Here is a 57,496-nt window from a genome sequence, read left to right as displayed (position 1 = left end):
GTCATTCCAAGAAATACGCTCGGTGTATCCATTGAAGAAACGTGGGATAGCGTTGCAATGCGAGGGACTGCTAGCCACGACCTTGTCTTACAAAATGTAGAGATAGACAACCGCTTTTTTACGGATGTAAAAGGCGGGAAAGTGAAACAAAAGGGTATTGGCTGGTTGCTACATATACCAGCATGTTATTTAGGAATTGCACAATCAGCAAGAAATTATGCAGTTCAGTTTGCGGGATCATACAAACCAAATAGTTTAAACCATTCTATTAGTTTATTACCGAATGTTAGAAGATTAGTTGGAGAATTAGAACTCGAGCTTATGCAAGCTCGCGTCTTTTTATATCAAATTGCGAAAAAATACGATGAGGCAGAAGATAAACTGTCACTGCAAGCAGAATTAGCGGCAGTGAAATACGCCGTAACAAATGCGGCGATATCCATAGTGGATAAATCAATGCGCATCGTAGGAGCAAAAAGTTTATCAGAAAAAAATCCGCTCCATCGTTACTATTTAAACGTCAGAGCAGGATTACACAATCCGCCGATGGATGATGCAACATTGTCTATGCTGGCGGATGCGGCGTTTCGGTCGTAGTTTTTAAAGCTTATATTTTATTGTTTATGGATAAAATAGTTGTTTTGAAAGCACGGGTTTGATTAGTGATCAAATCCGTGCTTTTTATGTGTATGAAGTACTTGGGTGAGATGTAGGTTTTTAATATAAATGATTATCATGGTTTTGTGATTGTTTCTTGTTGAAAAATTCTTGTTGTAATGCCAGTTTGAAGGCTGTATAAACATTTTTCGTATTTAATCCCAAATTAATGGTCTTTCTAAGTTTATCATTCGTAAATATTGTAAAAATTGACCTGCATGGACCGCATCATGATAGGCAATTCGTAATAGCATGTCTCCTAAATATCTTTGATAGCCAACATCGCTTCGATCGATAAGGGTTGAATCTAGCTCTGCTATGTTTATGGATTGAACATACTCTATGAAGTCAGTAAAGTATGATTGTGCCAATTCAATTTCCTTTTTTACACAAGTAATTGGCTCTTCATCATACGGGAAATGTATATCATTTATTGAGCCGTTGTTTTTTAAAATCATATGATAGTAAAAAGTTGAGCTCCATACGTGACGAATCATCTCACCAAAAGAAATAGCCTCATTATCAGGCCTCCAATTAAGAAAATTATCGGGAAGAGAATTCCATAATTTTTCTGAGCGCCTTCTCGTCTCTTTCAAATTTAATATACTAAGATCAATTGCATTCATAATAAATTCTTCTTTACTATTAAACTTAAAATAATTGTATCAATTTAACAGTTAGGGTATCATCGAAATATGAATGTATATCCGAATATCTCATATATAGCTAAACTAATTGCTGAACCTACAAGAGCAATCATCTTAGATTGTCTAATGAATAATCAGGCACTACCTGCTAGCGAATTGGCTTATATGGCAAAAGTGTCACATCCAACAATTAGTTCTCATCTTTCTAAATTAGTAGAGGGGAATCTACTTACAGTTGAACAACATGGTAGACATCGTTACTATCGACTTGCTAATCAAGAAGTTGCAGAAGTGCTTGAAAAGTTAGAGACAATCGCACCAACAGTTCAAGTTCGCTCTTTAAAACAATCAGGTCAACTAAAACAAATTCGTTATGCTCGAACTTGTTATGATCATCTTGCAGGCAAACTCGGTGTAGAGATAACTGAAAAATTACTAGATAGGAAATTTATAATTTTAGGGGATGGAGAATACATTGTAACAGAACAAGGTAAACAATGGTTTCTGAATTTTGGAATAAATGTTGATGAGGCAGATACAAAAAGGAGGGTATTTGCAAAACCTTGCCTTGATTGGAGTGAACGGCGTTACCATATTTCTGGTTGGCTAGGGTCTGCAATTGCAAAACTGCTTTTTGAACAAGGATGGATTACGAAAACGGATAAGAACCGAGCTGTCCATCTTACAAAGAAAGGTGTAAAGTTATTGGAAGATCAATTAGGCATTGATATGAAAACTGAGGAAAGAAAAGCTTGAAATTAGAAAAGTCCGTCAAAATGACGGGCTTTTTCATTATGGTAGGAGTGTACATGAATAATAGGATGTTACCAATAATCGTTGCCAATAAAAAATCTTTCTTTTCATTCTTCTTTTTTAAGTTTTAAAGGAGAAAGCTAGGCTTCTTATTTTTACTAATGTTATAATAAGAAAAAAGCACGAAAAGAGGTCATCTCATGCTAGAGGTTATTGCAACATGTTTAGAAGATGTAAAAAGAATTGAAAGTGCTGGCGGGAAGCGGATTGAATTAATTTCATCTTATACAGAAGGTGGTTTAACACCAAGTTATGCTTTTATAAAAAAAGCGGTAGAAGCGGTGAGTATACCAATTCATGTTATGATTCGTCCGCATGCGAAGTCTTTTACATATACGGAAGAAGAAATTGAAATGATGAAAGAAGATATTATAGTTGCGCAGAAGTTAGGAGCAGCTGGTGTAGTATTAGGCGTATTAAACGAACAAAATGAAGTAGATGAAGAGAAATTAGCGGATTTACTATCTGTTGTAGATGGAATGAATGTAACGTACCACCGTGCGATAGATGATATAGAAAATCCAGTAGAAGCGATGAGAACTTTAAAGAAGTTTCATAAAGTAACTCACGTTTTAACTTCAGGTGGACAAGGAGATATAGTAGACAATATTCCGGTGCTTACAGAAATGCAAAAAGTAAGTGATGGTCAAATTCAGCTTGTAGCTGGAGCTGGCGTGACGAAAGAAAATATAAAGCGATTGCTAGATGAAACTGGAATTTCGCAAGCACATGTCGGTACAGCGGTAAGAGAAGCAAAATCATGTTTTTCTGAAATAGATCCTAATGTAGTACAAGAACTAGTTGAAATAATAAAATAAGTGCTTAAGAAAGAGGAGAAACGATGAAGGAAAATACGAAGAAAGAATTATTCTCTTGGGCTAAAACGATAGGGTTTACCCTTGTATTAATTGCTATTATTCGCGGCGTTTTATTTACACCTTCTTTAGTGCAAGGTGAATCAATGATGCCCACTTTAGAAAATAATGAACGAGTTCTCGTAAATAAGATTGGTTATAGTATAAGTGGATTAGAACGCTTTGATATTATCGTCTTCCACGGCAAAGAAGGATACGATTTAGTAAAACGAGTAATTGGTTTACCAGGTGATACAGTTGAGTATAAAAATGATGTTTTATATGTAAACGGAAAAGCGATGGAAGAACCATATTTAAAAGAGTTTAAAGAAAAAGCAACTGACCGTGTATTAACTCCAGACTTTACGTTAGAACAAATTACAGGGAAAACGAAAGTGCCAGAAGGCCAAGTATTTGTTTTAGGGGATAATCGTGAAGTTTCTAAGGATGGTCGCATGTTTGGCTTTATTTCAGAAGATGAGATTGTCGGAAAAGGACAAGCTGTTTTCTGGCCGTTGAAACAAGTAAGAGCGTTATAAAGTGTAGTGAAGTATGGGAGAGATATTCTTCCGTACTTTTTTATTTGTTTAAAATCTATTGAATGAATTGAAAGAATATTTTATAATTTTAAATTATATGTTTGTTTCGAAAAATGGAATTTAAGTTCCGAAATTCAGAACGAAAGGAAGAGAGAATGAGTATAAATAAAACGGCAGTTAAGACAATGGATATTTTAGAGTTGTTTTATGAGCATGAAGAGCTAAGTTTAACTGAGATGGTTCAGCTTACAAATATGCCGAAAACATCTGTTTATCGTTTAATTGGCTCGTTAGAAGAGATGGAGTTTTTACAAAAAAACGAAAAGGGGAAATATCGTTTAGGGGTCGTATTTTTACGGTTCGGTCAACTTGTTTCACAACGATTATCAGTAAGAAATATAGCAATTCCTTATATGAAAGAACTTAGAGATAGTTTAGGACAGGCAGTTAATTTAATAATTCAAGATGGTAATGACGCAATTTATGTTGAAAAGATGGAAGGTGTTCAGCCAGTACGCGTGTATACGGCGGTTGGAAGAAGAGCACCGCTTTATGCTGGTGCATGTCCGAGAATTTTACTATCGTATTTTTCTGAGGAAGAGAAACGGAGATACATAGAGGAAGTGGATTTAAAACAGTTTGCAGATGGAACAATTGTGGATAAGGAACAATTGCTAGAAGTGTTGCAAATGGCAAAAAAGGAAGGCTACACAATTAGTTATTCTGAGTTAGAAAATCATACAGCCGCAATAGCAGCGCCCATTTTCGCAAGTGATGGAACGGTTGTAGCAGGCATTAGTATTTCGGGATTAGCAATTGAGTACAGCGAAAGTAACATTTCATATTTTATCGCTAAGGTGAAAGAAACAGCACATCGCATTTCGAAAGAACTCGGCTTTTTGGCATAGAAAGAGGGAGTAGGATGAAATTTTCTGCGTTAGGGGATCAAGCAATTATTGTTACATTTGGTGAAGAAATTAAGATGGATATATATGAGAAAGTACAGCGGTTATTTCAAGCACTGCAGCAACATCCGTTTGCAGGAATGATTGAGTGCGTTCCGTCGTTTACTTCATTAGCTGTTTACTACAATGTATACGAAGTATGGAAGAGAAATGAGAGAAATGAAAGGCCATATGATTACGTTCACCAGTATATAAAGGAGCTGTGTGATTCTTATAAAGAAGAAGTAAAACAGGATGTGAAACATATTTCTATACCAGTGTGCTACGGGGGAGAATATGGACCTGATTTAGAAGAGGTTGCGCATTATAAAGGTTTACAAGTAGAAGATGTGATTCGAATACATAGTGAAACTACATATTTTGTATATATGCTAGGTTTTACACCAGGGTTCCCGTATTTAGGAGGACTATCAAAAGAATTAGAAACACCTAGAAAAGAAACGCCACGGTTACAAATCTCTCCTGGTTCAGTAGGTATTGGCGGAAATCAAACAGGTATTTATCCGCTTGAAACACCAGGAGGATGGAATATTATCGGCCGAACTCCTATTTCATTATTTAATCCAGAAGAAGAAATACCAACATATATTCAAAGTGGTATGTATTTACGATTTATCCCAATAACGAAGGAAGAGTACGTATCATTTGAGGGGGCTAAAGAATGGATGTAGAAGTTTTGCATGCAGGAATGTTTACAACAGTCCAAGATTTAGGGCGATCTCATTATCAACAATACGGTGTACCCGTTGGCGGGGCGATGGATCAAAGTGCACTTCGAATGATCAATATGTTAGTTGGCAATGAAGAGAATGAAGCGGGACTCGAAATGACGATTATGGGACCTAAATTGTTAATAAAGAAAACGACTTTACTTGCGATTGGCGGAGCAGATATGGAACCGTTATTGAATGGAGAACGTATCCCGTTATGGCGTCCCATTTTAGCGGAAGAAGGTAGTATGCTTTGTTTTGGAAAAGTGAAAAGTGGTTGCAGAGCGTATGTGACTTTTGCGGGTGGCATCCATATTGATCGTACTATGGGAAGTAAAAGTACGTACATACGTGCTGCGATTGGCGGTATAGAAGGAAGAATGCTCAACAAGGGTGACTACTTCCAAATTGGTGCACAACCAGAAATGGCGAATCGTTTCATTCAAGACTTACAAAAAGATGGGAGAATAAAAACGAAATGGGCAATTAACAACAGCGTACTATCAAAGTATAAGAAACATCCTAAGCTTCGTGTCATAACTGACTTTGAATATGATCAATTTACAGAAGAAAGTAGAAAGGCATTTTTTACGAAAGAGTATAAAGTATCTAATTATGCTGACCGCATGGGCTATAGGATTGAGGGAGAAGTTTTAAATAGGATTGAAGAAAAAGAGGTTTTATCGAGTCCTGTTACATTTGGAACCATTCAAGTTCCAAATGGTGGACAGCCAATTATATTAATGGCAGATAGGCAAACGACAGGTGGCTATCCGAGAATGGGAAATATCATTTCTGTAGATTTACCTCTTCTTGCCCAGCTAAAGCCGGGGGACTATGTTTCTTTTGAGGAAATTACGCTTGAAGAAGCGGAACAATTGTACATAGAACAAGAAGTAAATATAAATCTATTAAAGAAATTTATCGCTTTACGAAGCTGAAATTAGGAGGGATACATTGTGACTACAATCGATTTAAACTGTGATTTAGGAGAAAGTTTTGGAGCTTATAAAATGGGGAATGATGATGAAATTCTTCCGTTCGTTTCCTCTATAAACGTTGCTTGCGGTTTTCATGCGGGTGATCCGTCTGTTATGCGGCAAACTGTTGAAAAAGCTTTGGAGCATAACGTAGCGATAGGGGCGCATCCTGGATTTCCTGATTTAATTGGATTCGGTAGAAGAAACATGAATGTTTCAGCAAGTGAAGTATACGATTATGTTTTATATCAAATCGGCGCATTAGACGCATTTGTAAAAGCGGCAGGCGGGAAAATGCAGCATGTAAAGCCGCATGGTGCCTTATATAATATGGCGGCAACGGATTCGAAAATTGCAGATGCAATCGCTAAGGCAATTTATCATATGAATCCGAGTCTATCGCTTTACGGATTAGCAAATAGCGAGGCGTTTATACAGGCTGCAGAAAAATACAATGTAACTCTCGTACAAGAAGCGTTTGCGGATCGTACATATAAGCAAGATGGAACGTTAACGAGCCGTACAGAAGAAAATGCACTTATAAAAAATGAAGACGAAGCGATAAAGCAAGTGCTTCAAATGGTGAAAGAAGGCTATGTAAATTCGGTCAATGGAGAGGAAGTAGCAGTTCAGGCGCAGACGATTTGTTTACACGGTGATGGAGAAAAAGCAGTACAATTTGCGGGAAAAATATACAGAATATTCGAACGTAATGGTATTTCTATTTGTGCACCGAAATAAAAAATAGGGGGAAGTGCTGGGATGATTAAATTAATCGGAATACTACTTGTTGCAGTGGGCTTTTTATTTAGATTAAATACACTTTTAGTAGTTATGGTTGCAGGTATTGTTACGGGGATGGTTTCAGGATTAAGTTTTTATGATGTGATCAGCATGTTCGGTAAATTTTTCATAGAAAATAGATATATGTCTATGCCAATTATATTAACTTTACCGGTAATCGGAATTTTAGAGCGTTACGGTTTAAAAGAAAGAGCAGAAGCACTTATAACGAAATCAAAAGGAGCAACAACTGGAAGAGTATTAATGTCATATTTTACGATAAGAGAATCGTCAGCAGCACTAGGGCTTAATATTGGTGGGCATGCACAAACGGTAAGACCGCTCGTTGCACCGATGGCAGAAGGGGCCGCGCAAGGTAAATACGGTAAACTTCCTGAAAAATTAAGAGAAAAGATTAAAGCAAACGCAGCTGCTGCGGAAAATACAGCTTGGTTTTTCGGAGAAGATATTTTCATCGCAACTGGTGCTATTTTATTAATGAAAGGGTTCTTCGATTCAGTAGGTATGCATGTGGGTGTATGGGATATGGCACTTTGGGGCATTCCAACTGCAATATCTGCACTTATTGTAAGCTGGATTAGATTTAGAAGGTTTGATAAATATATAGAGAAAACAATGAAGGCAGAAGGAAAAGAAGAGAAGGAGGCAATCTAATATGAACATCATCACAATGGATACAATCTATTATGTATTAGGGATAATCGTTGCTTTTATCGCTGTTCGTATCGCATTCGATCGTGAACATCCCAACAGATTCGGTTCTAGTTTATTTTGGGCATTGTTTGCAGTTACATTTTTATTCGGAAATGTAATTCCTTCGTTTTACGTTGGCTGTATCGTGCTCGCTATGGTCGTTTTAGCCTCGCTAAATAAAGTAACAAAATCAGAGGAAAAAGAAGTTCCAGTACAAGAGCGTGTAAAACATGCTGAGAAATTAAAAAATAAAATTTTTATGCCTGCACTATTAATTCCTATTTTTACAATTATCGGTACGTTGACCTTAGGGAAAATTAAATGGGGAAATGTCTCTCTTGTTGATCCAGATAAAGTAACATTAGTTGCATTAGCGCTTGGTGCATTACTCGCATTCGTTGCGGCGATGCGTATTACAAAATCAAAAATAACAACGCCTGTACAAGAAGGAAGCAGACTATTACAAGCTGTCGGCTGGGCTGTAATTTTACCACAAATGTTAGCAGCACTTGGCGGTATATTCGCGAAGTCTGGCGTTGGACAAGTTGTTTCAGATTTAGTCGGACAAGTGTTACCGACAGAGTATCCGTTCGTTGCTGTTATGGCGTATTGTTTAGGAATGATGCTTTTCACAGTCGTAATGGGAAATGCATTCGCAGCGTTTGCCGTTATTACTGGCGGAATTGGTTTACCTTTAATTGTTCAAATGCACGGTGGGAATCCAGCAATTATGGCAGCACTCGGTATGTTTGCTGGATATTGCGGAACGCTACTTACGCCAATGGCAGCAAACTTTAATATCGTTCCGGCGATGCTTTTAGAACTAAAGGATAAAAATGCAGTTATTAAAGCACAAGTACCAATTGCTCTTTCAATCTTTATTATCAATATGTTTATTATGTACGGCCTTGTATATCGTTTCTAATTAGGAGGGAAAACTATGAAAACAGTATTATTAACAGGATTTGATCCGTTTGGCGGAGAAAGCATCAACCCAGCTTGGGAAGTAGCAAAAAGTTTGCATGAAAAAACAATTGGAGAGTACACGATTATTAGCAAACAAGTCCCAACGGTATTTCATAAATCAATAAAAGTATTAAAAGAATATATAGAAGAACTAAACCCTGAAATGATTATATGTATCGGACAAGCTGGGGGCAGACCAGATATTACGATAGAGCGTGTCGCAATTAACGTTGATGATGCAAGAATTGCTGACAATGAAGGGAATCAGCCCATAGATGTGCCAGTTGCAGAAGAAGGACCAGCTGCTTATTGGTCTACACTTCCGATGAAAGCAATCGTAAAAAGACTGCAAGAAGAAGGTATACCAGCTTTCGTTTCACAAACAGCAGGTACATTCGTTTGTAATCATTTATTCTACGGTCTCATGCATGAACTAGAGAAGCGTGATAAGAAAATAAAAGGCGGATTTATTCATATTCCGTTCTTACCAGAACAAGCGAGTAAATATCCAGGGCAACCGAGTATGTCACTTTCTACTATTCGTAAAGGGATCGAATTGGCAGTTGAGGTAACGACAACAGTTGAAGTAGATATTGTAGAGGTTGGGGGTGCGACGCATTAAATAAATCGAATCATACAACACCTCCTGTAAACAACTGGTATAATAAGTATAGGAAAATACATAGAGGTGATTTTTGTGCAACAATTTGAAGAAGTACGTTCAATTTTAGAAAAAGCGAAGAAAATTACAGTGTTAACAGGTGCAGGAGCAAGTACGGAAAGCGGTATTCCAGATTTCCGCTCAGCAAATGGATTGTATGCTGATGCGAATGTGGAGATGTATTTATCAAGGGGATATTATAATAGAAATCCGAAAGAATTTTGGAAGCATTATAAAGAAATATTTCAAATTAATACGTTTCATCAATATAAACCAAATCGTGGCCATTGCTTTTTAGCTGAATTAGAAGAACAAGGGAAAGATATTACGATTTTAACGCAAAATATTGACGGTTTACATCAATTAGGCGGTAGTAAGCATGTCATTGATTTACATGGAACACTTCAAACAGCACATTGTCCGAAGTGTAAAGCGGGATATGATTTGCAGTATATGATTGATCATGAAGTGCCTCGCTGCGAGAAGTGTAATTTCATTTTAAATCCAGATGTTGTTTTATACGGAGATACATTGCCGCAATATCAAAATGCGATAAAACGTTTATATGAAACAGATGTGCTTATTGTTATGGGAACGTCATTAAAAGTACAACCCGTCGCTTCATTCCCGGAAATCGCAAAAAGAGAAGTAGGGGCAACAACTATTTTAGTAAATGAAGAGTTAACAGAACAGGAATATAACTTTGATTATGTTTTTCAAAATAAAATTGGTGAATTTGTTGAAGGATTATCTTCAATGAAATAAGTTATCGAAAAAACTGAGGTATCCGCCTCAGTTTTTTATTTGAGTAATCACTGTTTTAAGCCATATGAAAACATTTTGATAATGTAGTAACCACATCTCTATAATTTATAAAAATCAATTTGCCCCATTTTTCTTTTAGAATAATATTCATGTTATTGTGCATTAAGGGAATGGTAATAAATAGGATAATTAATTAAAAAACTGAAAATTAAATCTTTTATTTCTTTTGTAATTAATATAAAATTCTATATATATCATATAAATAAATTTGATACATAATGATTTTGCGTAGAAATGTTAATAGAATGAAGCGAGGGAGCGAAATGAGACAGAAAAAGGAGCAGAAGAAACAATCGAAAAAGAAAAAGACTCATATTCCTTTTCGGTTAAATGTACTATTTTTTATTGTCTTTCTTTTATTTTCAGCTATTATAATTCAATTAGGTAAAGTACAAATCATTGATGGAGAAACGTATAGAAATGAAGTAAACAAAAAGGAAGATGTAACGGTAAGCACTCCCGTTCCTAGAGGGAAAATGTTTGATCGGCAAGGTCACGTTATTGTAAATAATAAACCATTGCGAACCGTTACATATACGAAAATGAGAGGAGTAGACTCGAAAGAAGTTTTACAAGTAGCAAGAGATTTAGCCAAGCTGATTGAAATGTCGCAAGAGGACATGGATAAGTTAACAGAGACAGATAAGAAAGATTTTTGGATGCAGTTAAATGAAAAGCGGGCAGCAGCGAAAGTAACGAAAGAAGATGAGAGTAAATTTAGAAAGCAAGAAATAGAAGGAAAAGAATTAGATAAAAAAGTAGAAGAACTGCGCCGGGAAAGAATTACACAAGAAGAATTAAATGAGCTTTCAAAGGAAGATATAGAAGTATTAGTAATTAAAAGCAAAATGAATGCAGGATATAAAATGACACCGCAAATCGTTAAAAAAGATGTAAGTCAAAATGAATATGCTGTCGTTAGTGAAAGATTGGCAAGTTTACCGGGGGTAGATACGACAGTAGATTGGGAACGAGAATACCCAAATGATAAAATACTGCGCTCTATACTAGGTAGCGTTTCTAATGAAAATGAAGGGTTGCCAAGAGAACAATTAGATTATTATTTAGTTCGTGATTATAATCGAAACGATCGTATTGGTAAAAGTTACATTGAAAAACAATACGAAGATGCACTACATGGAACGAAAGAACAGTCTAAAAATATTATGGATAAAGCAGGGAAAATTGTTCGAACAGAAAAAGTGACCGAAGGAAAAAGTGGAAATAACTTAATGTTAACAGTCGATATGGATTTACAGAAAAAAGTAGAGGGAAGCCTTGAAAAGAATTTACGAGCTTTTCATGCTGCAGAGCCGATGATGGATCGTGCGTTCGTAGTAATGATGAATCCGAAAAACGGTCAAATTTTATCAATGGCAGGAAAGAAAATTGTAAATAAAGATGGCGGTATGCAAATAGAAGATTATGCATTAGGAACGATGACAAGTTCTTATGAGTTAGGATCAACTGTAAAAGGTGCTACTTTATTAGCTGGATATCAAACAGAAGCGATTAAGCCATATACACATTTCTTTGATGCACCAATGTATTTTAAAGGAAGTTCTAAGCCGAAGAAATCGTGGAAAGAATTTGGGGATATTGATGATTTAAGAGCTTTACAAGTTTCATCGAACGTTTATATGTTTAATACAGCTTTAAAAATGGCAGGCATTAATTATGTCCCAAATAATCCATTAGATATTAAACAAGAAACATTTAATAAAATGCGCTACTATTTTAGACAATTTGGCCTAGGTGTGTCGACTGGTATTGATCTGCCAAATGAAGCAATCGGTCAAGTAGGTAGAACTGATAACATACCCGGATTTTTACTTGATTACGCGATTGGACAGTATGATACATACACGCCGCTTCAGCTTGCGCAATATATTTCCACAATTGCAAATGGCGGTTACCGAATGAAACCACAAATTGTACAAGAAGTTAGAGAGCAACCGAATAGACCAGAGGATGTAGGAAAAGTCGTTCGGTCGATTGAACCAGTTGTATTAAATCGAGTGGATATGGACACTTCGTACATTAATCATGTAAAAGAAGGGTTTAGAAGAGTTTTTCAAGAAGCTGACGGAACAGGTACCGGAACGTTTAAAGGTTTACCATATAAACCAGCGGGAAAAACAGGAACAGCTGAGACGGTATATGGTGGAGAAAGTGATATTGGAAGAGATGAGAATAACAACCGAAAAAAATGTTATAATTTAACTCTTGCCGGTTATGCACCATATGATGCTGATCCGGAAGTAGCTTTTTCAGTTGTTGTACCATGGGTGAATGATGATAAATCAGGAATTAATTCTGCGATTGGTAAAGAGATTTTGGATGCGTATTTTGAATTAAAAACAAATAGATCAAATACAAATTCAATTCCAGTAGAACAACCGAACAAGGCACAGTAAAAATAGTATCACTGCATGGAAACATATTGTGCAGTGATATATTTTTTGAGTTAAAAAGCGCTTTATAAGGTGGGAATGGATATGAAAAAGGAAATTAAGAGAGGCTGGGGAAAGTACATACTATTTATATTGGTGATGGTAATAGGCTACCATTCTTTTACTTTATGTAAAGTGGAAGGGGAATCGATGCAGCCGACTTTATATGAAGCAGATTACGTATTTGTAAATAAAGCAGTAGTACGTCTTTCTAATTTACAACGCGGAGAAATTGTCATTATAAAGGAAGCGGATGAATCGAAATATTATGTGAAACGTGTAATAGGGCTTCCGGGTGATGTAATTAACATAACGAACGGAAAGGTATATGTGAACGATAAAAAGCAAGAAGAACCATATACGAACAAAGATTTATTTAACAACACACAAGTGTTTTATAACTTTCAAAAGACAAAAATTCCGCCAAATAAGTTATTTGTAATGGGAGATAACCGCGAAGTAAGTAGAGATAGTCGAAATGGCTTAGGATATATTGAAGAAGATAACATAATTGGCAAGGTGGAATTCGTATATTATCCTTTTTCAAAAATGAAAATGATAGAATAAGTGGGGGAGAAGCAAAACCCCACTTATTAAAGTTTCACTTTATTTTCTTTAAAAAACCTTTTGGATTAAATGATATGAAAAATTTATGTTTAGACTCGTCGATTATGAAGTTATTATTTTTAGTTAAAAACTCATCCACAGCCTCCATCGGACCAGGACCCCAATCGGGAAGAAGCGGATTTCCATTAATGGAGGTATCTTCTACAATCATATAACTGCCAGTAGTGACGATAGATTTATATAGTAATAGTTCTTTGGATACATGCTCTTTACTATGATCAGAATCTAAAATAACTAAAACCACATCATCAGGTTTGCGCATGCTTACTATTGTTTGGACGGCCTGCACAGAAACAGAAGAGGCTGTTAAATACGTAATCCGATTATGTGATGGCCGATTTGGCTGCGGAGTTATATCGATAGTAAGTACGTGACCTTTTCCAATTAAATCTAACATAGAAGCTAAATACAGTGCACTACCACCGTGAAAAGTCCCGCATTCAATAATTAAATCGGGCTTTAATTCATAAATAATTTCTTGATACAAAAAGAGGTCAGAGGGAAGTTTACAGATTGGAACTCCGAACCAGTGTGTATCGTTTAACCACACGAGGCTGTTGTAATATTGGTTTAGAAATTCATTGCTTATATTATCGATTTTAAATTCTCCTTTCTAAAAAGGATTCTCTCGTTTGACGTAAAGTGTTTACGCATGAAAGTTGTACTATATATTATGTAGTAAGGAATTGTAAGGCGAGTGTTTTTACTTGAAAATAAGCCAAATAACTCATGTGGAAAATGAAAGGAAATGATTGTATGTACAAATACACAATTTGTTTTATTAGAAAAAGCGATAAAATACTGCTATTAAATAGAAATAAAAAGCCGAATATGGGGATGTGGAATGGTGTTGGAGGAAAAATAGAAGATAATGAAACGCCATACGAAGGAATAATTAGAGAAACGTTTGAGGAAACGGGTATAGAACTTTCAAGTGTAATGTATAAAGGGACTGTTGGTTTTAAAGGTAAAGATGAGCCCCAGGCTAGTGAAGGAATGTATGTGTTCGTTGCTGATTTGCCAGATGGAATGCAAATGAATACACCATTTCGTACGGCTGAAGGATTATTAGAATGGAAAGAAATTGATTGGATATTAGATGGTGATAATAGAGGTGTTGTTAGCAATTTACCAAAATACTTACCGACAGTATTAACAGAAGAAAATAAGTTAAAACATATATTCACGTATGATAACCGGAATATTATTCATTACACAACTGCATGTTTGACAGAAGATGATGCGAATAAGCGATATGAAAAACAACTCATTTCTCAATAGAAGAGGATAGTGAAAAATCACGTTTTTGCTCTCATTATATATGCGAGGTGATTATATGTTTCAGAAATACAATTCATTGGTCAGAATTGTAATATATATGATATAACTTTTCTTATGGTGAAAGAGTAGAGAATATACGTAAACGGAACAAAAAGGAGGTGGCTTTGCCACCTCTTTTTGTTAGCTACGAATCGCCTTAATTATAAATCGATGTTGATTCACATCTAAATATCCTTTTTGCAAAATAATCTCATGTATACGATATAACTCCTCAAAGTACTTTTCGACAGTAAAATCAGGAATTTGCCACGGAATTGCTTTTAAATAATAGATGATAGCGCCAATATCATAAAAACGTTGGAAAGGGAATTCTTCTTTTGCTTCTAAAATAGTAAATCCATTTTGGTTTAACTCACTGCATGCAGTTTCGAGAGACCAATTTGCAAACTCACTATTTAGAGGCGTACCCAATTGTTCATTAAGTTCAACGCAATCAAGACCGCCAACTTGTTGTGTAAGAAATGTTCCATTAGGAGAAAGTATTCTATTTACCTCAGAAGCAGAATAGGATTCATGTTGATTCAGAATGAAATCAAACTGTTCATTTTGAAATGGTAAAGCAGTATCATCACTTACTGCCACAACTGTAACCCCTAAAGGTTCTAATTTCTTCTGAGCAATTGGCACGTTTGGAGCGTAGCCCTCAGTAGCGAATGTAGTTGACGGGAACGGTTGTAACATAGATAAAAACTCTCCGCCACCAGTACCCATATCGAGCATTGATTCTGCACGTTGCATAAGCTGAAAAGCAGTACTGCCGTACGACCACGATAATGGCTCGCTCTTCATTCGACCCGTTTCTGAAATGAAAGAAAAATCCCAGCCACTAAAGTTTGTATTTGCACTTTCTAATAAAGTTAAAAATAATGGATCACGTTTCATAAATTTGTCCTCCTATTTTTTAATGGATAATATGATGAGAAAAGAAAAAGGGAGGACCTCTTATTAAAATGAAGCAGTTTTATGTTTCATGTTCGAATAGATTCATATAAATTCGCTCCTTGTGAGAATGGTTATTTATATATTCGGGATAAATAAGTGGAAATCCTTTGATCAAGAGAATTTAGTAGATATGACTAAGGAAGTTCTAAATCGCTTGGAAAGCATGATAAGTGATAAAAATATATTAATTGGAATGCACCGAGAGAAATAATCGTTATTCACGAAAAAATATAGATGGAGGAAGCTTTGTTAAACCTGTTGAAGAATGCAATAGAACATTCTAAACCAGGTGGTAACATAATGATTCAGGTCAAAAATTCTCCAATCTATATCGAACTAGTGATCCAAGATTTTGGAGAGGGAATTTTAGCTGAAGAATTACCTCATATTTTTGAACGATTCTATAAATCAAGTAGTTCTAAAAAGCTTGGCTCGAATGGAATTGGGTTGGCACTTGTCCAAGCTATTATTTAGGCTAACTAACATATTGTATGTTTCAGTATCTATTTTATAAAAAAGAAAATAGATGTAACGGTCCTCCTTTTAATAAAAAAATCCTATAAAAATATAGTGCTCTTAAAAAATTTTGTTACAAATTTGTTTTGTTTGACTTTAAAAAAGGAAAGTAATATTTATTTGTAGAAAATTTTTAAGGATAAAAATAGGATGAATATCCATGGTAAGAAAAAGGGGGCACTTAAATGTTAACAAATGATTTAGATTTTCGATTAGAACCACGTTTAAAAGAACTGTATGAACAACATAAAATAAGAGCGCAGAAGATAGACTGGGCTTATCATGAGTTTTTACCATGGGATAAGGGAATGGACTTTAAAAGAGTTCCTTGGGATGAAAGTCAAGTTACTCTCCCTTCTGGTGTAATTACGGCCATTGAAACAGCTTTATTAACAGAAGTGAATTTACCATGGTTTACAACGTATTTATCTGCGACTTTTAAAGGTTCCCTTTCTGTTATTACAGACTTTATTCATACTTGGACCTCAGAAGAGGATCAACATTCGAATTTATTAGAGACATATTTACTACTCACTCGAAGTGTAAACCCTAAACGTATACATGAATTAAGAAAATCAGTCGTTGAGTGTGGATTTGAGCCTGATTTTCATACACCAATCGAAGCCATGACATATACGACGCTACAAGAACTTGCAACAATGGTGTTTTACAATAATGTAGCTAAGGTGGCAAGTAAGCATGATCCAGATCTTGCTACATTATTACGCCGTCTTGCAAAAGATGAAACACTTCATTATGCGTTTTATCGAGACGTTATTCGAACACATTTAGAATTGGAACCAAATTATTGCTACCATATTGCCAATGTGATTAGGAATTTTAAAATGCCAGGTGCCGTCATGCCTGATTTTGAAAATAGAATGGCTGTGATTGCAAAAGAAGCAAACTATGGCCCACTACAATATTTTGATCAAGTACTTGATGTAGTGGTTGAGTATTGGGGGTTAAAAGATTTACGACCAATTGCCCCTCTAGCAGAAAAAGCAAGAATTGAGATTTTGGAGTATCATATAAGATTGAAAAAAATACGGGATCGATTTGGCCGTTTTCAAGGGGAAATTGATCTACGTTAATGGGTGGAGATTTCAGGATATACGCGTATGGATTCCCTTTTCTTTTATTGGAAATCTCGAACGCTCTTTGGTATTTTACGGCTGTTTTACTTGATTTAACTTTTGAAGAAAAAAAGTAATTGACACCTAAAATGAACTTGTGATATTATTAAATATTTGATAAAAAACAACATATGTGTTAAGCTTGAAAAGGTTACCACATATGGAGGTGGATTATATGTTTCAAATTGGCGATAACATTGTTTATCCAATGCACGGAGCAGGTATAATTGAAGCCATAGAAGAAAAAGAATTCTCAGGGGAAAAACAACAGTATTATGTCATCAAAATGTCAATCAGTAATATGCAAGTCATGATTCCTACGGGTAAAATATTGAATTCGAATATACGCCCAGTTACTGATATACTTGCATTAAAACACATTATACACATTTTTCAGCATGAAGAATCATGTAAATTACTGCCGTGGAAACAAAGGCATAAAGTGAACACGGACAAAATAAAAACGGGTGAAATACAAGAAGGTGCTGAAGTTGTACGCGATTTAATGCGTATGAAGAAAGAAAAAACACTGAATACAAGTGAAAAAAAATTGTTGGATGATGCATATAAGTTTTTGGTCAGTGAACTAGAATTAATTAAAGGAATCACTGAAAATCAAATAAAAAGTTTCTGTTAAGGTTTATTATAGATAATGTATTATATTTCCCGAAAACATCCTGAATTTTTCGAGAATATGATGAGTATTAAAAGTAAATCATTTCAAAGACATTCAATTTCTTCAACTCACTTTTAGAGTAGGAACCTCTTTTGTTATTACTTCAATCTAATCCATTTTTATTTTTAAATTTATTTTACGAACATTCGAAGTTTCATTAAATAACTCGATTAAATAGTCACTTGATTTTTGCAATCCTGATTCACACTGGCACGGACAAGGAGCCGTAAGGATGAAAGAGAGGTAGGGCTTTCATTGTTTTAGGTAATATACTATCTAAGTCATTATTTCTAGAAGAAAAAACAATCAATCTCACCGCCAGCTTTAAGAGTTCCTTACATCTACTGAGACAGTGAATAGTAATTGTTTATCTTCTTTACGTAAAATTGATAAACGAACTGGTAACACCATATGGTAAACTACAAAAAATGGTTTCCAGACCAAGAAACCATTTTTTATTTTATTTACATAACAATAGTAAATTAAGCAGTAAGAAGGAGTCCGCACATGAAAAAAATGTTAACAAAAGAATTAAGTAATGAATTAAAGAAGCGAGAAGGGATTATTTCTATTACAGTTGAGCCTTATGAAAAAATCGAAGTTGGTGGAATTCGTGTAGATGGACCAGCTATTATTCTAATTAATCAAGAATAGGTAAAAATAGTTGCATGCAAGGAGAAAAGGATCAGCCTTTAAGAAAAGGGGGATCCTTTTTGCTTGCTGCAGCTAATATGGGATATACATAACTTTTATCTGATGTGTTGGGGTTAAAAGGAAGGAGAGGATGGAGATTATCATGGTGGAAAGCTTAATATTGGTAGGATTTCTTTTTACGTTATATAAATTAGTTGATAAAAAAACAAACTAATTATTTAAAACGATAGATTGTTTCCTTTTTAAGGGCGAGATTTATCTGAGAGTGAAATGGATCATCTAAAGGAGGAATTAAAATGGATGCAAGGAAAGAACGCATAAAATACGAGAAGATGTCAAAGAATTATGATCGTATTTATTTAGTTTCGTTTATCCTATTAATTGTACTTGTTTGTAGTAGTGTGATTATCATAGGAGCTACAGGCGGAAAATATGGAGTATTTTTATTGTTAGCAATTTTACTTAACGCACGTATTACGAAAGAATCTCAAAAAAAGTATGAGCACTATTCTAATAAAGGGCGTATTTAAAATGATACATAACCAGAAAGGAACAACCTAGATGTATATTCAAAATATCCCTTTATCATCTCCTATTAACTAGTAAAAGTAACTTTATATAAATCATTTTTTTAGCAATGTAGAAATAGAAACCGTACCCTATTAAAATGTTATTTCCGTCCATATAATGAATTATCCTTCTAGCATATTTATAAGATTTATATCATATATTAGTAGAAAGAATGCAAGTTAGAAAGGAGTTTTATAGAATGAGTTATTTGGAGGGAAATGACTTTAGTAAACAAAATATGGTAAGTGTGCCTAATCCCTATGTATATCAGACATTACAATCAGTAATTGGTAAACATGTGGTTATTGAAACTGTAAGAGGCAATATAAGAGGTAAATTAAAGGATGTGAAACTAGATCATTTGCTCATTGAAGATACGGTGCCATATATTGTACGCATTCAACAAATTGTATGGATTATGCCAAAACAATAATCACATGTAATTTGATTTATAATAGATTAGCATTATAAATCAAATAAAAACACAGGGTTTTATCTCTGTGTTTCTTCAAATTTTCGTTTTTGGATATATGCTTGAGCATGGATAATTTCTTTCTGAAGTTCTTTTAATTCTTCCATAGATCCAGATTCAATCCTCATGTACGTAGTAACTAGACTAATCATCATATCCATCTTCTCTACTATATTTTGAATGACCTGTTCAGATTGCTCTTTTTTAGGGTGTTGTATTGCTATTAGAGCATTTTCTATATAATTGTTCTTTCTTTGCTGGATATCATAAATAAACTGTTTTGTGTTTGAGTTCATTTGTTATTCCTCCGTTTTGGATATACTTCTATTCTATCATATTTGAATGGTGAATATTAGATTCCCCTAAATATACACCTGTCACATACATCTCCTCAAATATAGAAACTAATTCCTTAACGTACAGGGAGCTAATCAAAATATGTTAATTTTGTGTCTAAACGTACAATTTTCGTTTTTGATATGGTGAGCCCTAATTGTAGTGCCCAATCCGATGTAAATTCCTCAATAACAACAGATTTTTCCATATCTCTAATACCCTTATGTATTTTGTGCTTGAATATAATATCAGATTTAGATAAGCAAAACTATTTCAAGTGAATAGAATCCACTCTTTAAGAATACATAAAAAATATATATAAAAGCGTATTCTAATCACTGCATCATTGGTGAAAGTAGAATTCTATAAATTTTGGAGGAAGAGATATGCAAAAAAAGGTTCTCCTGTTTACAGATTTAGGGATTGATGATGCGTTTGCTATACTGTACACCTTTTTTCGTAAAGACATTCAACTTGTAGGAATTGTGGCCGATTATGGAAATGTATCAAGAGAAGATGTAATAAGAAATATTAACTATTTAAAGTACATTGCGGGAAGAGAAGAAATACCTGTATTCCTTGGTGCTTCTGTACCGTTGACAGGTATAGTGATTCAGTATTTCCCTGAGGTACATGGAAAAGTTGGATTAGGACCTATTATTCCACCTGAAATTTCATATCCAGTTTATCCTTTAAATGATATTTATCAAATTATAGAATCAAATTTAGAAGATCTTACAATTATCAATTTAGGAAGACTTTCTTCGCTAGCTACGACTTTTGTATTAAATTTAGAAACAATGCGAAATGTAAGAGAATGCATTTGCATGGGGGGAGCTTTTTTCTATCCAGGTAACGTAACTGCTGTGGCTGAAGCTAATTTTTACGCAGACCCGTATGCAGCAAACTTAATTCTGCAGCATGCAAAGAACTTGACGATTATTCCTTTAAATGTGACTCAACACGCGATTGTTACACCCGAAATGGTCCAGCAAATTGATGCATTTCATCGGAGTACACAGGATCTTGCAGGACTCATCATCAAACCTATGTTAGATTATTATTATAATTTCTACTCCAAGTCTAATCCTGGTATAAGTGGAAGTCCTATGCATGATTTTGTAACAGTTTGGTATTTGCTAAATCAAGACGCTGTTAGTCTTTCAAGAGTACCTATTAAAGTAATTCCTGATCAAGGAGAAGGATTTGGTCAAAGCATTGCAGATTTTCGTTTTGTTACTAATCCAGGCTATAAAACGCATAATGTAGCTTTTCAGTTTGATTATGAAAAATTTAAGAAAGATATTATGGAAACGTTCCTAAAGAAGAGAGTGTAATAGACTTTATTAACTTCAGATAATACGGATTATGAGAATCAAATGTCACTTAACTTAACTTAACTTAACTTAACTGTAAATATCAAATTAACAAAACAAGTTCCCCTAAAATAAAAAAGACGTTGACTTCTCTATGTAATTAACTGTCGTTTCATGTCCAGCGATGATGAATAGCCAAATTGTCGAAAGAAGCTCGTTCTTATTCAACTTGTTTTCTTGCTCTCTTGTTTGAATGAGATCGTTTATCAAATCAGAATCAGGATTTAGACGCTTTTCGTTAAGTAATGTCTCAATGTAATGAATAAACTTTTAAGTGTTGTTTTAACTTCAGTTCCCTGAATAGGTTCCACAGAGGTGTCCATGAGTTTTTTGTCTATTTGCGGAACTGGTTTCGATCAGTGGCGGGAATCCCAAGCACCTCTGAAATGAAAATAATGGGTAGTGGTTAAGCAAAATCTGCAATAATTTCCATCTTTCCTTGTTCTTGTACAGCAACTAACAATTCGTCGGCAAGTTGCTGAATACGGGAACGAAGGTCCTCAATCATACGTGGTATAAAGGGTTTAGAGACCATCCGACGCAGGCGAGTATGATTAGGAGGATCTACCGTAAGCATATTCGGACTCTAGATTCTACAACATTTCAACTTACAGACAAGTTTTCTTGACATATACATTATTTTAGACAAGCCTTTTATAATGCATATAGGGTAAATTGTTAAATTTTGATTTTTTATATGTAAAATGATAATAAAGTTATTTAATTTCAAAAGTCCAAATAAGTATAACCCGATCTAAATTTAGATCGGGGTTAAAAATATAGTTGTTTAATCTTGATGTAAGAAACGTCACTAGATTGAAAAATATAACAAAAAAGTTATTGAAAAATGAATCTTTTCACTTGATATATATTTCTTCTGGAGCATTTATACATTTTCATAGTAACCAACCAGCTAATCAATATGATTCCTGCAAAAAGTAATAGTAAATTACTATACAAATGAGTGAAAGAATTAGCATTCATAGGTAGTAATTTTCGGTTTAGCAAATGTATCGATAATAATCCACCTACAATCGCAATCCCCATTCCTTTCGTTAGAAAGCCTGGGAAATTAAGCAAACTCATTCTAGTACCAGCAGCCTTTTGTTCCAAACTACTGAAACACTGATAGAGATAACTGTTTTGGTCATGAACTCACTGTTGTAATATGTCTAGTGTGTCTTCATGGTATGTTTCAAGAAAAGGCCGAATGGCATATTCAGCGTTATTCCTTTTCGTTATTTCATACATGGTGTTGAATGAGGTTTCAAAATCGTTCAGACCATATTTTTCAACGTATTTTGCGATAGGCATGTACATATATCCGTTTGTGAATGTGCCTACTTCTGTTGTATTTTCTGGTCCTAATGTTTTCAGTAATATATGTATTGCTACATTAAAATCTTTTTGTAAAGCATTGTGTAATTCATCTGCTATTACTTCAATACGTTGTTTTAACTCTAAATTTTCAACTTTATATGTTACAGAATCTACAAAGATTCTTTTAGAAAAATTAGGATCGTGTTTACAAATAGAATCAGCTATTTTCTCTGCTAATTCTTCATTAAATAAAAATTTTAACGGAACATATTTACCCATTTTTTCACCTCGGTGGTCAAATGAAAACAATTTTTATTTTTTAATCGACAATCCATAAACTAAAGTCTCACTCGGAGTCGTAATACTAAAACCTGTCGTCTTATAATCAAGTTTCACTGTATCACCAGTGTATTCTTTCGTGAATGAATCCATTTGTACGATAAGCTCTACATCTTCATATACAACATCATCTGCGTTATATGTATCCCAAATTAAATCGACATCAACGAAAATACTACAAGAGTTCGTCATTGTTCCTCTAATGCGAACGATCTTTTTATCTTCACGTTCTAATCTACGTATAGCTGCTTTTGCTTCATCAGTAATACGAATGTTCATTGTATCCCAACCTTTATTTATATTTCCTTTATTATTGCAAAAACAGGAGCAATAATAAAGGAAAGAGGTTTGCAACAAAAAACGAGCAAACAAATTTGTTTGCTCGTTTCACTTTATTTTAGTTCACATTTATCAAGTGGAATCACTTTTGTTTTTTTCGTAAATTTATAACCTAACCATAGTACTAAGAAGAGTGGTAAACCGATGTAAGAAACGAGTACACCGTTCCAATCAATTGCTTCACCCATAAATGCGCCGTAGTTTTGTCCTAAAATTACGATGATACAAAGTGTAAATGCGAAGATTGGACCGAATGGGAACCATTTTGCTCTATATGGTAAGTCTTTTAAATCTTTTCCTTGTGCGATATATGCTTTACGGAAACGGTAATGACTAATTGCAATTCCGACCCATGCGATAAAGCCAGACATTCCAGATGCGTTTAATAACCAAATGTATACAACACCGTCACCGAATAAAGAAGCAATGAAAGCAATACTACCAACAATTGACGTTACGATTAATGCGTTAACAGGTACACCGCGGCTATCTAATTTACCAAGAAACTTTGGTGCTTTTCCTTGGCGAGCTAAGTCCCAAAGCATACGAGTTGATGCATACATACCAGAGTTACCAGCAGATAGTACAGCAGTTAAAATAACAGCGTTCATAACAGAAGCAGCAAAGGCAACGCCCGCTTTTTCAAAAATAAGTGTAAACGGACTTACTGTTACATCACTTGCAGCAAGGCTTTCAGTTGTATAAGGAATTAGTAAACCGATAACGAGAATCGCAAGGATATAGAATAAAAGAATACGCCAAAAGATTGAACGAATTGCTTTTGGGATATTACGTTCTGGATCAGATGTTTCACCAGCAGCTACTCCTAATAATTCAGTTCCTTGGAAGGAGAAACCAGCTGCCATAAATACACCGATAATTGCCATGATACCGCCGTTAAATGGTGCATCTGCAACTGTGAAGTTTTTAAATCCAACAGTTTCGCCGCCCATAATTCCGAAAATCATCATGAAACCAACAATTAAAAAGATAATAATAGTAACTACTTTAATAAGTGCGAACCAATATTCAGATTCACCAAACCCTTTAACAGATAAATAGTTTAAAAGGAAAATAATAGCTAAACATAATCCACTCCAAATAAGAGAAGGAGTATCTGGGAACCAAAATTTCATAATTAATGTTACAGCTGCAAGTTCAGCAGCAATCGTAATTGCCCAGTTATACCAATAGTTCCATCCAAGTGCAAAGCCAAGTGATGGATCAACAAATTTTGTTGCATACGTACTAAAAGATCCAGTAACAGGCATGTAAGCTGCAAGTTCAGCTAAGCTTGTCATTAAAAAATAAACCATAATTCCAATTGCGGCGTATGCAATTAATGCGCCACCAGGTCCAGCTGTATGGATGACACCACCGCTGGCAAGAAATAGTCCGGTACCAATTGTACCACCGAGAGAAATCATCGTAAGGTGACGAGATTTTAATCCGCGTTTTAATTCACCTTGTCCTTGTGTAGTTTGCGTTTTAGAGGTAGATTGATTTGTTGCGCTATTCATGTTCAACACTCCTTTTCTTGTAGGTTAGGAAGGAGCGGGGGAGAAAAATACAAAAAACCGCCAAAGGAATTTGGCGGAACGTTTCACAAATAACCACCCCATCATACCCTTCCGTTAAGATAGCACCCCACGTTTACACGGTAATTTGTAAACGTGACAGTTCTGTTCCTTTCGGAGACAGCCCCAGCTCATATTTCCAGAGAAGAAATATAAACTTCGGCAACCTTTCCTTTCAAACGGAGTTGGTGACATTCTCTGTGTCTCGTCCGTTTTACTCATAAAAGTCGCAACCTCTACCTCATCGGATTGATGAGGATTTGATATATTGCTAAGATTTTTAATATATGGCAATTGTAATGACTTTCTGAATATATTGCAAGATATTTTGTTAGGAAAAGTCAAAAAATATCGGTTATTGTATAGGAAACGCTTGCAAAACTCCACCCGAACCTACTATTATGTAGCAATAAGCAAAGAAAAAATTGTTATACAAATGTTTCGCAAAAAATATTGAAAAACCCTCTAAATTAAAAGAAAATTCAGAAAAATATAATTCGACATAACTATCAAAAGAGGATTATTCCTTAAATTCGTTTCAAAGAATAAGTATAAATTTAACGGATAGAATGAATATTCTTTTTATTTTTAGTAAAATTGAGGTATTGTTTAATTGAAAAGGGGAAATCAATATGAAATTAGAAACAGAAAGGCTCTATATAGTGCCGTGTACAGAAGAGAGGATTCAAATTGCTAACGAGCAAGGATACAATAGCGGTCCGCATATTGTAGGGCATGTAAAGAATGTAAAACAAGATGCAGCTATATTACCATGGGGTGCGTGGTATGTTCTTCGGAAAGAAGATGATAGCTTTTTAGGTGATATTGGGTTTAAAGGGAAACCAAACGAGAAGCAAACAGTAGAAATTGGCTATGGATTTATTGAGAAATATTGGAATCAGGGCTATGCAACAGAAGCTGTAAGAGAACTAATCGATTGGGCTTTCAAAACAGGAGAGGTAGAAACAATAATTGCAGAGACACTCCTAGATAACTATAGTTCGATTCGTGTTTTAGAAAAGTTACATATGAAGAGAGTAAATGCTACAGAAACGATGATTAATTGGAAAATAGAAAAATAAAAAATACCGCTCGAAGTATATCGGGCGGTATTTTTATCGTTATGGTAGCATTTGTTTTTGATCATTCGGATATCCGGCTGTCGATGCGTTAGAACGCTTGGAATGATTGCGAACAGCAATGAAAATAGAAATAATAACGACAAGACCAACTGCCACGTAAGAAAGTGAAATAATAGTTGGATCCACTTTAAATGTAGTCAGCAGTGTACGTATATTCGTAAAGATAATAAGACCACCAACTAATACCCCAAGTAAATGTGCTGGAACGATACGAACTAACCATGCAGCAATTGGAGCTGCGACAATACCGCCAAGCATTAAGGCAAATACCCAAACCCAGCTTACTTGTTCCCAGCCAAGTGAGATGAAGAAACCAATTGTTGCAGCGAGTGAAACAGGAAATTCACTCGTATCTACAGATCCAATAACTTTTCTAGCTTCATTTCCTCTTGCTAGAAGAACGGGTGTCGTAATCGGCCCCCAGCCACCGCCACCAGTTGAATCAACGAATCCAGCAAATAAACCAAGCGGCACAAGTTGTTTTGCAGACATACGCTTATTTGAAGCAACAATTTGTTTTTGAAGGACGAATCGTAATAAAATATAAACCCCTAAAGTAAATAAAAAAACGGAAATGTACGGTTTAATTACATCGCCAGGTAAATTACTTAAAAAACATGCCCCAACAAATGCACCAATTGCTCCAGGTAATGTAAGTCTGGAAACTGTATATTTATCAACGTTTCCAAATTTGATATGAGATGCACCGGAAGCGGCGGTTGTAACGACTTCAGCTAAATGAACAGAAGCGGAAGCTACAGCCGGTGCGATACCAAACATTAATAATAGTGAGGTAGATGTTACCCCATACGCCATTCCAAGTGCCCCATCAATCAATTGAGCGAAAAATCCGATAATAGCAAAGACAATTAATTTCTGCATAAATAATCCCCCTGTAATAATAAATGAAAAAGGCACTTTTCCCGTATGAGAAAAGTGCCTTTGGTTTTTCCAATCAGCAATAATTAAATTTGTTTCATTATAATACATATTAATCGTATAAATCAACTGGGTTTTAAAGTTTTTTGAATTGAATGAAAGAAAAATAAAATATACAATAAAAGGATGGAGAGAAAGGGGAGAAGGACATGTTGCGATTTGATCATCTAGTACACGCCGTACATTGTACACCGGAAGAAGCGGCAAAACAAATGCAGGCGCACGGATTTTATACTGCAATAGGTGGAGAGCATATTACTTGGGGTACTTGGAATAGTTTATGTTATTTTGATTTATCATATATCGAATTTTTAGCAGTGCAGCATGAAGAAAAAGCGAAAGAAGCAGACAATCCATTAGTACAAGAAACAGTAGTGAAATTACAAGACGGAGAAGGAATGCTGCAAATCGCAATTCGAACAGATGCAATTGAAGACCTAGCAGTAAAGTTTAGTAAGCACGGTTTACATACGATAGGACCATTTGAAGGGAAACGTATGAGAAAAGATGGTCGCCTTTTAGAATGGAAAATGTTATTTGTAAAGCAAGAAGAGAACGGACCGAAATTACCTTTCTTTATACAATGGAATGAAACGGACGAAGAAAGAAGAAATGATTTACGTAACATTGGAACAATCACGGAACATAAAAATAAAGTACAACAAATTGAAACGATCCATTATGCAGTGAAAAACGTTCGAGAAACGGTGCGGAAATGGAAAGAAGTAATGGGGCTATCTACAAGCTCAGTTGTGAAAAGTGAAAAATGGAATGCCGAGTGTCAAAGTGTAGTATTTGGAGATATTCATGTGCAGTTTTGTGAGCCGATTGGAGAAGGGCTAGTGCTAGAACATCTGAATAAGAATGGCGAAAATCCTTTTGCAGTGGAGTTTAAAGGTGAAAATAAACGAGAGCATGAAGTGTTACATAGTTTGTACATATATTGATAGAGGTGAACGTTGTGAAGGAAATGCTTAGAGAGATAGAGAGTAAACTAGAATGGCCTCGTATTGTAAAGTGTACAGTTATTTCAAAAGGTTTTTCACATGAAGAGAAATATAAAATAGAATTAGAAAACAGAGTAACATATTTTGTGAAAGTATGTGATGCTGTTCATTTTGAACGTAAACAAGAAGAATATATGTATATGAAACAATTAGAGTCATTACATATTCCAACGCCTAAGTTAATTCATTTTATAAAACTTGAACAAATAAATAAATGTGTTCAAGTATTTGAATGGATCCAAGGTATAAATGGTGAAGAAGGTTTAGGGAAGCTATCCGTGGAAGAACAGTACCATGCAGGAAGAAAAGCAGGAGAAGTACTAAAGAGGATTCACTCAATTGAAAGAGAAAGTGCAAGTAATAAATGGGAAACAGTTCGATGGAATAAATACGAAAGATACGTAGAAGCGTTAGCAAATTATGAAATAGACTTCCTTGATTTGAAGCCAGTATTAAGATTTGTAGGGGAGCATAAACAATTATTGAAAAATCGCCCTATTACCTTTTTACACGATGACTTCCATCCAGCAAATAGTATGATTCATAATAAGGAGTTTATCGTTATCGATTTTGGTGGATATGATTTTGGTGATCCAATACATGATTTTTATAACGTAGCGATTTTTACTACAAGAATAAGTAAACCATTTGCGGTTGGACAAGTTCACGGATATTGCGGAGGCGAACCGTCGCTTCATTTTTGGAAACTGTACTCATTATATGCAGCAATGACATTCCCAGCTGATATCGTATGGACAAACCGAAGCACGCCACATTTAGTAAATGATATGAAGGAAAGATTGAACGGAATTTTAGAAGATCATAATCATTTTTCATCCTATATTCCAAAATGGTATCAATCACAACATGAGGATATAATAAACTATAAGTAATGGAGGGATTCATTTGGATAAAATAGCGGTAATTTCAGATATACATGGTAATATTCCAGCATTAGAATCTGTACTGCAAGATATTAAATTAAGAGGAATCGAGCGCGTCGTGTGTCTTGGAGATTTAGTCGGAAAAGGTCCTCATTCTAGCGAAGTGATTGAAATCATTCGTAAAGAATGTGAAGGAGTTGTAATGGGGAACTGGGATGATTTCATTACAAAACCGACTGAATTTGAAACGTTAAAATGGCATCAAAAACAATTATCGGAAGAACAAAATGACTATTTAAGAAGCTTACCATTTTCAATCGAATTTTTTATGAGCGGCAAACTGATCCGTATGTTCCACGCTTCACCGAGAAGTTTATATGAAAGAATTCAACCACATGCCTCAAGAGAAGAGCGTATTAGTATGTTCGAAAATAGTGAGCTCACAGAGAATATAGAAGGGGAAAGAAAACCAGATGTCGTTTGTTACGGTGACGTTCACCAAGCGTTCGTTCAAAATTTCAGAGGGAAAACGTTATGTAATGCCGGTAGCGTAGGAAACCCACTTGAAATAACACAAGCTTCCTATTTAATATTTGAAGGAACTTACAATGAAAAAGAAGCAGCGAGCTTTTCTATTCAACTCGTACGAGTACCGTATGATATTGAATTAGCTATCAGGCTGGCAGAAGAGCTCGATATGCCAGAAATTGAAGAATACAAACAAGAGTTACGGACTGCTTTATATCGAGGGTTTAAGGGGAAGTAAGCCAATCATAATATATCAACGATTTTTCAAATATATCTATCATAACTTAAAATATATCAACGATTTTTTCAATATATCAACGATTCGACAAAGGATATCGACTTACCGACAAATAGTGACATAAAAGTTAATTATAATTTTGTTATGTAAACTAAATGAAGGGAGAAATATCATGAACCGAAAACAATGTATAAAAGAAATTGCTAATCATATTTTAATGTTAAATTTAACGCACCCAACAAGAGTTGGAGTAAGCGGTATTACAGCATCAGGAAAAACAACATTTGCAAACGAATTAGCGGAAGAAATAAAAAAACGAGGGTTACCAGTAACGTGCGCTAGCATTGACGATTTTCATAACTTAAAAGTGATTCGTTATACACAAGGTAAAGAATCTGCAAGAGGGTATTATGAAGATGCACACGATTATACAGCTTTCAAAGAAAGGTTATTAAAACCTTTAGGACCTAATGGGAATTTACAGTATGAAACGATCTCTCATAATTTAAAAACGGATATTCCTGTACATAATGAGCCGTTAATGGCTCAACCCAATATGGTACTCATAGTAGATGGAACATTTCTATTGAAAAAAGACGTTGAGTATTTATTTGATTACAAAATCTTTGTAGATACAGATTTTGAGATTGCGAGAAAACGTGGTGCAAAGCGCGAGACTGAGGCTTTTGGAAGTTATGAAGAAGCTGAGAAAATGTTTTTAAACAGATATCATGCGGCCTGTAAGATGTATATAGATGAGCATAATCCGAAAAGTTGTGCGGATGTTGTATTTCAGAATAGTGATTTAGGAAATCCAGAAGTTATATTTCATGAATGAGCGTATTACATAATCAGAAATATATGTATAGCCTTTTGTTTATTGTTATAATTAAATTAATTTTATGAAGCAAATAAAAGGGGATAAGACAATAAAAAACGCAAAAAGGGGACAAGAAATATAATGAATGAAGTACTAGAACTAAAAGAAGAACTACTACAAATTAAAAATAATAATTATGCTGTACCAGAAGACGTAGATGCTTATCCATATGCACAGTGGATGTTAGATTATATCGGGTCAACTGATGCTGAATTACGCGATGATTTAATTTATAGTACGCTTCACAAATGGATTACAAATGATGTGTTTAGACAAAAAGAATTACGAGGATTAATGCTGCAAGCAATTAGCCCTGATTATTTATTTTATAAAATTGGTGAAAAGGGAACAGATTCTGTCTTTAAACGTGCATTTTCTGTATTAATTCCACCACTTATTTTATCTGTTCATGAAAGAGAACCATTGTTATCTGAAGAACAACTGTACAGTGTGGCAGAACAAGTGCTGGAATATGTATATTTAGAAGAAGATGTAAGAGGCTACGTAGAAGGAAAAGGCTGGGCACACTCTACTGCACATGCAGCAGATGCGCTCGATGCTTTAGCACGTACAATCCAAAATCGTGAGTTCTCATATGCAATACTAGCTGCTGTTCGCCAGAAGGTACGCTTACATGACTACGTATACATTCACTTTGAGGATGAGAGATTAGTAGCACCAATTATGTCGTTACGTAACCAAAATCTTTTAACTGAAGAAGAGTGGAGCAACTGGTTACATAGTATAGCAATTGTTGAAGACATCCCGCATCCTCAATATGATATTTTAGTACAAAATATTAGAGCTTTCTTAAGAAGTTTATATTTTAGAGTTTTAGAGACAGAGGGTAGTACAGCCTTTACAGAGGATATATTGGAGACTTTGAAAGGGTTGCGTAGGTATTAAAAATAGGAATATAAGAAAAGAATAAGAGTAAAAAACCGATTATACTTGTAGGCCCTCTACAAAAATAATCGGTTTTTTAGTTGAATTGAAATTTTAGACTTAACTATACACGAGTGTATTAAATATGTAATTGTGGTTGTTCTTCATATAAACTATTCACGTACTGTTTTAAATTCTTGATGAATAATAGAATATCTTGACTAGGCATTCTAGCATGTAGAAGATGAAATATATTTCCTTTCCCAATTTCAAATTCATCCGAAGTTAAAGTAATAGGGATGTTTTTAAAAACATGCCATGGGAAATATAAGTGTACAAAAGCTTCTCTAAAATATATACCTGATTGACAAATTAATACCCCATCCGATCCTTTCCCCATATTCCCAAGAACAGATGTATCTAAAAAAGCGATGATCTGTTCTTCTTTTGGAATGATAAATCGTGCCTCAATTGCTTTTAACTTTTTTTCTGAAATATGAGTGTCTACAAATAATCCATTATCAGGTTCTAATAATTCATTGTGCGTTTCAAATAAAGAGCAAATAGATTTTATCTCATCCATTTTTATAATTGGATGTATATCCTGTTGTTTTGAATTTTGGAATGAATTCGTAAGAGCTATTAGCAATTCTTTAAATAATAGTGGGGGATAGTCACTCCCGTTAATATTGAAACTTTTTTGTGCATCAAAAGATAAGAAACCATCTTTATCAATTTCAATTTGTTGCACTTTATTTAATTGTTCCCATTTCAAATTTCCTTTACCTAATAACCAATTTTTCCAGTATAAACCCGAACTCGTAAAGTAAACACCATACTTGCCTGATCCTAATAAATTACAACTTAAAAAAGCGACAATTTGATCTTCCGTTGGTATAGAAAAACGTTTTTGAGCAATTGATAAGAAATCTTTAGGAATTCTAGTAACATAAAATCTAGATTGTTGAAACTCTAAACAAATATTAGTTAAACGATTAAAATCTATATTCATCTTAACCATTCCCCATTTCAAATTTTGTTTCGATATATTAAATTATAAGGTTGTTAGGAAAATATTAACACTTAAATTTACCTTAAATTAATAAGTAGAGGGTTTATAAAATAAATTTATATTAGGATAAAATTATGATTTGCATTATATATTTGGAGTAGTAAAGTCTTGTTAAGTTAATAAAAAGGTACATAAAACCAACACCTCCCAACCATACTAAAAAATGTGTTGGAGGTGAATGTTATGGACAATAAAGACTTTGAAAAAGTTTATAATGATTACTTACATCAAGGAGAAGAACAAGCTCAATTTGAAGTAGACCATGAAGTTAATTCAGGAGCAGAACAAATTGTTGCTGTTCGTAAAAATGATGATGGTGATTTAATTGCGTTTAAAACAAGTAGCGGGAGAGAGTTAGATTATATGACTGCCCTTGAAGAAGCAAAATCAGGGAAGTTAGCTCATGTAGACGTATTTCATAAGTATGGCAGAGATATTATACGTAGTGAACCTGATGGAATAAAGGAAAATAACTTAGATAATTTACCTTCATTTTAAACGGGTAAACCTCAAGAAGAGAATGTTCATTTGGATATTCTCTTCTTTGTGTTGCGAAGTTTTCCTTGCGAAAAGAAGGTTCATCTTTAATGAGCGATCATACTTTTAAAGAGCGCTCTAAATTTCTCTTTATCTTCTGCTGTAAATGGTTTCGGTCCCTTTGTACGCTTACCGCTTTTTCGAACCATTGCACTTAAATACCGTGTTTGTAACAATTGTTCAATGTTGTCATTCGTATACTTATAGCCTTTATGGTGTAGTACGATACAGCCTTTTGCTAAAGCGAGTGAAGCAAGACCGTAATCTTGCGTTACGATTAAATCTTCTTTTTTTGCTAACTGCATAATCCGGTAATCCGCAGCATCTGCTCCAGAATCAACATAAATTGTTTCGACACCTTTTGGCTGCTCTGCATTAGAATAATGTGAAAAGCTAGTAACGAGGGTAACAGGAATTTCCACATTCGTAGCCTCAAAAATAATTACATCTTTTACAGGACAAGCATCTGCATCAACGTAAATCTTCATTTTATCACTCCTATAAATAGGTTCGAGTTGATAATAATGGTAGATTTAGGTTTTGTCAAACGAGAAAGCTTTATTTAAAGTTATTTTCACATACCAAAATAGCCTCGCGTAAACGAGAAATACCTTCCTCAATTTGATCAATATCCACTTTTCCATAAGATAAACGTATATAACCATCTTTCGCACCGAAAATACTACCTGGCATAAAAGCAATTTCTTGTTTTAAACTTTGCATAATGATTTGTTTTTCGTTTATAGGTTCTTTTAATTTCCCCCAAATGTATATACCACCAGTAGGGTTTGAAAAAGAGATTTTATCATGAAGTTGCTCGTTTAGGGCACGAACGATAACGTCTCTTTTTTCTGCTAGTTGTTTTCGTAACGGTACGATATGAGACTGAAATGGTACAGTTTCAAAAAATTGTTGCATAAGCCACTGCGGGAAAATACTCATTCCTAATTCCATTTGGTGCCGTGCATCTGATAATCGCTCTACGACAGACTGCGGGGCGACAAGCCAACCGACTCGTAAACCTGGTGCAATCATTTTTGATAAAGAATGTACATAAATGACAGTTCCATTTTCATCTATTGATTTCAAAGTAGGACAAGGTTGTTTCTTTTCTAGCGTCAGCAAACTAGATGGATCATCTTCAACGATTGCAATTCGTAAATCTGCGCAAAGTGATAATAGTTTTTTTCTACGGTTTGGATGAAGCATCGTCCCCGTAGGGTTTTGGAAATTTGGATTTAAAAAAATCATTTTAATGCGGTGCTTTCTGTATAGCTCTTGTACATCGTCTGGATTAATGCCGTGTTCATCGACAGGTAATGGGAAAATACGAATACCTGCTGATTGGAATAACGGCAGGGAATAACAGTGTGAAGGACTTTCGAAAGCAACAGCATCACCTGGATTTAATAAACATTGCACGATAAGGTGCAGTGCTTGTTGAGCGCCGGATGTAATCATAATGGATTGTTCAGTCGCCTCAACTTTTAAATATTCTTTCATATATTTTACGACCGCTTGTCTTAGCGGGAGATAGCCTTGCGGATGATCGTAACTTAATGAATGCGTTAACGGTTGTTCACGTAAAATCGTTTGTAGTTGATCGTGAGGATAAAGATTACAACCGAGTTCTCCATTAGCGAAATCTATAATATTTTCATTTTGTTGTACTTCTGCCCGAATATGGCGAAGTAGTGGTAAGTTTGGTAAAAAAGTACCACCTTCTACGAAATTTCTCCAGTTCGGCGTTAATGTTGGAGAAACGCCCCACATATGTGTACTCACACGTGTACCTTTACCAGTCGTACTTTCTACAATTCCCATAGCACGAAGTTCATTATAAGCAGTCGTTACTGTACTTCTGTTTACATTTAACTGCGTAGCTAATTTCCGTTCTGAAGGGAGGAAGCTTCCTGGAGGAAGTTCTCCATATGTAATACGTTTTTCAATAAAGTCAACCACTTGCTGATAAATAGGGATTTTACTGTCACTATCTAGCTTCCATTCCATACAAACGCCTCCGTATCTCTTATATACATTAAGTATAACAAATTGGCTGGGTAAAAAAACAGCCAATTGGACGGTGCTATATCCAGCCAATTTTACTATGCTAAATATGGAAGGGGAGATTCGGATGAAAAGATGGCAAATGGAATGGCTCCTAGTATCAGTAGCGTTAGTATGGGGAGCAAATTATACAATAGGAAAGTATGGCGTGGCATATATGTCATCCATTCAATTTAATAGTTTACGATTTTTAGTAGCATCACCGGTCTTATTACTTATTACATTTATGATGGAACGCTCATTACGTATTGAAAGAAAAGATTGGTTACGATTAGTAGTAGTCGGTATCGTTGGTACGGCAATGTATCAAACGATGTTTATGTTATCTGTGAAATATACTTCAGCAACGAACGCCTCATTATTAATTGCGATGTCACCTATATTTACAGGGATATTAGCAGTATTGCACAAACAAGAACGTTTTTCGATGAAAGTACAAATTGGTTCAATAGTAGCGTTTATTGGTGCAGCATTTGTTTTATTAACAGGACATACAGGAGGAGCTACTTACGAATATGCGTGGCTCGGAAATGTAATTGGATTAGTCGCAGCAATTGCGTGGGGATGGTATCCAATATTAGCGCAACCTCTTATTACAAAATACTCCGCAATGAGAGTTACATCATGGTCTACTTTAATTGGAATTGTACCACTTGTTATATACTGTTTATTCAACGTAAACTCTTTAACATGGCCAGTAGATACGCCAAGCTGGGGTTCACTAGCATATTCAATCATCTTTGCGACCATCTTCGGACTAGCAATGTGGTATGTCGGTATTAGTCAAATAGGCTCAACGAAAGTAATGGTTTATATGTATCTCGTACCATTGTTCGCAGTTATCTTTGCGGCAGTTACAATTGGAGAGCAAATTAATATGATGCAACTCGTTGGCGGACTTATTATCTTCATCGGCTTATATGTTGTAAAAAAAGGCGGAATCAAAAAGCCTGCTTTCAATTTGAAAAAAGTCAGTTAATAGTAAAAATGATCTCTTTCATATAGAAGGAGATCATTTTTGTTTTCGTAATAAAAGTGCTTGTTCAACCGCCCATTTTTGATGATCGTGAATGAGAAGCTTAACAGCAAGTAATGGAGACATCCATCGTAAAACATGATCCTCCCCACAGTTTTCAGTTTGTTTCTGCACCATGTTCGCAATATAAAAGAACCCATCGTTTAAATAATATGTATCTTCTTTCTCTGCATAAAAATATCGTGCCGCATTACCGATATACTGATCAATTTCAATTGCCCATCCTAATTCCTCTAGTAGTTCACGATGTAAGCATTCATCTTTTGTTTCGGTACCTTCCATACCACCACCAGGTAAAAAATAACGGTCTCCTTTTTGGATAACAGCAATCATTGAAGAAGATGAATGGAAAATAACTGCATAACAACTAGGTCTTAATACATAATGAACGGTACGCTTTTTCGAGCCAAACGTAAGTTTTGAAATCATAAAACACGACCTTTCTCTATAAAATACATAAAAGGGATATTAAGGTAAATGCAGAATGATATAAGTATAATCTTAATAGATTGGAGTGGTAACAACATGATAAATCGAAAATGTTCAAGGTGTAAAGAGATAACGGGTACAATACATGGGGGTAAAAAAATTAAGGAAGAATTTTTATGTGAGGACTGTTTGCAAAAAGGAATTGCGAGCGGGGAAATCGAATTATCACAAGTGGAGAAAGAACAAACTTCGTATCTTTCTATAAAAATATTAAAAATAATGAGTGTTATTTATTTAATAGTATCAATTATAACCGCTTTTTCTGCTGGAGCATTTATACAGGATCCAGGGCTTGGTGGAATATCTTTTTCAATAACAGGTGCAGTTGGTGTTATGATAATTGGATCGATATTTCAGTCTGTTCTTGTATTTTGTGGAATATGGGTATTCATCCTTTTAGTAGAAACGGTTATTAAAATTTATGAAAAAATGAAGTGAGTGAAAGGGAGAAACATATGCAAGTAAGAAACATCCAAGGGGAAGATTATGTAAAGATTCATTCTGTTTTAAATGATTGGTGGGGCGGTAGAGATATGGCTGCTATGTTGCCAAAACTGTTCTTCGTTCATTTTCAAGAAACGAGTTTTATCATTGAAGAAGATGGCGAAACGTTAGGTTTCTTATGTGGATTCTTTTCACAAACATATAAAGATGAAGCATATGTTCATTTTATCGGTGTCAATCCGAAGTATAGAAGAAGAGGAATCGCATCGACATTGTATTCTTATTTCTTTGATATCGCTCGTGCAAATAATCGTAAAGTTGTAAAAGCAATTACGTCACCAATTAACAAAAAGTCGATACAGTTTCATCAAGAAATCGGTTTTCGAATTGAGGCCGGGGATGATGAGGTAGAGGGTGTATCGGTACATACAAATTATGATGGGAACGGCGGTAGTAGAGTTTTGTTTTTGAAAAATGTGTAAAAGTAGGCTAGCTTAACGGTAGCCTTTTTGTTGTGAGGAGATAAAAATATGGAGAGTAAACAAAGTAGAAATGAATACTTACGACGCATTTATAAAGTGCAAGATTATATAGAATCACACATAAATGATTCACTATCCATTGAAGAGCTAGCGGATATAGCAGGATTTTCAAAGTTTCATTTTCATCGGATTTTCAAGGGGATAGTAGACGAGCCATTATCACGGTATGTAAACCGATTGAAGTTAGAAAGGGCAACAAATCTACTTACATATCGCACAGATATGACGATTACACATATTGCGTATCACTTCGGGTTTACAGATTCAGCAGTTTTCTCCCGAACATTTAAAAATTATTACGGTGTAAGTCCGTCTCAATATCGAAATGACAATAGCAAGAATTGCAAAGACGTAAGCGAAACTTCTCAATACAATGAGTGTAAGAAGGTTCGAGGAAATGTTGAAATTGTAACAGCGGATAATATAAACGTCGCATACAAAAGACATATCGGTACATATGAAGAGTTAACGATAGCTTTTCCAAAAATGATAGAGAAATTATTTCATTACGCAGCGGTGGAAAACTATTATGTATTTGAGGATACGAAAGTATTAACCATTTACCACGATCATCATGAATTTACTGAGGACAATCATTTAAGAACTAGTTTATGCATAACAATTCCGAATGAGTCCGCAGTAGAAACGAACGACATTGGAATAATGGTTATACCTTCTGGAAAGTATGCGGTAGGTCATTTTGAAATATTCCAAGATGAATATAAAGGAGCATGGGATTTCTTATACGGTGAGTGGCTTCCAAATAGCGGATATAAACCGAGAGATTCATATCCTTTTGAAATGTATAAAAATGACCCAAGGCAGCACCCGGAAAAGAAACATATAGTTGATATATATGTACCTATCGAACCTTTTTAATCGTTGATTAAGGGGGAAGAACAATGCAAACTGCTGAAAAGCTAGACTGTATTATAAAAGAAGAATACAAAAATATTAATGGTATGTTAGTAGTGCAGAAAGATAATGTTGTTTTTGAAAATTATTATAATGGTTACAGTCCAGATAATGCGTTTCATGTAGCGTCAGTTACAAAAACGATAATCTCTGCGTTAATTGGGATATGTATAGATAAGGGCTATATAAAAAGCGTTGATCAAAAAGTAATAGAGTTTTTCCCTGAATATACACTTAAGGCATCTGACATAACAGTGCGACACCTCCTTACAATGACAGCACCATATCCTTTTACGGATTGGCAGGAACCGTTAGAAGAACTATGTACACAAGAGGATTGGGTACAGTATACACTTAATAGAATGGGGAACGGCGGAGAAATCGGATCTTTTAAATACTCATCTGCAGGAGCTCATTTACTATCAGCAATTATTACGAGCACAACAGGAAAAAGTGCTCGTGAATTTGCAAACAAATACTTATTTCAACCACTCGATATGAGAGAAATTCCAAACTATAATATGAAAGCATTTGGATTTGATGACCTATTCGGAAAAGATGTGAAAGGATGGGTTCACGATCCAAATGGTATTTCAACAGGCGGTTGGGGACTAACGTTAACGGTTAGGGATATGGCGAAGTTTGCACAGATGTATTTGAATGAAGGTATTCATAATGGAAAACAAATACTATCAAAATCATGGATAATAGAATCAATAGCGATGAATTCAAATCAATATGGTTACTTATGGTGGTTACGAGAAGAAGATGGAATCTTTTCATACTGTGCTATGGGTGATGGTGGGAATATGATTTGTTGTATTCCGAAGCAGGATTTGGTTGTAGTAATTGCTTCTGAAATTATACCGAATGCACGGGATAGATGGGAATTGATTGTGAAATATATTCTTCCTTACTTACAAAACAATTAAATTTAAGATATAAAGGCGGTATGAGATCTCATACCGCCTTTATATATGGCATTTTACATAGAAAGGGAGATGGGAAAATAACTTAATGTCATTAAGTTAACTGGAAAATAAATATAGCGTAAAAAAATGTTAAGATTTCGAAGGCTTGATTTTAACCTTTATTTTTCTATGTATAATGAAGCCGCATACTAAAAATCTTTTAAAGAAAGGGGATGAAGTGTGTATGAAAAACGAATTAAAAGCTAATGTGCATTTCTTGATGGCTTAAGGAAACAGAATAATATTTTAAGTTTTTTTGATAAGTACAGCGTTTATATGGAATTTGTCAAAAAGGATATTTATCTTTTTGACGTTTGGAGGGTATATGAATCTAATATTAAAAGAAATAGCAGTGAACATAAAAATATTCATTATGTTATTTATTGGATTTACTTTAACAATTCTGCCCATACTTATAGCGATGTCGATTCGAGATTATTACGATGAAAAATTTTATGAGTATAAAAATGGTTATTTTAAATATTACTATGCTATTCAGCTTACTAGTTTTGGGGAATTGGATTTTAAAGCAATCCAAGCGATAACAGAAACTAGTTTTAAGAATTCAAGTGTTATTACAAATGATATGAGAACCAAACTGCCAGGCATAGGTGAAGTAACGATGGTTGGTCTTATAAATAAAAATTGGTCTCCGCCTTTAATAAAGGGTTCTCATATGGAAGATGGGGAAGAAAATAGTGTAATTGTCGGAAAGAGAATTTATAAAGAATCTGAAACAATAAAACTGTTTAGTAGAGAATATAGAGTTAAAGGCGTGAGCGCTGCGAATACCGGATACGCATATGACTACAATGTTTTTGTCGGCTTAAGTGACATGCCTGATGAGATAAAGCGACGTATGCAAAATGAAAATACATTTGAAATGATAGTAAGGTCTAACGAAAATCCTAAACAAGAAATAGATACATTTATTCGGTATGTTAAGCAAAATAGAACTGATACAAATGCGAAAGTGATAAATGAAAAAGAGAATTATGAGAACGAAAAAAGCTCGAATAAAGCTATGAGAGCACAACTTACTCTTCCGTACAGTCTACTTTTTATTGCTGTAATGAACTGTATAATTGCGAGTTATTTTTGGATTTACACGAAGAAGAAGAGTATTTCCTTAAGGAAAACGTTGGGAGCAAGCAATTTGAATTTATTTGTATTTATATTTAGCCAATTATTCATATGCGCAATCGTTGCAGTCATTTGTGCGATATGTATGCAGTGGATTTTAAGTACAATGAATAAAAGTATAGTATATGTAATGGGTTTTACTATTCATATAGATGTTTTCAAAGTTGTGATGAGTGTAGTAATTTCCTTGTTTATTTCGTTCATCACCGCTGTAATACCATTTTTCAAAATACTTAAAATTGAACCTGCTAAAGCGTTAAAGGAGTAAATAAGATGAGACTAAAAAGTGCTCTTATGGCTTTGAAAAATAGATTGCTCATTTCCATATTTCTCTTAATACAATTCACGTTTGGATTAGCGGCAATAACCCTTTCCATTAATATGCTTTGTAATTTTCACTATCTTGGAAACAGTTCCAACTCGTTGCTAGATTTAGAAAGTACATATTTTATCACTTATGATGAGATGACTACTGATAGGTTGAAGGCAGATCAATTTAATAAAGGGCAAATCGAAGAAGTTTATAAAAAAATGCAGCAAAATAAAGATGTGATTTCGTATGGTACATACGAAGAGAGCATAATCGAACTAGAATCAAGCAATCGACTGCTCCAAGAAATTATGTTAGAAGAATTGAAAAATAAAACTTTTCGCGATAAAAACCCTACTATTCTTATAATTACAATAGATGAAAATTATTATAAATTACTGAATATACCTATAAAAGCTGGAACAGGCTTTTCTTATCAAGACTTCCAAAAAAATAGTGAAGAGAAAACGAATGTTTTACTAGGTCCTTACTTTAAGAAATATTTTCAAATAGGGGATACAATCAATAATCAATATACGATTATTGGATTTTTGCCGGGAAATAAATTCATTATAAATGGTAACGGAGCGAATATATACCAGAAATTAGATAAGGCTATGCTATCACCCATGCCAATTGATAGATATGAACATTATGAAATAATGTTTTCAAGATTACATCAAAGTACAATTATGAATTTAAAAAGAGACGCAGATGTAAACAAACTACAAGAAATGATTCAACTGAAGGGAAGCGACGTTACGTTGTACTTGAAAAATTTAGGAGAAGAAATAAATGAAGCCGTTACTAGTAGTATGGATACGGAAAATATCGATCTTATAGTAGGAAGTCTATTTATTTTATTTATAATAGCGGGAATTGTCGTAACGACAATTGTTTCCATCATGATGAGAAAGAGGGAATTTGGTATTAAGATGGTCCTTGGAGAAAGTAAGTTTGGGATGTTCATTCAAATTGTATTAGAAAACATATGTATTGCGATAGTTGGTAAGTTTTTATCGATAGTTTACTTTTTATGGAGATATGAGGATCATCTGCAAGTTTCGAAGGACTTTGATATGGCATCTGTACGCGAAATAAATTTAAATATGCCTATTTTATTATTTGTATTCCTATTCTTATTAGTGATCATCATTATTTCAAATCTCATTGTCTTCTTGTTTATTAGAAAACTTGAACCGAAAACATTAATAGGTGGGATGGAATAATGAGTTTAATTGAATTGAAAGACATTAAGAAGGTGTATAGTAACAAGAACCATAATACGTTCGCGTTAAATGGTATAAACTTAACGATAAATAAGGGCGAAATTATAGCGATAATGGGTCGATCAGGGTCGGGGAAAAGTACGCTATTAAATGTTATAGGGTTAATTGATATGCCAAATGAGGGTGAATATACGTTAAATGGAAAACCATTAAATGAAATTAGAGCGAATAAAGTTCATAAAACAAGAAATGAAATGATTGGATTTATTTTTCAATATTTTGCATTGTTAAAAGAACATACTGTACTGGATAATGTAGCACTACCACTCACATATAGAAAGTTAAAGCAACGAGAAAGAGAAAATAAGGCGAAGTTCTATTTAGAAAAAGTAGGTTTAAAAGAACATATGCATAAAACACCGGACGAGTTATCAGGTGGACAACAGCAGCGCGTCGCAATTGCTAGAGCGTTAGTAGGCGAACCAGAAATAATTTTGGCTGATGAACCGACAGGGAATTTAGATAGAAAAACAGGAGAAGAAATTATGGATCTACTATTACAACTGAATGAAGAAGGACGAACGATTATTATTGTAACGCATGATATTGAGGTAGCGAATAAGTGTAATAGAATTATTGAGTTAATTGATGGGGAGATTGTGTAAAGGTAAAGAATGAGCGCTAATAATTACTTTTTATTTTATAGAACTAAGATTATAGTGAAAATCTGCATTCCACCCGTAACTTTTAAGAGCAAAAAATCGTTTAACAAAAGAAAGGATTTTTAATGATGAATGGGGGAGAACCATGAAAATTTTAATACTAGGTGGTACACGATTTTTAGGAAGAGCTGTTGTAGAAGAGGCGTTGAAAAGAGGGCATGAAGTTACAATATTCAATCGTGGAACAAACAATGAAATTTTTCCAGAAGTGGAACATTTAATCGGTGACAGAAATGGTGATGTATCAAGTTTAGAAAATCGAAAATGGGATGTTATCGTAGATACGTGTGGGTTTTCTCCGCATCACATTCGGAATATTGGAGATGTCTTAAAAAATAATATAAAACATTATATATTCATCTCAAGCCTTTCCGTATATAAAGATTGGATCCCGCATGACATAAAAGAAGACTATATATTACAACCTGAACCAACGGAAGAGCAAATAAAGGCTGTAGAGAATGGTGAAATATCTCCTTATGAGCATTATGGTGCGCTGAAAGTATTATGCGAAAAAGAAGCAGAGAAGTATTGGCCGGGGCGTGTTTTACACGTAAGAGCAGGACTTCTTTCAGGAATGTTCGATTATACAGATCGACTTCCATACTGGATCGGGCGTGTAGCAAAAGGAGGTAAAGTGTTAGTTCCAGGAAGAAAAGACCGTCCAGTACAGATAGTTGATATAAAAGACGTCGCAAACTGGGGACTAAACATGGCAGAAAACAAAAATGCAGGTACATTCAATGTAACAGGTCCGAATTATGATTTGACGATGGAAGAGCTATTAAATACGTGTAAAAAAGTTACGAATAGTGATGCTGAATTCGTTTGGATAGAGGAATCGTTTATGAATGAACATAAAGTGCAGCCTTGGACAGAGATGCCTTTATGGCTTCCAGAAACTTTTTCATTAGAAGGTGAAACGAAGCCGTGGAAAGGTGGATTTTCAATTAGTATTGAAAGTGCTGTTAAAGAAGGACTTACTTTTAGAAGGTTAGGACATACAGTTACAGATGTGTATGAGTGGATGAAGAGTGTGGACGAATGGGAATTAAAAGCAGGTATTTCAGGGGAGAGGGAGAAGGAATTGTTAGAAAGATGGTATCAATAAATTTAGCGGTGTCCTTTGAATATACTTGATTGCACATAAGGAGGAGAAAAGGTGATGTGGAAAGACACCATTCACAGTATCTCATCAAACTTAAGCTTAAAAAATTCGGCTACGAAGGAGGAACTTACTGATATACAACAATGTATACATGTGGAGTTACCGAATGATTTATATCAATTATTACAGGAAACAAATGGTATAGAAGGTGAATACGGTGACTTTATATGGTCTGCTTCAAAAATTAAAACTGAAAATATGAGTATGAGAAATATAGTTGATTTTAAGGATTTATACATGCCTTTTGACTGTTTATTATTTTTTGCTGATGGCGGAAATGGTGATTTGTTTGGCTATTCCATTTTGAATGGAAAAGTGCAAAGAGATGATATATATGTATGGAATCATGAAAATGATAGTAGAACGTGGGTTGCTCCTTCTTTAAAGACTTTTATGGAGTGGTGGGAGAGTGGGAAGATAATAATTTAAATATAGTATCAAAAAAAGCGCCTTGTTACTAAAGAAACAAGGCGCTTTTTCACGAATAATTAATCTACTACTCAATCGGTTCTTCCCCATACATCTCCCATAGCTTAGGAAACATCTTTTTTAAACCTCCTTCATCGTCTTCATTCCAGTCAAATTCAAAATCTACATCGTCGAATTCTTCATTAGATAAGACATGGTAAAGTGTAAAGTAAGTATCATCTTCGTCACCAGTTTTTTCTGCATATACAGTGAAACCGAAATATAAAGAAAGTTCTTCAATCTCTGGGACGTCATACTCACTCAAGTTTTCTAATACAGGAATTAATCGTTCTGGATCTTCAATACAAGCTTCGTATGTCTCTTTTCCTTGATATAATAACCATCCGCGGAAGTAATCGAAAGTATCATCTGAACAGCCACCCATAATAATATAGGCTGCTGCCCATAAACGGGAGGTATAGGAGTCTTTCAAAAGACGATGCATATGCGTATCAAATGCTACAATTTCATGTACTGTACGTTTAGCAAGGTGGGAAGTAAGCCATTCTATTTGTTCTACTTGGTCCTCACCTTTCGTTTTTGCACGATTAAGTAGTTCCCAAAATTCTTCTTCGGTTATTGTCTTTTCTTTTATGTAATCTTCCCCTTGAATAGGGTTTATATATCCTTTTTTACGTTTGGAAGCAACTAGTTTATTAGCTTCTTTCATACATTCTTCTTCTGTTTCAAACTCTTTCGCTTTCACACTGCCAGCTGTGCCGATTTTTCCGTAAAACACAACATAGTCTTTTTCTTTCACAACGATTTTCCAAAACTTATTTGATTTCTCAGTTTGCTGGATTAATAACGTTTCCATCCGTACCCCCATAATGTTTTCTAGTGTGCAATGTGATTGTAACATATGTATATACACTTGTAATGATGAAAAATAAGAGTTTGGAAAATTCGAAAATGATTGAATGAAGTGGATAAATTTAGTAACCTTATTTGTACAGTAATTACATAATTGTTTTGTAATAATTCGATATTTATATAAGGGGGCGTTACGGATGGATCTTACGTTTAAAGTAGAGGAAACATGTTTTAATTACCGAGTCGGAGCAATTTGTAAACAGGATAATAAAATACTTATTCTTCAAAACAAAGGGGAAGATTATTGGTATGTACCAGGCGGAAGAGTGAAAATGCTAGAAAATAGTGAAGATACGTTAAAACGAGAACTTGCAGAAGAATTAGGTGTTCCTATGAAAGGGAAAAGATTAATATGGTCAGTAGAAAATTTCTTTACACTTTCTGAGCGAAAGTTTCATGAAATTAGTTTTTATTATGAAGTAGAGCTACATGAGTTACCTGCAAATGGAGCGGATCAATATATTTTGGAAGAAGAAGGTAGAACGTATTTCTTTAAGTGGGTGCCGGTAGAAGAGTTAGAGGCATATAATTTACAGCCTGCATTTATAAAAGAGAAAGTAAAGGATATAGCAGTTCATACAGAACATATCGTTTTACAAAATTAAATGTATTCGGAGGGGAAAAGGGTGAAGGGGACTAAAAAAGAAATACATATAGATGATAAAGTAATTCGTTACACACATATCGAAAAAGGTTCTAGTAGGATTTGCTTTATGTTCTCCGGTTCAGGATACAATTACGATAAACCGTTATTTTATTATGCGACGATGCTTATGCTCGAAAATAAAATAGATGTAGTACATATTCATTATTCTTATGACGAACAAGTAATGAATAAAACAATGGAAGAAATAACGAAAGTAATGATGGATGATATTAATCCTATAATGAAGGGCGTATTAAAAGGTAAGCAATATAACGATACTATGTTTTTAGGGAAATCACTCGGAACAATTCCGATTGCAAATGATTTAATGAAGAGAGAAGAATTCGCGCAGTCAAAAATGATACTACTTACACCTTTACTGACGTTTGATACAATTTTTGATTCTATCTTACATAGTCGACACGAAGGGCTTTTAGTTATTGGGGATAAAGATCACCAATACAATGCAGCTCAAATTGATCAGTTACATAAAACGAATTTAATGATCGATGTTGTTAAAAATGCAAATCATTCTGTAAATGTTGGGGAATATGAAACAAAGAATTCAATTGAAGCGATAGCAAATATAATAGAAAAGCTTAAAGAAGTTGTTAGGAAAAACTAACTCATCAATACATGCAAAAAGAAGTGCGAATTGCACCTCTTTTACTTTAATAAGCCTTCAGCACATGAAGCAAATAATCTTTCCGGTTCAGCGGATTATAATCAACACGTTTTCGAGTAGGGAAGGGAGCCATAAGCTTTGTGAAACCAGCTGGCTTCGTTGTAAATATGCCGTCTCCTTCTGTAAATGAATGTAGCATTCGTTTAAAATTCTCTGTTTTTGCAACAGGTAATGATCCTGTTAATTGGTAAGAATCATTATATAATATAGGCTCTGCAAAAGTTGCTGGAACGGCAGCGAGCTTATACATCGCGGTACTAATTGCGTGCTCCGGTACAGTTAATTCAAACTCGTTTATTGGCTCATATACATGTGTTTCAGCTTGCTTTAAAGCATTCATTAAAACGAGTGGTGTTAAATTTCTAAAGTCACTTGCTGTTGTAACAGGACTAGCATAACCGGTATGTGTTAATGTGACGATAATATCTGTAACTTCCCAACCATATAAACCTTGTTTTAACGTTTGAAATACCGTATCTTCAATCGCTTTATGGAATGCTAATGGAAGTGATCCAAGCTCAACACCTAAGTTATACGTTATGCCAGAATTAAGTTCACCACGCTCCACTTCGAAGCCAATTGTTGCGTAAAATGGATTCGCTTTTTCGCCCATTACTTCAACGCTATTCCCTATGCCAATTGGTTTCTCAATACATACAACTCGTGTATTTGAGAAAGTAACCTGCAAATTATACTTCTCAAAAAGTGTGGTTTCAATTACTTCTTTTTGCACTTCACCGAAAAGGCGAATGTATAGTTCCTTATGAACATCATCTTTCCACACTTTAATGAGTGGATCTTCTTCACAGAGTTCCATAAGTGCAGCGTATAAATCATGAATTCTTTCTTTTGATACTGCATCAATGGCCGCTTCCATTTGTGGTTCGGCAAAGTGAATATCTTTTATATAACGAGTCCGTTCACCGATAATATCACCAATTTTAATATCATTCAGTCCCCACACTTTGCAAAATTCTCCGCTAGGAACGATAGAAGCTTGAACAACATTCCCGTTATGAAATAGACATATTTTCTTAACCTTTTCTTTATGCCCCAGAACGTCTCCGCGCTGTATATCAACATATTTTCTTACGTGTAAACGACCAGAAAAAACTCTTACATAAGCAATCTTTTCTCCAGAAGGTTCACGTTCAATTTTAAACACAACACCGGATAATGTTTCGTTTTCTGCCGACTTATTAGCTGGAAATAAGGTTGAAATATTTTCGAGCAGTTCAGTTACACCTATACCTGTCATGGCTGAACCGAAAAAGATTGGGTACACACTTGCTTGCTGTATTTGTTTTTCGAGTTCTTCTCTTAATAATACGTCCGGTACGATTTCATCATTTACATATGACGCAAGTAACGATTCATTATATGGCGCTAACAGTTCCGTACAATCGTCATATGATTTGTATGCAATAATCCGGGCTCCTTTCGTTCCTACGTTTAGAACAGAGTAGAAGGGGAATGCTTCATTTGAAAGAATCTCTTTTATTTGTTTCATAACTTTTTCAGTATTTGCGCCATTACGATCAATTTTATTTACGAATAATATTGTTGGTATGTTTAGTTTCTGTAATGTTCGCATTAAAATCTTCGTTTGTGCTTGCACACCTTCAACGGCAGAAATAACTAAAATCGCACCGTCTAAAACGCGGAAGGATCGCTCCACTTCAGCGATAAAATCAGCGTGTCCAGGTGTATCAATTACATTTACTTTTAAGTCATTTATATAGAAAGAAACGACAGATGCTTTAATCGTAATTCCGCGTTGTCTTTCTAATTCCATTGAGTCAGTTTGTGTATTACCACTATCAACTCGGCCAATTTCTTTAATTACATTTGTTTCATAAAGAATACGCTCAGTCAAACTCGTCTTGCCAGCGTCTACGTGCGCGACAATCCCTATATTTATTGTTGTCATATTTAAATATCCTCATTTCATTTTCCATTTTCATTTCCTCATTTCTATTTGTGTATTGCCGCATTACAATCACTCTCCAGTTCTTTAAATTAGTATTATTATAGTGCAATTAACATTATTTGTAACGCTACAAAGCGCCTTAATTTGGAAAAAATAAAATAAAAACAAAATGCTTGCATTCTAAATCGATATAGATTATATTAATTGACATATCAACTATTGATACATCAAATGTTTTTATTTTGATTGTAAAGGAGGGGTAATTTGACAAGTTCATGCTCAAAAGAAGCGATTATTTTATATAAATTACACTTTCTAAATAAAGAAGTAAGTTCGAAATTTGAAGGGTGTACGGGTATGAGCCAGTCTCGATTAGAGCTTATACTTCAATTATTTGAAGTAGGTGAAATTAGTCAAAAAGCACTTCAGCAAGAAGTGAATATTGATAATGCTGCGATAACAAGGCATTTAAAGCAGCTTGAGGCCAATGAAATGATTGTAAGACGTAAAAATCCAGATGATAACAGAATTACGTTAGTTTCTCTTACTGAAGAGGGACGAAATAAAATTCAAGCATTTCAAGAGGAAAAAGAACGTTTTGCAGCATCTGCATTTAAAGGATTAAGTGAGGAAGAACGCGATAATCTTTTAAATATGTTAAATCACATTCAAGAAAATATAAAAGAATTATAAAAAAGGGAGAATACAACTATGACTAACTCAGTAAAAACAAATGATTTTAACGAAATTTTAACAGGACGTCGTTCAATTCGTAAGTACGACCCTTCAGTGAAAATTAGCAAAGAAGAAATGACAGAAATTCTTACAGAAGCAACACTTGCACCATCTTCAGTAAACATGCAACCATGGAGATTCGTAGTGATTGAAAGTGACGAAGCGAAAGCAACACTTGCGCCACTTGCGAAATTCAATCAATCTCAAGTAGAAACATCTTCAGCAATGATTGCTTTATTTGGTGATTTAAACAACTTTGATAACGCAGAAGAAATTTACGGTACAGCAGTAGAGCGTGGTTTAATGCCAGCAGAAGTAAAAGAAGACCAAATGAAAAAACTTTCAGCTTACTTCTCAATGGTTACACCAGAAGTAATGAAAGACACTGTATTAATTGACGGTGGTCTTGTAGCGATGCAGTTTATGCTAGCAGCTCGTGCGCACGGTTATGATACTTGTCCAATTGGTGGATTTGAAAAAGACCAAATTGCAGAAGCATTTGGACTAGATAAAGAACGCTACGTACCAGTTATGTTAATTTCAATCGGGAAAGCTGCAGACAGTGGTTACCAATCAGTACGTCTTCCAATTGAAAAAGTTGCAGAGTGGAAATAATTTTATAAAAGAACTTCAATAAGTGAAAGATGAGAGGGGAAGCACCATGATTATTATTCACGCAATATTTCAAGTAGATCCAACGAAACAACAAGCATTTTTAGAAGAAATTCGTCCGCTTATTCATGGTTCAAGAGAAGAAAGTGGAAATGTATCTTATGACTTATATAAAGATACAGAAAAAGAAAGTGTTTATACGATGGTAGAAGTATGGAAAGATGAAGCAGCAGTTGCGAGCCATAATACGAGTGCACACTTCACATCTTTCGTTAGTAAAGCAGCACAATTTTTAACTGCTCCGCTTAATATAAAAGCTTATAATGGAGAATTAGTAAAATAATAAGGTAGAAAAAGATGACTTTAGCATATGGCTGAAGTCATCTTTTTTGTATAAGTAGAATCCATCTTGGACTCAGTTATGTTGATAGATAAGCGTTGCTCGCACCCTCAGTAACAGTGCTGAATTGTATGTTAAATTCGAACATTCGGTTTATTGGGATATTTTTCCGTGTTATAATTTTCTTGTAAATAAAAGGTAGAGGGGAGTAAGTAATGGGAGAATTTCAAAGTAATTTGCATACGGCAACGCAACTTGCAACGAAAATGAGAAATGCTTCAGATAGGATGCAAAGTGCTACTAGTCGCTCTATAAATAAGGCAACGCGTACGACACTATCTGTGAACTTCAAAGCACAAGAAGCAAATCAACAAAATTTACAAATCACGAAACAATTTTGCGCTACTTTTCAACAAACGATTGATAATATCCATTCCGTAGCAAATGAATTTGAGAAAATGGATACTGGACTTCAAAAGACTTTTCAATAATGTAACAACCTACGTAAAGGGGAAAAGGTAGGGAGAAAAGATGAGTCAAGAAATTGAAACGAGAATCAGTCAATGTAATCAAAAATTACGAATTATATTTGAAGAACAAAATGAAAACCGAATCGCGCTGCAAAATCAAGAACGAGCTGAGGCTAGTTTTCATGAATGGAAAAATAGAAGCAATCGTTTATTTAACCGAATACTAGAAACTTGGCACGACGACAAAGAAGTGTTTCACCTTTTTACGAATATGCGGCAAGAAATCGGACAGTATGAAAGAAAACTTACATTCGAATTAGAAAATGAAAAAGAGACGTTGCTTAAAGAAAAACGGCATCTCAGTGAGAAAGAAAACGACCTTTCCTATGAACAGCAGCAACTACAAAGGGAGGCCGATACATGAGTTTAAACATGTATTTGGGAGAAGTACAAAGTCAAACTCAAAGTATGAACGCTATATGTAATGCTACGATTCAAAGTATGGAACAAGCCATTCAATCTATTGATGCCTTTGCGATAGACACAGTATTACAAGGACAAACATACAGTAGTGCAAAAGCCTACCTTGTCCAAACATTTCGGCCATTAGCGCAAGGAATCATATGCTTATGTGAAGAATTAATTCGCCAAAACGAAGCATTTCCAAACGAGTTCCAAGCGAAAGTTGCTTCGACAGATGTGATCGAACAAGAAATAAGAGAACAAATACGGGGAATTAATCAATCGATTACAAGTATAGAAGCAATAGAAGTACTTACACCGATGCTCGGAGTAAGTGCAATTGTAACGGTATTAGGTACAATGAGAAAAAAACTAGAAGAAAAACTAGAGCGTCTATATGAATTCAATCATTCATCCAGCAACAACTACAGCACCGCCCTCCAATTAGCCGCTAGCATCACAGCCGGACTCGCTGAAGTGCAAAGCGGGAAAGGGTTTAGTCCTGTGAGTGGGACGTTTCATAGTGAAAAGTTAAATATGGAATGGGCAAAGCAAATTCAAATAATTATAGAAGAAAAAATACGGAAATCTGACAATGGTATTGGAAAAAGTGTAGATTTAGAGCACAATGTGTATAACGACTTTGAAGGAATAAGCAGCGAAAATCAATCTATCAATAATAGATTTACAAAAGATGAGATACAAGCGACACAAAAATACCTTGAAGGAATTAAAAATGGTACAATAAAAGGGAATATAGGTGAGGATTTCCAAGTTGAAACCGATGATTATGAAATGGAGCATAACATTTTTGGCCAGCCAGTCGGTGGTAGAAGGCCAGTACTCGATCCTTTTTTAATCGGTGTGGCGAAGTTTGGATTCGATTTTCTCTTTGGTGATCTTTTCACACTCTTTGACCCAGAAGCTACCTATGGTGAAAAACTCCTAGCAGTTGGGATGATGACTCCATATGGGAAAGGTGTAAAAATAGTTGATAAACTTCATGATTTAAAAAAGGTTGGAGATGTGAAGAAAGCAACGTCTGGGAGTGCGGGGGTTGCTAAGGGGATAGATAATCCTTTACTACCAGGTGAAGGGAAAGTTGGAACATATGAAGAATTAATTGATGCAGGAACACGTGGAGACAATATAACTCCTCACCATATGCCGTCTGCAAAATATATGAAAACAAAAGCAGAGGTACATAAAAATGATGGAGTAAGTATGAATATGGAGCACCCTCATCCAGGGAAAGGGGGCAGGCACCGTCAAACTGAAACATACGGAATGACTGGTAAGAAATTAGATGCCTATCTTAACCTTGAACCACGTGACGCTTTAGCACGTGATATAATTGATGCAAGGAATATTTATATAAAAGAAGGACTTTACACTCCTGAGATACGTTCAGGACTATTGGAAGTAATAAAATTAAATAAAACAAAGTACCCAAATATTTTTGACAGACAATAGGAGGTGGGGAAAGTTGGACATTTTAGTCGAACTTACCGAATTAAAGAATAGTCGTTTATTAAGAGATGAGAATGAAGTAGAAAAATTTGAAAAATCTATTGGGAATATTTTAGAAATGGAGGATGTTAACCATATAGAAGTATTGTGTCAAGGCTTTGATGATTTAACTGAAAATGATGAAGTAATGTTTGGTTTAATTCATGCTATAGAGTCGTATGACAAGATTGTTAGTTCTGAAGTTTCGCTGAAAGTGTTAGCTAATTCTATTCCTAAGATGATTCCTCATGCTAAGGAATGGTTAAAGATACTTCACAAAAGAATATTGAATCATGAACCATCGAGGAATATTTATAAAAAAATCATCCCTACATTAAACAATGATATTCAGAAATATGTTGTTTCTCAATTAACTAGTATTAAAGAAAGAAACCCAAGTCGTTTTGAAGAAAGTGTAAATTCAATATTAGATTTTTTAAAGTAAGTTAAAAACCTTGACTGGCTAAATGCCTTTCAAGGTTTTTTAGTAAACTAAAAGGTTTTACTTTTTGAAAATTTCACATGTAAATCAAAACTTATAATAGTAAATTGATATTCAAATATAGCGACAAAACTTACAGAATAATAGTTATCTATTAAATGAAACTACAATTCATAAGTGTTGATTTCTTTTTCTACCATTTTAAAACAAATATTATATTACTCCTAAGATTAACACAAATAGCTACCACAATATTAGGCGATAAGGCACTAAATAAAGTAGGCTATATCACAAAAGGAGCAAAAGCATCAAGTGGAGTAAGTACATTTGCTAATGCAGTAAAACTAGCAAAAGAATTGAAGCCTACGCTTGAAATGTTACAATCATTTAAGAAAGAGGCTTCCTATGCATTCTCTAATGTTGGTGGAACTATTATAACCAAAATACCACAAGGCGAATTATTAGAAGCTTTTTATAAGTTTGCGAAGTCTAAAGATGGTGGTAAGGGTAAAACTGGTGAAAAACTATCTAAAAAGAAATCAATACCGGACTTTGTGAAAAAGCAATGGGAAGCAGGGAATAGATTTAATAAGGAAAATCGTCCTCGATATCCTTATAATGAAGTAGAGTTAGAGGCAAAGGAAATCAATGGGAAGAAATATGTTGTAGATTCTTATATTCCGGGTGAAGAAATTGTCTCGAGGAAATTTACCCAATTGGCTGAAGTAAAAGAAAAGACGGCATTAAGTTATTTAAGTGAGTTTACTAAAAAGTATTCTTCCGGTTCAGAAGTTTCTTCAGGTAAATTTAATCCTAATGCTTTAAAAGGTGGTCGACTAGATGGAGAGTTAATTTTGGAAATCCCTGTACAAACAAAGCCAGTTCCACAAAAAATTATTGAAGAGGCGAATGAGAAAGGGATTATTATTCGTGATATTAATGGGAAGGTGTATAATTAATGGGAATTTATTATTGTGATAAGTGGTCTAATATAAAAAAGAAGCCTTGGAATATTATTGATGAGAATACAGCCAAGACACTTCATGAAAATCGTCATTCTTATACTGCTGTTCTTAGTGATGGAGAGCAGCCAAAGTATTTAGTAAATGTCACTGAGAAATGGGTATCGGTAAGTTTTTTGGATGATTTTCTTCGTAAATATTTACACTACGATTTTATTGTTAAAGAAGATAATAGACTATTCCTAAGGACAATAATGTATTGGGAATATGACGGGGATACACAGTTAAAAAGTATGATTTTGGGGTATCAAGAAAATGGTCATATTGCTATGGAGCAAAAAGATTCTAAAACTGGAGAAGTAGAAGAGCGAGAGATAAAAGATGATGTATCTAGAAATTGGGATGCATTCCCTAAGTTTGGCCAATACTTATATTTGTGCAAAGAAGAGAGGTAATTCTTTTGAATATAAGAACAATAACTAGGCGAGATAGCTATTAGTGGGCTAAGAATATAAATAAATGGAATAAACATGAAACTAATGAATTCGTAAGTTTTAAAGATATTGTAAAGTTAATTGGAAATTTCCCCAAATAATCCTACTTAATAAACAGATGAACTTAAAGCACTTGATTGCCGAATAAAAGCAACAAGTGCTTTTTATTTCGGAATTACAATATTTGGTACGGTGAATTATATATTCAAAAATACCAAAACAAAAGCTTCAAATAATGAAGTGCTTCACAATTCTCTTTCATGATATGAAGAAGTTTTCAACGACTGGATTATCGTAGCAGTTTACTCTACGAGACATGCCAATCAATCGATTACAAGTATAGAAGCAATAGAAGTACTTACACCAATGCCCGGAGTAGGTGCAATTGTAACGGTATTAGGTACAATGAGAAAAAAACTAGAAGAAAAACTAGAGCGTCTATATGAATTCAATCATTCATCCAGCAACAACTACAGCACCGCCCTCCAATTAGCCGCTAGCATCACAGCCGGATTCGCTGAAGTGCAAAGCGGGAAAGGATTTAGTCCTGTGAGTGGGACGTTCCATAGTGAAAAGTTAAATATGGAATGGGCAAAGCAAATTCAAATAATTATAGAAGAGAAAATACGGAAATCTGATAATGGTATTGGAAAAAGTGTAGACTTAGAGCACAATGTGTATAACGACATTGAAGGAATAAGCAGCGAAAATCAATCTATCAATAATAGATTTACAAAAGAAGAGATACAAGCGACACAAAAATACCTTGAAGGAATTAAAAATGGTACAATAAAAGGGGATATAGGTAAGTATTTCCAAATTGAAACCGATGATTATGAAATGGAGCATAACATTTTTGGCCAGCCAGTCGGTGGTAGAAGGCCAGTACTCGATCCTTTTTTAATCGGTGTGGCGAAGTTTGGATTTGATTTTCTCTTTGGTGATCTTTTCACACTCTTTGACCCAGAAGCTACCTATGGTGAAAAACTCCTAGCAGTTGGGATGATGACTCCATATGGGAAAGGTGTAAAAATAGTTGATAAACTTCATGATTTAAAAAAGGTTGGAGATGTGAAGAAAGCAACGTCTGGGAGTGCGGGTGTTGCTAAGGGTACGGGTAAAACTGTAAGCAATTATCTTGATGATATAGTCGAGGCTGGTGGTACCAGAGGAGAAATAGATTCTAAACTTCGAAATCCATTAGATAATCCTAAGATAGCAAAGGAGATTGAGGGAAATACTGAAGCTATATATGGATATTCACCTAAGAAGGAATCTGCCTTAAATAAGTTTGGGGTAGACTGGACAAATGGTGATGAAGTAGCTTATGCAAGAAGTGAAAGAATAAAGTATCATGAAAAAATACAACAAAAAAGAATACAACTAGAACAAGATATTAAAAATCTTCAAAATGATGGACTATCTATGGAGGAAATTGCTAGATTGAAAGTTGAAGAGCGAAATCAAGGAAGAATGGAAACGTATATAAAATCTAATAATTTAGATGGATTGAATGCAATGAAAGAAAGAAATATTCTTGAATATGGCAGGGCAGAAGGACCTACACCTGAACAACTTTATAAAAAGTATGGTTCATGGGAAGATGTGATATATGGCAGTTTAAAAACAAATCCAGCAATGGATGTCTTGACAGGATTATTTCATAGTATGGGAGGAAAATAATTATGAAAGAAGAAAAAATACAAGGTAATATAAAGTGGATTGCATACAATAATTTAAGATTTAGAATAGAGAAGGTTAATGATGATTCATCCGTAATTTGGGTTTCTGATAATTTTGTGAATTTATGTTTTACCTTAGTAATGAATGACTTTTTAAGTAGATGTGAGGATGAGTTGAATATAAATATTGAAATTGATTTTACTTGGAATAATCATAGAGGTTTGATTATAAAAAATCATGATATAAATCTAATTTTAGGAGAAATAATTAATTTTATTAGTGAATGGGAGTTAGAAGGAAATTCAAATGCTGATAATTTTTCTACGGAAGAGTGGTATTCAGCATAAGCTTACAAGGTATGCTAGCTTTCCATCATTCTTAGGAATTTAAAAATATGGAGGGAAATTTAAATTTAATGTATGTTTAGGGGATATTGAATGTGAATTGAACCTAAAGAGTTAGATAAATATTTTAAGCAACTAGTGAGGAATGAATTCTGTATAGTAAAGAATTCATTCCTTTTAAGTTTGTTTTAATTTACTTGTAATTATAGTAGTTAATATTTGAAGAGGCAATCACCCTAAGTCATAAAGAGACGAAAGCCTATACTCAAAGTAAGATTTCAAAGCTTTAGGAAGAAATTGGTTGAGTTAAAGGGGCTAAGGATGATACTTAGGCTGCGGCTAACGGTAAACCTAGCAGTAACAAAAATACAAATGTAGACAATTTTGACGCAAAAACAGCTACAAATAAGCAAAAAGGTAATTATGGTGAAATAAAATCTAGTGACAATTTATTGAATAATCAAAGTTTAAAAGAAGCTGGATTTGATTTAAAGCCAGTCGGAAAAAGTGCACCATCAGGCATAAATGATAAAATAGTAAAAGGGATTGATGGATTATACGAAAATGCAAATCTAAATTCAAATATTAAATATGTTATTGATGAAGCAAAGTTTGGTAGTTCACAATTAGGAAAAACTAAAGATGGACGACAAATGTCAGATGGTTGGTTGACAGGTGTGAATACTGAAAAAAGTAGAATATTGAAAGCTGTTGATGGAGATAACAAATTAGCAGATAAGATTACAAAAGCGTTGGAGAGAGATAAGGTAGAAAGAGTATTATCAAAAGTCGATAGTAGCGGAAAGGTTAAAACATTTAAGATAGATGCAAAGGGTAACATCGTTGGAGAATGGCCATAATTTAGAAGCTAGGAGGAATTGAATGGTATGAGAGATTATTTATGT

At 34.6% G+C, this 57,496-nt stretch carries 63 protein-coding genes, 7 pseudogenes and 1 riboswitch (2 of these 71 cut by a window edge); of the genes and pseudogenes, 54 read left to right on the top strand and 16 right to left on the bottom strand.

Features of this window, described 5'->3' with window-relative positions; genetic code table 11:
• Positions 1-597: the 3' portion of an acyl-CoA dehydrogenase family protein gene (locus DOS87_RS16390; RefSeq protein WP_042598222.1), read on the top strand. It extends 552 nt beyond the left edge of the window; 597 of the gene's 1,149 nt are visible here — the last part of the coding sequence; the start codon falls outside the window, past its left edge; it ends in the stop codon at positions 595-597.
• A gap of 215 nt (positions 598-812) precedes the next feature.
• Here the strand turns inward: DOS87_RS16390 and DOS87_RS16385 are convergent, their stop codons facing one another.
• Positions 813-1,283, bottom strand: coding sequence for a DinB family protein (locus tag DOS87_RS16385; RefSeq protein WP_000991277.1), 471 nt, complete (start codon positions 1,281-1,283; stop codon positions 813-815).
• 69 nt (positions 1,284-1,352) lie between these two features.
• Between DOS87_RS16385 and DOS87_RS16380 the strand changes: the two genes are divergently transcribed.
• From DOS87_RS16380 to lepB (DOS87_RS16320), 13 genes are all read left to right on the top strand, one after another.
• On the top strand, positions 1,353-2,060 hold the full coding sequence (locus DOS87_RS16380) for an ArsR/SmtB family transcription factor (RefSeq protein ID WP_001103797.1): 708 nt from the start codon (positions 1,353-1,355) through the stop codon (positions 2,058-2,060).
• Between the two features lie 197 nt (positions 2,061-2,257).
• Positions 2,258-2,935: a copper homeostasis protein CutC gene (locus DOS87_RS16375; RefSeq protein WP_000895107.1), complete on the top strand. Its 678-nt coding sequence runs from the start codon at positions 2,258-2,260 to the stop codon at positions 2,933-2,935.
• A gap of 23 nt (positions 2,936-2,958) precedes the next feature.
• Positions 2,959-3,510, top strand: a complete 552-nt coding sequence (gene lepB, locus DOS87_RS16370; RefSeq protein WP_000662494.1) for a signal peptidase I — start codon at positions 2,959-2,961, stop codon at positions 3,508-3,510.
• A gap of 155 nt (positions 3,511-3,665) precedes the next feature.
• A complete protein-coding gene (locus DOS87_RS16365; protein WP_000026365.1) occupies positions 3,666-4,418 on the top strand; it encodes an IclR family transcriptional regulator in 753 nt (250 codons plus the stop codon).
• A 14-nt stretch (positions 4,419-4,432) separates the two neighbouring features.
• On the top strand, positions 4,433-5,146 hold the full coding sequence (gene pxpB, locus DOS87_RS16360; RefSeq protein WP_000672262.1) for a 5-oxoprolinase subunit PxpB: 714 nt from the start codon (positions 4,433-4,435) through the stop codon (positions 5,144-5,146).
• A complete protein-coding gene (locus tag DOS87_RS16355; protein WP_000382228.1) occupies positions 5,137-6,126 on the top strand; it encodes a 5-oxoprolinase subunit C family protein in 990 nt (329 codons plus the stop codon). Before pxpB ends, DOS87_RS16355 begins: the two co-directional genes overlap by 10 nt.
• An 18-nt stretch (positions 6,127-6,144) precedes the next feature.
• Positions 6,145-6,906: a 5-oxoprolinase subunit PxpA gene (gene pxpA / locus DOS87_RS16350; RefSeq protein ID WP_000207324.1), complete on the top strand. Its 762-nt coding sequence runs from the start codon at positions 6,145-6,147 to the stop codon at positions 6,904-6,906.
• Positions 6,907-6,927: 21 nt separating this feature from the next.
• Positions 6,928-7,623: a DUF969 domain-containing protein gene (locus tag DOS87_RS16345; RefSeq protein ID WP_000593392.1), complete on the top strand. Its 696-nt coding sequence runs from the start codon at positions 6,928-6,930 to the stop codon at positions 7,621-7,623.
• A gap of 1 nt (position 7,624) precedes the next feature.
• Positions 7,625-8,587 (top strand): DUF979 domain-containing protein, encoded by a 963-nt coding sequence (locus tag DOS87_RS16340; RefSeq protein WP_001021658.1) that lies wholly within the window; start codon positions 7,625-7,627, stop codon positions 8,585-8,587.
• A gap of 15 nt (positions 8,588-8,602) precedes the next feature.
• Positions 8,603-9,250 carry a pyroglutamyl-peptidase I gene (gene pcp / locus DOS87_RS16335; protein WP_000859748.1) on the top strand — a complete coding sequence of 216 codons (648 nt, stop codon included), beginning with the start codon at positions 8,603-8,605 and terminating at the stop codon, positions 9,248-9,250.
• Positions 9,251-9,316: 66 nt separating this feature from the next.
• Positions 9,317-10,054 (top strand): NAD-dependent protein deacylase, encoded by a 738-nt coding sequence (locus tag DOS87_RS16330; protein WP_079997208.1) that lies wholly within the window; start codon positions 9,317-9,319, stop codon positions 10,052-10,054.
• A gap of 323 nt (positions 10,055-10,377) precedes the next feature.
• Positions 10,378-12,531 (top strand): peptidoglycan D,D-transpeptidase FtsI family protein, encoded by a 2,154-nt coding sequence (locus DOS87_RS16325; RefSeq protein ID WP_001249189.1) that lies wholly within the window; start codon positions 10,378-10,380, stop codon positions 12,529-12,531.
• A gap of 81 nt (positions 12,532-12,612) precedes the next feature.
• Positions 12,613-13,134 carry a signal peptidase I gene (lepB, locus tag DOS87_RS16320; RefSeq protein ID WP_000711484.1) on the top strand — a complete coding sequence of 174 codons (522 nt, stop codon included), beginning with the start codon at positions 12,613-12,615 and terminating at the stop codon, positions 13,132-13,134.
• 34 nt (positions 13,135-13,168) lie between these two features.
• Here lepB (DOS87_RS16320) and DOS87_RS16315 read toward each other — a convergent pair whose 3' ends face one another.
• Positions 13,169-13,792: a cephalosporin hydroxylase family protein gene (locus DOS87_RS16315; RefSeq protein WP_265736909.1), complete on the bottom strand. Its 624-nt coding sequence runs from the start codon at positions 13,790-13,792 to the stop codon at positions 13,169-13,171.
• A 158-nt stretch (positions 13,793-13,950) separates the two neighbouring features.
• Here DOS87_RS16315 and DOS87_RS16310 point away from each other — a divergent pair, with 158 nt between their 5' ends.
• Positions 13,951-14,475, top strand: coding sequence for an NUDIX hydrolase (locus DOS87_RS16310; RefSeq protein ID WP_000280180.1), 525 nt, complete (start codon positions 13,951-13,953; stop codon positions 14,473-14,475).
• A gap of 180 nt (positions 14,476-14,655) precedes the next feature.
• On the opposite strand, the gene DOS87_RS16305 is transcribed toward DOS87_RS16310, so the two are convergent.
• On the bottom strand, positions 14,656-15,417 hold the full coding sequence (locus DOS87_RS16305) for a class I SAM-dependent methyltransferase (protein ID WP_000817594.1): 762 nt from the start codon (positions 15,415-15,417) through the stop codon (positions 14,656-14,658).
• A 163-nt stretch (positions 15,418-15,580) separates the two neighbouring features.
• Between DOS87_RS16305 and DOS87_RS30525 the strand changes: the two are divergent.
• The 6 genes and pseudogenes from DOS87_RS30525 to DOS87_RS16275 all read left to right on the top strand — a co-directional run.
• Positions 15,581-15,948, top strand: a pseudogene (locus tag DOS87_RS30525) (sensor histidine kinase); the annotation flags it as partial.
• Between the two features lie 230 nt (positions 15,949-16,178).
• Positions 16,179-17,087, top strand: coding sequence for an acyl-ACP desaturase (locus tag DOS87_RS16295; RefSeq protein WP_000957093.1), 909 nt, complete (start codon positions 16,179-16,181; stop codon positions 17,085-17,087).
• A gap of 217 nt (positions 17,088-17,304) precedes the next feature.
• Positions 17,305-17,766, top strand: a complete 462-nt coding sequence (locus DOS87_RS16290) for a CarD family transcriptional regulator (protein ID WP_000486293.1) — start codon at positions 17,305-17,307, stop codon at positions 17,764-17,766.
• A gap of 546 nt (positions 17,767-18,312) precedes the next feature.
• Positions 18,313-18,459 carry a BC1881 family protein gene (locus DOS87_RS16285; RefSeq protein WP_000738546.1) on the top strand — a complete coding sequence of 49 codons (147 nt, stop codon included), beginning with the start codon at positions 18,313-18,315 and terminating at the stop codon, positions 18,457-18,459.
• 296 nt (positions 18,460-18,755) lie between these two features.
• Positions 18,756-18,989: a hypothetical protein gene (locus DOS87_RS16280; RefSeq protein ID WP_000340032.1), complete on the top strand. Its 234-nt coding sequence runs from the start codon at positions 18,756-18,758 to the stop codon at positions 18,987-18,989.
• Positions 18,990-19,228: 239 nt separating this feature from the next.
• Positions 19,229-19,462 carry a YuzF family protein gene (locus tag DOS87_RS16275; protein ID WP_000120816.1) on the top strand — a complete coding sequence of 78 codons (234 nt, stop codon included), beginning with the start codon at positions 19,229-19,231 and terminating at the stop codon, positions 19,460-19,462.
• Between the two features lie 59 nt (positions 19,463-19,521).
• On the opposite strand, the gene DOS87_RS16270 is transcribed toward DOS87_RS16275, so the two are convergent.
• Positions 19,522-19,797 carry a hypothetical protein gene (locus tag DOS87_RS16270; RefSeq protein ID WP_001087711.1) on the bottom strand — a complete coding sequence of 92 codons (276 nt, stop codon included), beginning with the start codon at positions 19,795-19,797 and terminating at the stop codon, positions 19,522-19,524.
• 426 nt (positions 19,798-20,223) lie between these two features.
• On the opposite strand from DOS87_RS16270, the gene DOS87_RS16265 reads away from it, so the two are divergent.
• Positions 20,224-21,174 (top strand): nucleoside hydrolase, encoded by a 951-nt coding sequence (locus DOS87_RS16265; protein ID WP_001170286.1) that lies wholly within the window; start codon positions 20,224-20,226, stop codon positions 21,172-21,174.
• A 132-nt stretch (positions 21,175-21,306) separates the two neighbouring features.
• Here DOS87_RS16265 and DOS87_RS30245 read toward each other — a convergent pair.
• From DOS87_RS30245 to DOS87_RS16245, 5 genes and pseudogenes are all read right to left on the bottom strand, one after another.
• Positions 21,307-21,796: pseudogene (locus DOS87_RS30245) on the bottom strand (cytochrome P450); the annotation flags it as partial.
• 254 nt (positions 21,797-22,050) lie between these two features.
• Positions 22,051-22,361, bottom strand: a pseudogene (locus tag DOS87_RS30240) (tetracycline resistance MFS efflux pump); the annotation flags it as partial.
• A 10-nt stretch (positions 22,362-22,371) separates the two neighbouring features.
• Positions 22,372-22,812: pseudogene (locus tag DOS87_RS16255) on the bottom strand (hypothetical protein); the annotation flags it as partial.
• Between the two features lie 33 nt (positions 22,813-22,845).
• Entirely contained in the window at positions 22,846-23,151 is a 306-nt protein-coding gene (locus tag DOS87_RS16250) for an iron-sulfur cluster biosynthesis family protein (protein ID WP_001026197.1), read from the bottom strand.
• A gap of 113 nt (positions 23,152-23,264) precedes the next feature.
• Positions 23,265-24,731, bottom strand: a complete 1,467-nt coding sequence (locus DOS87_RS16245; protein WP_001083394.1) for an amino acid permease — start codon at positions 24,729-24,731, stop codon at positions 23,265-23,267.
• A 112-nt stretch (positions 24,732-24,843) separates the two neighbouring features.
• Positions 24,844-25,035, bottom strand: a riboswitch (Lysine riboswitch).
• 385 nt (positions 25,036-25,420) lie between these two features.
• Between DOS87_RS16245 and DOS87_RS16240 the strand changes: the two genes are divergently transcribed.
• Positions 25,421-25,870 (top strand): GNAT family N-acetyltransferase, encoded by a 450-nt coding sequence (locus tag DOS87_RS16240; protein WP_000764593.1) that lies wholly within the window; start codon positions 25,421-25,423, stop codon positions 25,868-25,870.
• Positions 25,871-25,909: 39 nt separating this feature from the next.
• Here DOS87_RS16240 and DOS87_RS16235 read toward each other — a convergent pair whose 3' ends face one another.
• Positions 25,910-26,920: a sulfite exporter TauE/SafE family protein gene (locus DOS87_RS16235; protein WP_002082558.1), complete on the bottom strand. Its 1,011-nt coding sequence runs from the start codon at positions 26,918-26,920 to the stop codon at positions 25,910-25,912.
• 98 nt (positions 26,921-27,018) lie between these two features.
• On the opposite strand from DOS87_RS16235, the gene DOS87_RS16230 reads away from it, so the two are divergent.
• From DOS87_RS16230 to DOS87_RS16210, 5 genes are all read left to right on the top strand, one after another.
• Complete coding sequence (locus tag DOS87_RS16230; RefSeq protein WP_000943330.1) at positions 27,019-27,816, top strand: VOC family protein; 798 nt, start codon at positions 27,019-27,021, stop codon at positions 27,814-27,816.
• Positions 27,817-27,830: 14 nt separating this feature from the next.
• On the top strand, positions 27,831-28,769 hold the full coding sequence (locus DOS87_RS16225) for an aminoglycoside phosphotransferase family protein (RefSeq protein ID WP_000661761.1): 939 nt from the start codon (positions 27,831-27,833) through the stop codon (positions 28,767-28,769).
• A gap of 13 nt (positions 28,770-28,782) precedes the next feature.
• On the top strand, positions 28,783-29,526 hold the full coding sequence (locus DOS87_RS16220; RefSeq protein ID WP_000357646.1) for a metallophosphoesterase family protein: 744 nt from the start codon (positions 28,783-28,785) through the stop codon (positions 29,524-29,526).
• Between the two features lie 172 nt (positions 29,527-29,698).
• Positions 29,699-30,364, top strand: a complete 666-nt coding sequence (locus DOS87_RS16215) for a nucleoside/nucleotide kinase family protein (RefSeq protein WP_208730019.1) — start codon at positions 29,699-29,701, stop codon at positions 30,362-30,364.
• A gap of 123 nt (positions 30,365-30,487) precedes the next feature.
• Positions 30,488-31,312, top strand: coding sequence for a DUF2785 domain-containing protein (locus DOS87_RS16210; protein WP_001006698.1), 825 nt, complete (start codon positions 30,488-30,490; stop codon positions 31,310-31,312).
• Between the two features lie 118 nt (positions 31,313-31,430).
• Here DOS87_RS16210 and DOS87_RS16205 read toward each other — a convergent pair whose 3' ends face one another.
• Complete coding sequence (locus DOS87_RS16205) at positions 31,431-32,303, bottom strand: hypothetical protein (RefSeq protein ID WP_001017805.1); 873 nt, start codon at positions 32,301-32,303, stop codon at positions 31,431-31,433.
• Positions 32,304-32,546: 243 nt separating this feature from the next.
• Here DOS87_RS16205 and DOS87_RS16200 point away from each other — a divergent pair, with 243 nt between their 5' ends.
• Positions 32,547-32,861 (top strand): DUF3892 domain-containing protein, encoded by a 315-nt coding sequence (locus DOS87_RS16200; RefSeq protein WP_000368862.1) that lies wholly within the window; start codon positions 32,547-32,549, stop codon positions 32,859-32,861.
• Between the two features lie 86 nt (positions 32,862-32,947).
• Here the strand turns inward: DOS87_RS16200 and DOS87_RS16195 are convergent, their stop codons facing one another.
• Positions 32,948-33,388: a YaiI/YqxD family protein gene (locus DOS87_RS16195; RefSeq protein WP_000708771.1), complete on the bottom strand. Its 441-nt coding sequence runs from the start codon at positions 33,386-33,388 to the stop codon at positions 32,948-32,950.
• 70 nt (positions 33,389-33,458) lie between these two features.
• Complete coding sequence (locus tag DOS87_RS16190; RefSeq protein ID WP_000454934.1) at positions 33,459-34,910, bottom strand: MocR-like pyridoxine biosynthesis transcription factor PdxR; 1,452 nt, start codon at positions 34,908-34,910, stop codon at positions 33,459-33,461.
• A gap of 124 nt (positions 34,911-35,034) precedes the next feature.
• Here DOS87_RS16190 and DOS87_RS16185 point away from each other — a divergent pair, with 124 nt between their 5' ends.
• Positions 35,035-35,946 carry a DMT family transporter gene (locus DOS87_RS16185; protein WP_000832990.1) on the top strand — a complete coding sequence of 304 codons (912 nt, stop codon included), beginning with the start codon at positions 35,035-35,037 and terminating at the stop codon, positions 35,944-35,946.
• Between the two features lie 33 nt (positions 35,947-35,979).
• Here DOS87_RS16185 and DOS87_RS16180 read toward each other — a convergent pair whose 3' ends face one another.
• Positions 35,980-36,432 (bottom strand): NUDIX hydrolase, encoded by a 453-nt coding sequence (locus tag DOS87_RS16180; RefSeq protein WP_000624007.1) that lies wholly within the window; start codon positions 36,430-36,432, stop codon positions 35,980-35,982.
• A 96-nt stretch (positions 36,433-36,528) separates the two neighbouring features.
• Between DOS87_RS16180 and DOS87_RS16175 the strand changes: the two genes are divergently transcribed.
• The 9 genes from DOS87_RS16175 (at position 36,529) to DOS87_RS16135 (ending at position 44,365) form a co-directional block, all read left to right on the top strand.
• Complete coding sequence (locus DOS87_RS16175) at positions 36,529-36,930, top strand: DUF3980 domain-containing protein (protein ID WP_000610481.1); 402 nt, start codon at positions 36,529-36,531, stop codon at positions 36,928-36,930.
• 17 nt (positions 36,931-36,947) lie between these two features.
• Positions 36,948-37,418 (top strand): GNAT family N-acetyltransferase, encoded by a 471-nt coding sequence (locus DOS87_RS16170; protein ID WP_001198087.1) that lies wholly within the window; start codon positions 36,948-36,950, stop codon positions 37,416-37,418.
• 48 nt (positions 37,419-37,466) lie between these two features.
• On the top strand, positions 37,467-38,357 hold the full coding sequence (locus DOS87_RS16165; RefSeq protein WP_000444275.1) for an AraC family transcriptional regulator: 891 nt from the start codon (positions 37,467-37,469) through the stop codon (positions 38,355-38,357).
• Positions 38,358-38,380: 23 nt separating this feature from the next.
• Positions 38,381-39,325 carry a serine hydrolase domain-containing protein gene (locus DOS87_RS16160; RefSeq protein ID WP_001192445.1) on the top strand — a complete coding sequence of 315 codons (945 nt, stop codon included), beginning with the start codon at positions 38,381-38,383 and terminating at the stop codon, positions 39,323-39,325.
• A gap of 364 nt (positions 39,326-39,689) precedes the next feature.
• Positions 39,690-40,775, top strand: a complete 1,086-nt coding sequence (locus DOS87_RS16155; RefSeq protein ID WP_001048976.1) for an ABC transporter permease — start codon at positions 39,690-39,692, stop codon at positions 40,773-40,775.
• 5 nt (positions 40,776-40,780) lie between these two features.
• On the top strand, positions 40,781-42,046 hold the full coding sequence (locus tag DOS87_RS16150; RefSeq protein ID WP_001237490.1) for an ABC transporter permease: 1,266 nt from the start codon (positions 40,781-40,783) through the stop codon (positions 42,044-42,046).
• On the top strand, positions 42,046-42,711 hold the full coding sequence (locus DOS87_RS16145) for an ABC transporter ATP-binding protein (protein WP_000052374.1): 666 nt from the start codon (positions 42,046-42,048) through the stop codon (positions 42,709-42,711). The genes DOS87_RS16150 and DOS87_RS16145 overlap by 1 nt, the downstream gene beginning before the upstream one ends.
• 142 nt (positions 42,712-42,853) lie before the next feature.
• Positions 42,854-43,879, top strand: coding sequence for an SDR family oxidoreductase (locus tag DOS87_RS16140; RefSeq protein WP_098578188.1), 1,026 nt, complete (start codon positions 42,854-42,856; stop codon positions 43,877-43,879).
• A 54-nt stretch (positions 43,880-43,933) separates the two neighbouring features.
• Complete coding sequence (locus tag DOS87_RS16135; RefSeq protein WP_000265344.1) at positions 43,934-44,365, top strand: SMI1/KNR4 family protein; 432 nt, start codon at positions 43,934-43,936, stop codon at positions 44,363-44,365.
• Between the two features lie 67 nt (positions 44,366-44,432).
• Here the strand turns inward: DOS87_RS16135 and DOS87_RS16130 are convergent, their stop codons facing one another.
• Positions 44,433-45,221: a DUF4240 domain-containing protein gene (locus DOS87_RS16130; protein WP_098425063.1), complete on the bottom strand. Its 789-nt coding sequence runs from the start codon at positions 45,219-45,221 to the stop codon at positions 44,433-44,435.
• Positions 45,222-45,414: 193 nt separating this feature from the next.
• Here DOS87_RS16130 and DOS87_RS16125 point away from each other — a divergent pair, with 193 nt between their 5' ends.
• Together DOS87_RS16125 and DOS87_RS16120 are read left to right on the top strand one after the other, a co-directional pair.
• Entirely contained in the window at positions 45,415-45,882 is a 468-nt protein-coding gene (locus DOS87_RS16125; protein WP_000366247.1) for an NUDIX hydrolase, read from the top strand.
• Complete coding sequence (locus DOS87_RS16120) at positions 45,883-46,548, top strand: alpha/beta hydrolase (protein ID WP_179883963.1); 666 nt, start codon at positions 45,883-45,885, stop codon at positions 46,546-46,548.
• Positions 46,549-46,594: 46 nt separating this feature from the next.
• On the opposite strand, the gene DOS87_RS16115 is transcribed toward DOS87_RS16120, so the two are convergent.
• A complete protein-coding gene (locus DOS87_RS16115; protein WP_086390623.1) occupies positions 46,595-48,538 on the bottom strand; it encodes an elongation factor G in 1,944 nt (647 codons plus the stop codon).
• Between the two features lie 264 nt (positions 48,539-48,802).
• On the opposite strand from DOS87_RS16115, the gene DOS87_RS16110 reads away from it, so the two are divergent.
• The 13 genes and pseudogenes from DOS87_RS16110 to DOS87_RS16040 all read left to right on the top strand — a co-directional run.
• The gene (locus tag DOS87_RS16110) at positions 48,803-49,231 is read left to right on the top strand and encodes a MarR family winged helix-turn-helix transcriptional regulator (RefSeq protein WP_000204162.1); all 429 of its coding nucleotides are present in this window, start codon (positions 48,803-48,805) and stop codon (positions 49,229-49,231) included.
• An 18-nt stretch (positions 49,232-49,249) separates the two neighbouring features.
• Positions 49,250-49,888, top strand: coding sequence for a nitroreductase family protein (locus DOS87_RS16105; RefSeq protein WP_000185391.1), 639 nt, complete (start codon positions 49,250-49,252; stop codon positions 49,886-49,888).
• A 46-nt stretch (positions 49,889-49,934) separates the two neighbouring features.
• Positions 49,935-50,228: a putative quinol monooxygenase gene (locus DOS87_RS16100; RefSeq protein ID WP_000583832.1), complete on the top strand. Its 294-nt coding sequence runs from the start codon at positions 49,935-49,937 to the stop codon at positions 50,226-50,228.
• Positions 50,229-50,440: 212 nt separating this feature from the next.
• On the top strand, positions 50,441-50,716 hold the full coding sequence (locus DOS87_RS16095) for a TIGR04197 family type VII secretion effector (protein ID WP_000503638.1): 276 nt from the start codon (positions 50,441-50,443) through the stop codon (positions 50,714-50,716).
• A gap of 40 nt (positions 50,717-50,756) precedes the next feature.
• The gene (locus DOS87_RS16090) at positions 50,757-51,119 is read left to right on the top strand and encodes a DUF3958 family protein (RefSeq protein ID WP_000076591.1); all 363 of its coding nucleotides are present in this window, start codon (positions 50,757-50,759) and stop codon (positions 51,117-51,119) included.
• Positions 51,116-52,630, top strand: coding sequence for a T7SS effector LXG polymorphic toxin (locus tag DOS87_RS30520; protein ID WP_315968952.1), 1,515 nt, complete (start codon positions 51,116-51,118; stop codon positions 52,628-52,630). Before DOS87_RS16090 ends, DOS87_RS30520 begins: the two co-directional genes overlap by 4 nt.
• A gap of 13 nt (positions 52,631-52,643) precedes the next feature.
• Complete coding sequence (locus DOS87_RS16080; protein ID WP_000353837.1) at positions 52,644-53,111, top strand: Imm30 family immunity protein; 468 nt, start codon at positions 52,644-52,646, stop codon at positions 53,109-53,111.
• A gap of 227 nt (positions 53,112-53,338) precedes the next feature.
• Positions 53,339-54,067, top strand: a pseudogene (locus tag DOS87_RS30235) (cytoplasmic protein); the annotation flags it as partial.
• Positions 54,067-54,525 (top strand): hypothetical protein, encoded by a 459-nt coding sequence (locus DOS87_RS16065; protein WP_086413316.1) that lies wholly within the window; start codon positions 54,067-54,069, stop codon positions 54,523-54,525. The pseudogene DOS87_RS30235 and the gene DOS87_RS16065, both read left to right, overlap by 1 nt.
• Before the next feature lie 351 nt (positions 54,526-54,876).
• A pseudogene (locus tag DOS87_RS30230) lies at positions 54,877-56,247 on the top strand (hypothetical protein); the annotation flags it as partial.
• A gap of 2 nt (positions 56,248-56,249) precedes the next feature.
• On the top strand, positions 56,250-56,594 hold the full coding sequence (locus DOS87_RS16050) for a hypothetical protein (protein WP_000656837.1): 345 nt from the start codon (positions 56,250-56,252) through the stop codon (positions 56,592-56,594).
• 338 nt (positions 56,595-56,932) lie between these two features.
• A pseudogene (locus tag DOS87_RS16045) lies at positions 56,933-57,451 on the top strand (cytoplasmic protein); the annotation flags it as partial.
• A 27-nt stretch (positions 57,452-57,478) separates the two neighbouring features.
• On the top strand, positions 57,479-57,496 hold the start of the coding sequence (locus DOS87_RS16040) for a PoNi-like cognate immunity protein (RefSeq protein ID WP_098578357.1). The gene runs 1,230 nt beyond the window's last position; 18 of the gene's 1,248 nt are visible here — the first part of the coding sequence; the start codon lies at positions 57,479-57,481; its stop codon lies off the right edge, out of view.

Source organism: Bacillus sp. CR71 (genome assembly GCF_003429245.1).
Classification (GTDB): domain Bacteria; phylum Bacillota; class Bacilli; order Bacillales; family Bacillaceae_G; genus Bacillus_A; species Bacillus_A thuringiensis_S.
Note: the sequence above shows the minus strand (reverse complement) of the source record. Positions and strands in the feature narration are given on the sequence as shown.

Bases quoted from the DNA above. Each gene is read 5' to 3' on its own strand.
- DOS87_RS16185 (WP_000832990.1), top strand. From the start codon at position 35,035: ATGAAAAGATGGCAAATGGAATGGCTCCTAGTATCAGTAGCGTTAGTA.
- DOS87_RS16105 (WP_000185391.1), top strand. From the start codon at position 49,250: ATGACTAACTCAGTAAAAACAAATGATTTTAACGAAATTTTAACAGGA.
- DOS87_RS16155 (WP_001048976.1), top strand. From the start codon at position 39,690: ATGAATCTAATATTAAAAGAAATAGCAGTGAACATAAAAATATTCATT.
- DOS87_RS16295 (WP_000957093.1), top strand. From the start codon at position 16,179: ATGTTAACAAATGATTTAGATTTTCGATTAGAACCACGTTTAAAAGAA.
- DOS87_RS16380 (WP_001103797.1), top strand. From the start codon at position 1,353: ATGAATGTATATCCGAATATCTCATATATAGCTAAACTAATTGCTGAA.
- DOS87_RS16280 (WP_000340032.1), top strand. From the start codon at position 18,756: ATGGATGCAAGGAAAGAACGCATAAAATACGAGAAGATGTCAAAGAAT.
- DOS87_RS16050 (WP_000656837.1), top strand. From the start codon at position 56,250: ATGAAAGAAGAAAAAATACAAGGTAATATAAAGTGGATTGCATACAAT.
- DOS87_RS16115 (WP_086390623.1), bottom strand. From the start codon at position 48,538: ATGACAACAATAAATATAGGGATTGTCGCGCACGTAGACGCTGGCAAG.
- DOS87_RS16130 (WP_098425063.1), bottom strand. From the start codon at position 45,221: ATGGAAACGTTATTAATCCAGCAAACTGAGAAATCAAATAAGTTTTGG.
- DOS87_RS16375 (WP_000895107.1), top strand. From the start codon at position 2,258: ATGCTAGAGGTTATTGCAACATGTTTAGAAGATGTAAAAAGAATTGAA.
- DOS87_RS16180 (WP_000624007.1), bottom strand. From the start codon at position 36,432: ATGATTTCAAAACTTACGTTTGGCTCGAAAAAGCGTACCGTTCATTAT.
- DOS87_RS16285 (WP_000738546.1), top strand. From the start codon at position 18,313: ATGAAAAAAATGTTAACAAAAGAATTAAGTAATGAATTAAAGAAGCGA.
- DOS87_RS16200 (WP_000368862.1), top strand. From the start codon at position 32,547: ATGGACAATAAAGACTTTGAAAAAGTTTATAATGATTACTTACATCAA.
- DOS87_RS16145 (WP_000052374.1), top strand. From the start codon at position 42,046: ATGAGTTTAATTGAATTGAAAGACATTAAGAAGGTGTATAGTAACAAG.
- DOS87_RS16175 (WP_000610481.1), top strand. From the start codon at position 36,529: ATGATAAATCGAAAATGTTCAAGGTGTAAAGAGATAACGGGTACAATA.
- DOS87_RS16355 (WP_000382228.1), top strand. From the start codon at position 5,137: ATGGATGTAGAAGTTTTGCATGCAGGAATGTTTACAACAGTCCAAGAT.
- DOS87_RS16160 (WP_001192445.1), top strand. From the start codon at position 38,381: ATGCAAACTGCTGAAAAGCTAGACTGTATTATAAAAGAAGAATACAAA.
- DOS87_RS16065 (WP_086413316.1), top strand. From the start codon at position 54,067: ATGGGAATTTATTATTGTGATAAGTGGTCTAATATAAAAAAGAAGCCT.
- DOS87_RS16310 (WP_000280180.1), top strand. From the start codon at position 13,951: ATGTACAAATACACAATTTGTTTTATTAGAAAAAGCGATAAAATACTG.
- DOS87_RS16240 (WP_000764593.1), top strand. From the start codon at position 25,421: ATGAAATTAGAAACAGAAAGGCTCTATATAGTGCCGTGTACAGAAGAG.
- DOS87_RS16210 (WP_001006698.1), top strand. From the start codon at position 30,488: ATGAATGAAGTACTAGAACTAAAAGAAGAACTACTACAAATTAAAAAT.
- DOS87_RS16305 (WP_000817594.1), bottom strand. From the start codon at position 15,417: ATGAAACGTGATCCATTATTTTTAACTTTATTAGAAAGTGCAAATACA.
- DOS87_RS16170 (WP_001198087.1), top strand. From the start codon at position 36,948: ATGCAAGTAAGAAACATCCAAGGGGAAGATTATGTAAAGATTCATTCT.
- DOS87_RS16095 (WP_000503638.1), top strand. From the start codon at position 50,441: ATGGGAGAATTTCAAAGTAATTTGCATACGGCAACGCAACTTGCAACG.
- DOS87_RS16205 (WP_001017805.1), bottom strand. From the start codon at position 32,303: ATGAATATAGATTTTAATCGTTTAACTAATATTTGTTTAGAGTTTCAA.
- pxpB (WP_000672262.1), top strand. From the start codon at position 4,433: ATGAAATTTTCTGCGTTAGGGGATCAAGCAATTATTGTTACATTTGGT.
- DOS87_RS16235 (WP_002082558.1), bottom strand. From the start codon at position 26,920: ATGTATTATAATGAAACAAATTTAATTATTGCTGATTGGAAAAACCAA.
- DOS87_RS30520 (WP_315968952.1), top strand. From the start codon at position 51,116: ATGAGTTTAAACATGTATTTGGGAGAAGTACAAAGTCAAACTCAAAGT.
- DOS87_RS16325 (WP_001249189.1), top strand. From the start codon at position 10,378: ATGAGACAGAAAAAGGAGCAGAAGAAACAATCGAAAAAGAAAAAGACT.
- DOS87_RS16345 (WP_000593392.1), top strand. From the start codon at position 6,928: ATGATTAAATTAATCGGAATACTACTTGTTGCAGTGGGCTTTTTATTT.
- DOS87_RS16135 (WP_000265344.1), top strand. From the start codon at position 43,934: ATGTGGAAAGACACCATTCACAGTATCTCATCAAACTTAAGCTTAAAA.
- pcp (WP_000859748.1), top strand. From the start codon at position 8,603: ATGAAAACAGTATTATTAACAGGATTTGATCCGTTTGGCGGAGAAAGC.
- DOS87_RS16140 (WP_098578188.1), top strand. From the start codon at position 42,854: ATGAAAATTTTAATACTAGGTGGTACACGATTTTTAGGAAGAGCTGTT.
- DOS87_RS16290 (WP_000486293.1), top strand. From the start codon at position 17,305: ATGTTTCAAATTGGCGATAACATTGTTTATCCAATGCACGGAGCAGGT.
- DOS87_RS16090 (WP_000076591.1), top strand. From the start codon at position 50,757: ATGAGTCAAGAAATTGAAACGAGAATCAGTCAATGTAATCAAAAATTA.
- DOS87_RS16100 (WP_000583832.1), top strand. From the start codon at position 49,935: ATGATTATTATTCACGCAATATTTCAAGTAGATCCAACGAAACAACAA.
- DOS87_RS16340 (WP_001021658.1), top strand. From the start codon at position 7,625: ATGAACATCATCACAATGGATACAATCTATTATGTATTAGGGATAATC.
- DOS87_RS16230 (WP_000943330.1), top strand. From the start codon at position 27,019: ATGTTGCGATTTGATCATCTAGTACACGCCGTACATTGTACACCGGAA.
- DOS87_RS16245 (WP_001083394.1), bottom strand. From the start codon at position 24,731: ATGAATAGCGCAACAAATCAATCTACCTCTAAAACGCAAACTACACAA.
- DOS87_RS16190 (WP_000454934.1), bottom strand. From the start codon at position 34,910: ATGGAATGGAAGCTAGATAGTGACAGTAAAATCCCTATTTATCAGCAA.
- DOS87_RS16195 (WP_000708771.1), bottom strand. From the start codon at position 33,388: ATGAAGATTTACGTTGATGCAGATGCTTGTCCTGTAAAAGATGTAATT.
- lepB (WP_000662494.1), top strand. From the start codon at position 2,959: ATGAAGGAAAATACGAAGAAAGAATTATTCTCTTGGGCTAAAACGATA.
- DOS87_RS16215 (WP_208730019.1), top strand. From the start codon at position 29,699: ATGAACCGAAAACAATGTATAAAAGAAATTGCTAATCATATTTTAATG.
- DOS87_RS16270 (WP_001087711.1), bottom strand. From the start codon at position 19,797: ATGAACTCAAACACAAAACAGTTTATTTATGATATCCAGCAAAGAAAG.
- DOS87_RS16120 (WP_179883963.1), top strand. From the start codon at position 45,883: ATGTATTCGGAGGGGAAAAGGGTGAAGGGGACTAAAAAAGAAATACAT.
- DOS87_RS16165 (WP_000444275.1), top strand. From the start codon at position 37,467: ATGGAGAGTAAACAAAGTAGAAATGAATACTTACGACGCATTTATAAA.
- DOS87_RS16265 (WP_001170286.1), top strand. From the start codon at position 20,224: ATGCAAAAAAAGGTTCTCCTGTTTACAGATTTAGGGATTGATGATGCG.
- DOS87_RS16150 (WP_001237490.1), top strand. From the start codon at position 40,781: ATGAGACTAAAAAGTGCTCTTATGGCTTTGAAAAATAGATTGCTCATT.
- DOS87_RS16250 (WP_001026197.1), bottom strand. From the start codon at position 23,151: ATGAACATTCGTATTACTGATGAAGCAAAAGCAGCTATACGTAGATTA.
- DOS87_RS16365 (WP_000026365.1), top strand. From the start codon at position 3,666: ATGAGTATAAATAAAACGGCAGTTAAGACAATGGATATTTTAGAGTTG.
- DOS87_RS16125 (WP_000366247.1), top strand. From the start codon at position 45,415: ATGGATCTTACGTTTAAAGTAGAGGAAACATGTTTTAATTACCGAGTC.
- DOS87_RS16385 (WP_000991277.1), bottom strand. From the start codon at position 1,283: ATGAATGCAATTGATCTTAGTATATTAAATTTGAAAGAGACGAGAAGG.
- DOS87_RS16275 (WP_000120816.1), top strand. From the start codon at position 19,229: ATGAGTTATTTGGAGGGAAATGACTTTAGTAAACAAAATATGGTAAGT.
- lepB (WP_000711484.1), top strand. From the start codon at position 12,613: ATGAAAAAGGAAATTAAGAGAGGCTGGGGAAAGTACATACTATTTATA.